At 58.1% G+C, this 57,671-nt stretch carries 35 protein-coding genes, 2 pseudogenes and 1 other annotated feature (1 of these 38 only partly in view); of the genes and pseudogenes, 17 read left to right on the top strand and 20 right to left on the bottom strand.

The window, feature by feature from the left end; all coding sequences use genetic code 11:
* Both BRA471DRAFT_RS38275 and BRA471DRAFT_RS10060 read left to right on the top strand, forming a co-directional pair.
* Window positions 1–133, top strand: partial view of a hypothetical protein gene (locus BRA471DRAFT_RS38275; RefSeq protein ID WP_157234063.1) — the 3' portion only. Its footprint begins 131 nt before the window's first position; only the last 133 of its 264 coding nucleotides appear in the window; its start codon lies beyond the left edge, outside the window; its stop codon occupies window positions 131–133.
* A 5-nt stretch (window positions 134–138) separates the two neighbouring features.
* Window positions 139–876: a metallophosphoesterase family protein gene (locus BRA471DRAFT_RS10060; RefSeq protein WP_007606775.1), complete on the top strand. Its 738-nt coding sequence runs from the start codon at window positions 139–141 to the stop codon at window positions 874–876.
* Window positions 877–915: 39 nt separating this feature from the next.
* Here the strand turns inward: BRA471DRAFT_RS10060 and BRA471DRAFT_RS10055 are convergent, their stop codons facing one another.
* The 6 genes from BRA471DRAFT_RS10055 to BRA471DRAFT_RS10035 all read right to left on the bottom strand — a co-directional run bounded on the left by BRA471DRAFT_RS10055 (window position 916) and on the right by BRA471DRAFT_RS10035 (window position 7,346).
* Entirely contained in the window at window positions 916–1,206 is a 291-nt protein-coding gene (locus tag BRA471DRAFT_RS10055) for a hypothetical protein (protein ID WP_007606774.1), read from the bottom strand.
* Window positions 1,207–1,832: 626 nt separating this feature from the next.
* Complete coding sequence (locus tag BRA471DRAFT_RS38270; RefSeq protein WP_157234062.1) at window positions 1,833–1,988, bottom strand: hypothetical protein; 156 nt, start codon at window positions 1,986–1,988, stop codon at window positions 1,833–1,835.
* A gap of 74 nt (window positions 1,989–2,062) precedes the next feature.
* Complete coding sequence (locus BRA471DRAFT_RS10050; protein ID WP_007606772.1) at window positions 2,063–2,389, bottom strand: hypothetical protein; 327 nt, start codon at window positions 2,387–2,389, stop codon at window positions 2,063–2,065.
* A 350-nt stretch (window positions 2,390–2,739) separates the two neighbouring features.
* The gene (locus tag BRA471DRAFT_RS10045; protein WP_007606770.1) at window positions 2,740–3,690 is read right to left on the bottom strand and encodes a GDP-L-fucose synthase; all 951 of its coding nucleotides are present in this window, start codon (window positions 3,688–3,690) and stop codon (window positions 2,740–2,742) included.
* Window positions 3,671–4,741 (bottom strand): GDP-mannose 4,6-dehydratase, encoded by a 1,071-nt coding sequence (gene gmd / locus BRA471DRAFT_RS10040; protein WP_007606768.1) that lies wholly within the window; start codon window positions 4,739–4,741, stop codon window positions 3,671–3,673. Before gmd ends, BRA471DRAFT_RS10045 begins: the two co-directional genes overlap by 20 nt.
* A 1,222-nt stretch (window positions 4,742–5,963) precedes the next feature.
* Window positions 5,964–7,346: a glycosyltransferase gene (locus BRA471DRAFT_RS10035; RefSeq protein WP_007606763.1), complete on the bottom strand. Its 1,383-nt coding sequence runs from the start codon at window positions 7,344–7,346 to the stop codon at window positions 5,964–5,966.
* Window positions 7,347–7,540: 194 nt separating this feature from the next.
* Here BRA471DRAFT_RS10035 and BRA471DRAFT_RS10030 point away from each other — a divergent pair, with 194 nt between their 5' ends.
* From BRA471DRAFT_RS10030 to BRA471DRAFT_RS10020, 3 genes are read left to right on the top strand one after another with little or no spacing between them, the layout of a single operon-like run.
* A complete protein-coding gene (locus BRA471DRAFT_RS10030; protein WP_007606762.1) occupies window positions 7,541–8,431 on the top strand; it encodes a hypothetical protein in 891 nt (296 codons plus the stop codon).
* A 56-nt stretch (window positions 8,432–8,487) separates the two neighbouring features.
* Window positions 8,488–10,956, top strand: a complete 2,469-nt coding sequence (locus BRA471DRAFT_RS10025; RefSeq protein ID WP_007606761.1) for a glycosyltransferase — start codon at window positions 8,488–8,490, stop codon at window positions 10,954–10,956.
* The gene (locus BRA471DRAFT_RS10020; RefSeq protein WP_007606760.1) at window positions 10,953–13,313 is read left to right on the top strand and encodes a glycosyltransferase; all 2,361 of its coding nucleotides are present in this window, start codon (window positions 10,953–10,955) and stop codon (window positions 13,311–13,313) included. The genes BRA471DRAFT_RS10025 and BRA471DRAFT_RS10020 overlap by 4 nt, the downstream gene beginning before the upstream one ends.
* A 13-nt stretch (window positions 13,314–13,326) precedes the next feature.
* Here BRA471DRAFT_RS10020 and BRA471DRAFT_RS10015 read toward each other — a convergent pair whose 3' ends face one another.
* Window positions 13,327–14,445, bottom strand: coding sequence for a hypothetical protein (locus BRA471DRAFT_RS10015; RefSeq protein WP_007606759.1), 1,119 nt, complete (start codon window positions 14,443–14,445; stop codon window positions 13,327–13,329).
* A 197-nt stretch (window positions 14,446–14,642) separates the two neighbouring features.
* On the opposite strand from BRA471DRAFT_RS10015, the gene BRA471DRAFT_RS10010 reads away from it, so the two are divergent.
* Window positions 14,643–15,371 (top strand): hypothetical protein, encoded by a 729-nt coding sequence (locus tag BRA471DRAFT_RS10010; protein ID WP_157234061.1) that lies wholly within the window; start codon window positions 14,643–14,645, stop codon window positions 15,369–15,371.
* Between the two features lie 84 nt (window positions 15,372–15,455).
* Here BRA471DRAFT_RS10010 and BRA471DRAFT_RS10005 read toward each other — a convergent pair whose 3' ends face one another.
* Entirely contained in the window at window positions 15,456–16,607 is a 1,152-nt protein-coding gene (locus tag BRA471DRAFT_RS10005) for a hypothetical protein (RefSeq protein WP_007606757.1), read from the bottom strand.
* Window positions 16,608–17,076: 469 nt separating this feature from the next.
* Between BRA471DRAFT_RS10005 and BRA471DRAFT_RS10000 the strand changes: the two genes are divergently transcribed.
* Window positions 17,077–17,400 (top strand): hypothetical protein, encoded by a 324-nt coding sequence (locus BRA471DRAFT_RS10000; RefSeq protein ID WP_007606756.1) that lies wholly within the window; start codon window positions 17,077–17,079, stop codon window positions 17,398–17,400.
* Window positions 17,401–17,732: 332 nt separating this feature from the next.
* Here the strand turns inward: BRA471DRAFT_RS10000 and BRA471DRAFT_RS09995 are convergent, their stop codons facing one another.
* Entirely contained in the window at window positions 17,733–18,050 is a 318-nt protein-coding gene (locus tag BRA471DRAFT_RS09995; RefSeq protein ID WP_007606755.1) for an H-NS family nucleoid-associated regulatory protein, read from the bottom strand.
* Window positions 18,051–18,742: 692 nt separating this feature from the next.
* Window positions 18,743–18,976 (bottom strand): hypothetical protein, encoded by a 234-nt coding sequence (locus tag BRA471DRAFT_RS09990; protein WP_007606754.1) that lies wholly within the window; start codon window positions 18,974–18,976, stop codon window positions 18,743–18,745.
* Between the two features lie 3,035 nt (window positions 18,977–22,011).
* Here BRA471DRAFT_RS09990 and BRA471DRAFT_RS09985 point away from each other — a divergent pair.
* On the top strand, window positions 22,012–22,278 hold the full coding sequence (locus BRA471DRAFT_RS09985; protein ID WP_007606753.1) for a hypothetical protein: 267 nt from the start codon (window positions 22,012–22,014) through the stop codon (window positions 22,276–22,278).
* Between the two features lie 1,344 nt (window positions 22,279–23,622).
* Here the strand turns inward: BRA471DRAFT_RS09985 and BRA471DRAFT_RS09980 are convergent.
* From BRA471DRAFT_RS09980 to BRA471DRAFT_RS38265, 4 genes are all read right to left on the bottom strand, one after another.
* Window positions 23,623–24,000: an H-NS family nucleoid-associated regulatory protein gene (locus BRA471DRAFT_RS09980; RefSeq protein WP_231171081.1), complete on the bottom strand. Its 378-nt coding sequence runs from the start codon at window positions 23,998–24,000 to the stop codon at window positions 23,623–23,625.
* Window positions 24,001–25,384: 1,384 nt separating this feature from the next.
* Window positions 25,385–25,543, bottom strand: coding sequence for a hypothetical protein (locus tag BRA471DRAFT_RS09975; protein WP_157234060.1), 159 nt, complete (start codon window positions 25,541–25,543; stop codon window positions 25,385–25,387).
* Between the two features lie 900 nt (window positions 25,544–26,443).
* Window positions 26,444–26,686, bottom strand: a complete 243-nt coding sequence (locus BRA471DRAFT_RS09970; RefSeq protein WP_007606749.1) for a hypothetical protein — start codon at window positions 26,684–26,686, stop codon at window positions 26,444–26,446.
* A gap of 20 nt (window positions 26,687–26,706) precedes the next feature.
* Window positions 26,707–27,054, bottom strand: coding sequence for a hypothetical protein (locus BRA471DRAFT_RS38265; RefSeq protein WP_157234059.1), 348 nt, complete (start codon window positions 27,052–27,054; stop codon window positions 26,707–26,709).
* 126 nt (window positions 27,055–27,180) lie between these two features.
* Between BRA471DRAFT_RS38265 and BRA471DRAFT_RS38260 the strand changes: the two genes are divergently transcribed.
* From BRA471DRAFT_RS38260 to BRA471DRAFT_RS09925, 9 genes and pseudogenes are all read left to right on the top strand, one after another.
* On the top strand, window positions 27,181–27,318 hold the full coding sequence (locus BRA471DRAFT_RS38260; protein ID WP_007606747.1) for a hypothetical protein: 138 nt from the start codon (window positions 27,181–27,183) through the stop codon (window positions 27,316–27,318).
* Between the two features lie 1,515 nt (window positions 27,319–28,833).
* Window positions 28,834–29,070, top strand: coding sequence for a hypothetical protein (locus BRA471DRAFT_RS38255; protein WP_157234058.1), 237 nt, complete (start codon window positions 28,834–28,836; stop codon window positions 29,068–29,070).
* A gap of 1,421 nt (window positions 29,071–30,491) precedes the next feature.
* Window positions 30,492–31,723: pseudogene (locus BRA471DRAFT_RS09955) on the top strand (IS3 family transposase).
* Window positions 30,776–30,892: a sequence feature (AL1L pseudoknot), on the top strand. Its footprint overlaps the pseudogene before it by 117 nt.
* A gap of 1,389 nt (window positions 31,724–33,112) precedes the next feature.
* Complete coding sequence (locus BRA471DRAFT_RS09950) at window positions 33,113–33,601, top strand: FkbM family methyltransferase (RefSeq protein ID WP_007606743.1); 489 nt, start codon at window positions 33,113–33,115, stop codon at window positions 33,599–33,601.
* A gap of 544 nt (window positions 33,602–34,145) precedes the next feature.
* Window positions 34,146–34,454, top strand: coding sequence for a hypothetical protein (locus BRA471DRAFT_RS09945; RefSeq protein WP_007606742.1), 309 nt, complete (start codon window positions 34,146–34,148; stop codon window positions 34,452–34,454).
* Between the two features lie 487 nt (window positions 34,455–34,941).
* On the top strand, window positions 34,942–37,050 hold the full coding sequence (locus BRA471DRAFT_RS09940) for a hypothetical protein (protein WP_007606741.1): 2,109 nt from the start codon (window positions 34,942–34,944) through the stop codon (window positions 37,048–37,050).
* A gap of 31 nt (window positions 37,051–37,081) precedes the next feature.
* Entirely contained in the window at window positions 37,082–38,104 is a 1,023-nt protein-coding gene (locus tag BRA471DRAFT_RS09935) for a TAXI family TRAP transporter solute-binding subunit (RefSeq protein ID WP_007606740.1), read from the top strand.
* A gap of 185 nt (window positions 38,105–38,289) precedes the next feature.
* Window positions 38,290–38,634, top strand: a complete 345-nt coding sequence (locus BRA471DRAFT_RS09930) for a hypothetical protein (protein WP_007606739.1) — start codon at window positions 38,290–38,292, stop codon at window positions 38,632–38,634.
* 22 nt (window positions 38,635–38,656) lie between these two features.
* Complete coding sequence (locus BRA471DRAFT_RS09925) at window positions 38,657–39,151, top strand: DsrE family protein (protein ID WP_007606738.1); 495 nt, start codon at window positions 38,657–38,659, stop codon at window positions 39,149–39,151.
* A 570-nt stretch (window positions 39,152–39,721) separates the two neighbouring features.
* Here the strand turns inward: BRA471DRAFT_RS09925 and tnpB are convergent.
* The 6 genes and pseudogenes from tnpB to BRA471DRAFT_RS09890 all read right to left on the bottom strand — a co-directional run.
* Window positions 39,722–40,306 (bottom strand): annotated as a pseudogene (tnpB, locus tag BRA471DRAFT_RS09920) (IS66 family insertion sequence element accessory protein TnpB); the annotation flags it as partial.
* A gap of 67 nt (window positions 40,307–40,373) precedes the next feature.
* Complete coding sequence (locus BRA471DRAFT_RS35765) at window positions 40,374–40,682, bottom strand: hypothetical protein (RefSeq protein ID WP_231171173.1); 309 nt, start codon at window positions 40,680–40,682, stop codon at window positions 40,374–40,376.
* A complete protein-coding gene (locus BRA471DRAFT_RS39665) occupies window positions 40,639–40,773 on the bottom strand; it encodes a transposase (protein ID WP_035974831.1) in 135 nt (44 codons plus the stop codon). Before BRA471DRAFT_RS39665 ends, BRA471DRAFT_RS35765 begins: the two co-directional genes overlap by 44 nt.
* 1,129 nt (window positions 40,774–41,902) lie before the next feature.
* Window positions 41,903–49,669 (bottom strand): Ig-like domain-containing protein, encoded by a 7,767-nt coding sequence (locus BRA471DRAFT_RS09900; RefSeq protein ID WP_035973805.1) that lies wholly within the window; start codon window positions 49,667–49,669, stop codon window positions 41,903–41,905.
* Window positions 49,572–52,421 (bottom strand): Ig-like domain-containing protein, encoded by a 2,850-nt coding sequence (locus tag BRA471DRAFT_RS39660; RefSeq protein WP_245266048.1) that lies wholly within the window; start codon window positions 52,419–52,421, stop codon window positions 49,572–49,574. Before BRA471DRAFT_RS39660 ends, BRA471DRAFT_RS09900 begins: the two co-directional genes overlap by 98 nt.
* A 2,861-nt stretch (window positions 52,422–55,282) precedes the next feature.
* Complete coding sequence (locus BRA471DRAFT_RS09890; RefSeq protein WP_007606733.1) at window positions 55,283–56,251, bottom strand: Hint domain-containing protein; 969 nt, start codon at window positions 56,249–56,251, stop codon at window positions 55,283–55,285.
* Window positions 56,252–57,671: the final 1,420 nt, after the last annotated feature.

Here is a 57,671-nt window from a genome sequence, read left to right as displayed (position 1 = left end):
CTGCCGCCCTTCTTTTGGCGTGATCGAGCCGGACAACAAGGGCGCTCTCCACCGACTTCACGTTGTTCGTGTTAGATGGGAGCTCTCCGGTGCCGGCGACTTGGGGAAATTTTTCGACCACCCGATCGATTGAGCGCCATGATATCTCTCTCCCGACCACGCCCGCCTGTTCCCAAACCGCAATTGCCGGAGGGAGTCCGCATCTACGCGATCTCGGACATTCACGGATGCGCGCATCTGCTCCAGCCCATGTTGCGCGTGATCGACGCCGACGTTGCCTGCAGCCGGCCGCGCTACGCGATCGAGGTCTTCATGGGCGATTACATCGATCGCGGCCCGGATACGCGCGCCACCCTCGACGTCCTGATCGAACGAAGCCGCCGGGGCAACGCGGTTTTCCTCAAAGGGAATCACGAGGCATTTCTGGTGAGGGTCTTCGATGACCCTTCATTGTTCGAGGATTGGATCGCCGTCGGCGGCACCCAGACATTGGTGTCCTACGGGCTCGCGCCGCCGGACCTGACCCGCGACAAACCGGCCTCGATCCTGCGCGACCTGATTCGCGCAATGCCGCCTGAGCATCTGGAATTCCTCGACAATCTGCGGCTGAGCTTCAGTTGTGGAGACTTTTTCTTCGTTCATGCCGGAGTTCGACCAGGGGTTCCGTTGGCCGAGCAAACCGAGCGTGACTTACTCTGGATTCGTGAAGAATTCCTGAGTAGCGACGAGCAGTTCGACAAATACATTGTACACGGTCATACGCCGGTCCGCAGCGCCGAGTTCCTCGCTAATCGCGTCAATATAGATACGGGAGCCTATGCAACTGGCAATCTCACTTTGATGAGCATTCAGGGAAGCAGCATGCTCGCGGTATAAACGATTGGACGGGAGCCTTGCTGATCCCGCCTTTGCCAGCTAATTGAGCACGTGTGGATGCAAGTGCGCCCGGCTCTCAGCAATCCAAACGCTCCAGGCGCGTTCATGTTTGCCGTAAAGCTCCAGCCAGCGTTGCGCGCTCGCGGTGCGCCCGGGGCAATGCTCCTCCAACCGCCCCTGGTCAGGCACGGCACCGGCCTCGAATTCGACTTGCGGGTTGTCCAACCGCTCGAATTCGATGGTTTCCGAGGTCGTGAGGCCCACGAGCACGCGCTGCCCAGCTCCGTTGACGATGTATCGCCGCGGAGCGTCCTTCCTCGCCTCGGTCATGCCTTTGTGCCCCCTTCCGATGCTCAGTCTTGCGAAGGTTTCGCGCAAACGAACGAGGCTAGAACGCCCGTCGGGCATGTCCGAAGGTCGAGATCCGTAGCGAGCGAACGGACCGATGCGAAGAGCGAGCGGATGAAATCTCGATGTCCCGCTGGTTTCGCCAGGCGCGAAGAGCATAGCCTAAAAAGGCGCCGGCGCAGAAAATCGACACGGAGATTGAGGCAGACGCCATTGCAGAAACCATGAGACCATCCCTGGAGAGTGCGACGCCCATGAAGAGCAACCAGTGTGTCGACATCATGGTTCTCGATCTTGACCAGTGCTGAAAGATTGTTCGTACCTGAGCCGAGACGCATGGCGTTGTTCTCTGGATTTCAATTCAATCCGGAGTGCCATCCCCCAAGAAGCGACGCGCAGCTTCTCACAAAGCTATTCCGATGTCTCTACGGAGCATCGCGATCACGACAATCGTCGGTCCCTCCATTCGCTGCCGGGCGCGATCCAATGGGAGCAAAAGCAGAAAGCTCTGATCTTCAGTTATCTTTGTCGGCATTCGGCAAGACTGGTCAACTAGCGAAAGTTCAGATCCGCGCGGCACGCCACCCGCGTTCGACCGCTCTCCGACCTTAGCCGAACATGGCGCGGAAAGCGGGCTTGAGCAGGCAGGCGATGCAACTGATCAATCGATGGCGCGTTTCGCGGCATCGAATCTTCTGAATTTCGCTCGATGCGATCCTGCTCAAGAATGTCGCGGCGACGACGCTCGGCAGCGGCGACTTCATTGTGTCGCCGCGCCCGCTTGGGGCCCAGGGCGGAACTGGACCCGTTGCCCGCCACGTCCTTCTGGACTGGCGTATCAGCCCGCGAACCTGGACGTCGAGCGATGCGGATCGGCGCTTCCATTCAATCGGGAAGGCTTGGTTTCACGCCCCTCGCTCGGCTCCTCGCCCCTGAAAAATGGCGCCGCAACGAGTGACGTACAGACATAGCCAAGCTGGAGCAGACAGGCAGTCGCGATCATCGAGAGTGCCGCATCTGACACACTTTCACCAGCGCCCATCGCGATCAGAGCTACGATGACGCACCCAGCGGCAATGGCTGGAAATAACACAACGAACCGGAAACGGATTCCAAGAACCATACCGACGAGCATCGCGCTCAGATAAAAGGTCGTCACGTTCATTGCTCCGCCAAATCACATCTTTTCTAGCGGCGATATTCTAATAATGGCTTAAATTGGGCATCGAGTTTTTCTTAGATTCTGCTCCGTGATGGAGAGGGAGATCACGCCCGAGACCCACTGTTCGTACTCACGAAGCCGACGAATGGCAGCACCGGTCGTCGATCGTCAGCGCCGGATCGGAGGTCTGCACCATCGGCTTCGCCTGCCGAACGAACTGGACCGTCTGCAGCTAACCCGGGCGGATTGCCAGAGGTGATGAACCTGCCGTGCGAAAATGGACGCGTAGAGCCGCCAGCCGATCGTAGGTGAATGTCTGGGAGCCCTGCGCCCTGAGCTAGTGCCCAACGTGGCTACGACGGAGCGGTAGTCGCCAGATAAGCAAAATAAGCCAGCCGAATACCGTCCTCGAGTGAGGTCTGGGCGCACCAACCGAGCGCGGCAAGACGGCTGACATCCAGCAGCTTGCGAGGCGTGCCGTCCGGCCGGGTCGGATCGAACGTGATCTCGCCCCGATAGCCGACTATCGCTGCGACAGTACGGGCAAACTCGGCAATAGTAATGTCCTCTCCGCTGCCAACATTGATAAGCTCGCCGGACGAATAGGTTTTCATAAGATGCACGCAGGCGTCTGCCATATCGTCAACGAAGAGGAACTCGCGCCGGGGCGTCCCGGTTCCCCAAACATCGACCGTTGCCGCGCCTGACAGCTTGGCCTCGTGAAACCGGCGGATCAGTGCCGCAACGACATGGCTGTATTTCGCGTCGTAGTTGTCACCGGGGCCATACAGATTGGTCGGCATGACGCTGATGAAATCGCGACCGTACTGGCTACGATAGGCTTCCGCCATCTTGATGCCGGCGATTTTGGCGATGGCATAAGGCTCGTTGGTCGGTTCGAGCGGTCCGGTCAGAACCGCGTCCTCGCGCAAGGGCTGAGCCGCAAGTTTTGGATATATGCAAGAGGAGCCGAGGAACATCAGCTTCTCGGCGTCGTTCAAGTGGGCCGCCTGAATCACGTTGGTAGCAATCGCGATATTTTCGTAGATGAACTCGGCCCGCAAGGTATTGTTGGCTACAATGCCACCCACCTTGGCCGCGGCCAAGAACACGACCTGGGGCCGGTTCACGGCGAACCACTGGAACACCGCAGACTGATTGCACAGGTCGACCACGCTTCGATCGACCGTCACGAGCCTGACGTCCTCCCGCGCGAGCCGGCGCACGAGCGCGCTACCAACCATACCGCGATGGCCGGCAACGTAAACGCTTTTGCCTCTCAGCTCAAACGCTGGCTTTGCCACCTGAGGCCTCCCGCATCGCCTCCTTGAGGTCGCTTGCCATCATCTCCTGCACGAGCCGCGGGAACGTGTATTTCGGCTTCCAGCCGAGCCGCTCGCGCGCCTTGCTGGCATCGCCGACGAGTAAATCGACTTCGGTGGGCCGAAAATAGGTCGGATCGATGCGGACGACAGTCTTGCCGCTCTTGGTTTCGACGCCAACCTCGTCAATCCCCTTGCCGCGCCATTCGATATTTAGGCCGACTTCTGAAAAAGCGAGCTCGACCATGTGCCGGACCGAATGCATCTCGCCTGTGGCAAGGACGAAGTCGTCGGGCTTATCCGCCTGGAGAATCAGATGCATGCCCTCGACGTAATCCTTGGCATGGCCCCAGTCTCGCCTTGCCTCCAGATTGCCGAGATACAGGACGTCCTCGATTCCCACTTCGATACGCGCCACACCTCGGGTAATCTTTCGAGTAACGAACGTCTCACCACGCAGTGGACTCTCGTGATTGAACAGGATCCCATTGCTCGCAAACATGCCATAGGCCTCGCGGTAGTTGACCGTGATCCAGTAGCCGTAGAGCTTGGCAACGCCATAGGGCGAGCGCGGATAGAATGGGGTCGTCTCCCTCTGCGGAATCTCCTGAACGAGACCATACAGCTCAGATGTCGACGCCTGGTAGAAACGGGTCTCCTTCTCCATACCAAGAATGCGGATCGCTTCCAGGAGCCGCAATACGCCCACGCCGTCGGCATTCGCCGTGTACTCGGGGCTTTCAAAGGAAACGCCAACATGGCTCTGTGCGGCAAGATTATAAATTTCGGCCGGCCTGATCTGTTGCACCAGCCGGATCAGGTTGGTCGAGTCAGTCATGTCGCCGTAGTGCATCACAAACGGCACGTCGCCGACATGCGGATCCTGATAGAGATGATCAACGCGCGCGGTGTTGAAGGACGACGCCCGCCGTTTGATGCCATGCACAATATAGCCGAGCGACAACAGATGCTCGGCGAGATAAGCGCCATCCTGACCCGTGACGCCGGTAATTAGAGCAACAGGTTTAGCCATTTCCGAAAAACTGCTCTCCAAAGAACGGAGGGCCATGAGCGAGCCAGCGCTAGGCTCCGAGGTCGACAATACCGCGCAACGTTGAGCCCTTCTTGGACATAAAGGCCTCCTGGGTCAACCCCCGGTGCGAGCCAGCGGCTCGGTCTCCATCAGGTCAAAAGGAAGGCTCTTCGTCGAGCCTATCTCTTGTTTTTGCGTGACACAGTTAACACGCCCCGGGAGCGTCAACTCGCTCCAGGACTGCGCAAATCAAACAAGGACACTTCGGCGCGCGACCACGCACGCCAATCGGTGGGATAGCACGCACATTAGTATTTGACGGAGATCACCGCGGCGCGGCAGCACCAGCCGTCGGGGGGGCCGTAATAATGAACTGTCCCGGGATACCAGCCGCGCCCAAAAAAAGGAACCGACAGCGGGTTTCCGCCCCTTACACCAGCAACAAAACCACTTGGAGCGTACGGGTGGCGATGGCCTTTGGCGGCCTCCGCTGACGTAGACAAACTGGATAGGCAGGCCGCGACCAAGACAAGGCGTGTCAGCAACTGGACCGAACTCGACATCATTCATCCCTCTCAACATGCCCGTGGCGCCAGGTAGCGGAAGTTGTCCACCCTGGCGCGCTGCTCGCGCTCGCCGGACGCGCCCCCGGTCAATTATCCGAACCGAGCGGGCACTTTTTGGAGCTTACCGAACAAGCCTTACCCATGGCAACAGTGTCAGGGGCGCCGGCGAGGCGGACTATGCAAGATCGTCTGGTCCGATGGCCTTGAAAAGATCGCCAACCGGGCCGCGACACCGTGCCTGCTGAAGGCGATCAATAGATCAAGATGGCCACCCGCACAGCCGCTGAGCAAGCCCTTCTCGAGCGCCGAACCAGACGCCGATTGCCAACCTGACCGTTCTCCGCAAGGCCGGGGGCGCGGCGCGGGCCGTCGATCAATGCAGGAGACGGCGGGCTCGCGGTCAAAGCGGCGCGGATGGCTTCTGGCGGACGGGCCGGCAAGCGGGGCGCCTTGTCGCAGGCAGAGGGATGAGGTGGCATGTGCGCGACATCGAAGCCTTTATGCTCGCCCCACAGATTCGCGACCATCGACCTCCTCGATCCGGTCGAGTTCGAGCCGAATGCTTCAGCGCAACCGGGTGACCACCAACAAGACAGCACCTCACGCGGCGGTTTGGGGGTGATGCAATCCAGCGCTGGCGCTAGACCGTCAAGCGATCAACGAGATTTGCGCCGCTGGTCTGTCCGGCTTGACTTTGGGACGTGACTGGTCCTGTCGGCGACATCTGCCTTCGTCGAATGGTTGACAGCCTCGTTCTGGCGTCTTCTCTTTTCGGTTGGCACTTCCTTGCCCGGCCAGACGCTTCTGGCTGCCGCGGTCGGCGCCGCATTTTCACTGAGCAGTTGCCGAACGCGCGGAATGCAGATCCGGTTCGCATCGAAATGATCGACGACGTATCGACGGGCCGCCTCGCGCATAGCAGTAAATTTCGATGGGCTCGCCAGCACCTCAACCGTCTTTGCCACCAATTCGTCAACCGCGAAGAACGGCACCAGAACGCCAGTCTCCCCCGGGCGGATAACCTCTCGCACGGGCGCGGTGTCGGACCCAATTACGACACAGCCGCTGCTCATCGCCTCAAGCACCGACCAAGACAACACAAATGGGTAGGTTAGATAGACGTGAGCGGATGAGACCTGCAGAGCGCTCAGAAAGACAGGATACGAGACCCGACCAAGGAAGTGGACGCGATTAGCATCGATTTGATCTTTGACTTCGTTCAGGAAGATCGATTTCCAGGTCGTGCCTGCAGGCGGCGACTGCCCATATGACAGCCCGTCACTTCCCACGATCAGGACTTGCGCATTTGGTCGCCGCGCCAGGATCTCCGGAAGCGCCCGCATGAACACGTGATAGCCACGGAGCGGTTCGAGGTTCCGCGCCACGAATGTAATGACTTCGTCCCCGCGAGTGAGTTCGCGCCCGCCGGGCAGCGTAAGGCGCGCCGCGGGATTGGGCTTTATTACGTCGGTGTCGACCCCCTCATGAGCGATATCGATCATGCTTTGATAGTGCTCGGGAAACGTCGAATGCTGCCATGAGGTAGGTGAGATACCGAGATCGGCTTCGGATAAAGCCAAAAGGGTCGCGGCATTCTTCAGGTGCAGCCCGACATAGCCGTCCAGACCCGGCTCAGGAAACTCCGAATCAAACCCGAGGTCGCGATCCTTGGCGCCATAGTAGAACTCGCAATAAACTGCCAATTTGGAGCGCGGAAACACGGTTCGCAGCGGCAACGTTTCGCCCCAACCAGGGTGCGCAAGAATTACATCTGGAGAAAACCCCGAAGCCGCGACGCTGGACAAGCTATAAAGTACTTGTTCCGCGCGTCGGCACTCGAGATCGAAGCGCCTCGCGAATGGGTGCGTCATCGAAACGTCTGCATCGGCAAGCGCGTATTTGGTAAGCTTAACTGAAGGTATCGCCCGAGAAGTCGACGCTCCAATTGCCACCAACTGATGACCGGGCTCGCGTGAAAGGGTGACTGCGAGATTCCGAAACTGGGCGGGGAAATTATTGTGGACAAACAATATTTTCATTGACTTTGCGTCCAAATGGGAAGCTCACCCGCAGTGCCATCGCTTAACAAAATCTCCAGCCGCCCTTCGGCTCAAACCTTGTGACTTTCACTATAACAAAGATTTCCGGCCGCGAGGTCTGAGGCCTGTGATAAGTTGGATACAGTTAAAGCGTTCGGACCTTGCCAAGCGCAATGGCCCAACAGGGGCGGTTTATGAGCGAAGCTGATCAGCGAAAGACGGTTGATCTCGACCGTGGGCTATTTTTTGTAAATTACCGGAGCGCCGAGGACCCTGCTGCTCCGCCGAAGGTGATCGTTGCGCCCGCACGAGGCGATGAAGGCCATTTCGAGTTCATCCTGCATCCCGACGCCTCGGAACCGACACTGTGGGGGCCAAATTCGGGCTTCGTCATTAGGGCTCGATCGCCCGGCCGCCTCCAAATCGAGGTGTTGCCGATGCGGCCAGGCGGTTCCCGCGCGGCAGTCGTGCGCATCGAGCCGATCCAACCCGGCCGCATACCGGCCGTTTCACACGGCCGGGTCGAAAGTGGCAGGACCGGCTCTGCCGTGAAGGGGGACGGACTGAAGGTGCTCGCTCATGTCGCAGGTGTTGGCGATACGACGGCGGGTCCGAACACTTGGATCGCAGGTCCAGCCTCCCCATCGCGGATCGAAGGCATTGCGTTGGACTGGGCCGACCGGCCCGACGGCGTCGAGATCCGCTACGCGGTTCAGTTTTTGAAGGGACAATCGGGCAGCGGAAAGATGGTCTCTCTTGGTGCGTTCGCAGGGACGCGCGGTCGCGCCATGCCGCTTACGGGCGTGGTTCTCGAGATGGCAGGAAACAACGAATACGAGTTTGTTGCTGAAGCTCTCTTCCTGAACGCGCCAACCCTTCGGGCGATCGGCCAACGCGTGGTGCTATCGGGTCCGACCGGCCGTGAGCCGTTGATCGGCCTGCGGATCGCCATCGAGAGAGCGGACAGGGCGCTCGCAGCTTCCAACAAGGCCGCCACTCCCGCCAAGACCACCTCAAAACCTTCTGGTTCTGGTCGAGTCCGGGTGTTTCGCAGCAGGCCCCGTCAGACCACGTCGGTCGACTAAGATAACCGGCAACAGCGGCTACCGATAGTCGCCATCGCGAGGGCAGGACGGCTGGAATGGCATCGGAGCAAGATGATGGCGCGACCGCATATTTAGGTCTGCAACATCACTTTTTGCTCGAGCGGCGGGCTGCTCGTGCCCTTTCGGCTCAAGACTTCAACCTCGCGCTGGCTTATGCGGACCGGCGGTGTCGGATAGATCCTCCTCCGGCAGCGCATTGTTTTGTGCTGCGGGCCGAGGCGAACTGGCATCTTGGCCGGCAAAAGGCCGCCCTCAGCGATCTCGCACAAGCTCTCAGCATTGCCCCGACAGATATCAACGCAAATCGCCGGATGCTGCTCTGGAGCGAAGATGAGCGTCGCCGGGCCGCAGCGTCCAACCTGATCGCTCATGACGAAGCGCCCAACACGGTCCGAAGCGCCATTGCGGTACTTCAAGCGTCCGGCCAACGTCGATGGGCTGCCGTTTCTGTCTTTGATAGTCACGTGGCCGGCTGGGTTGCCTGGGGCGACGAAGCCGAAATCGAGGCAACGATATCCTTCGAAGACGGCACTCTCACCAGCGTTTTGGTCGCAGACCCGTTTCATCCACTGGCCAGCCGTCAGATAAAGGCAACCGGCTTCCGGCTCCGTCGGCCGCCTTCAGAGCGACCTCAGCAGCTGATCATGACCTCCGAGGGAGAGGCGTTCAAGATTCAGCGGCTTCCGCCGAACCTCGGCTGCACACAACGGCTCTCGCGGGGCGAGACAAGCAAGTCGGTTGCCGATGTGTCCGATGCTCTGCCCACGATCATCGTGCCGGTGTATGGCGATCTCCAGGCAACCAGGAGCTGCCTACAAAGTCTCATTCAAGCGCGGACTGCCAGCCCCGGCACGAAGACAAAATCGCGCGACAGTGCCTATCGGATCCTGGTTGTAAACGACGCGACCCCGGATCCAGAGCTTCGAGATCACCTGCTCGAGCTTGCGGCCACGAACGAAATCGACCTGCTGATCAATCCGATTAACCTTGGCTTCGTCGGCGCGATCAACCGTGCGCTATCCGAAGTGAAAAATGGCGACGTCGTCCTCCTCAACGCGGATACGGTCGTCCCCCCGGGGTTCGTCGAACGTTTGGCTGCCGCCGCACACTCGGCACCGGACATCGGAACTGCTACTCCCTTTTCGAATAACGGCGACATCTTCTCTTTTCCCATACCGAATCAAGAAAATCCGATGCCAGGCTATGACGAACTCATTGCTCTGGATCGGATAGCCGCGGCAACCAACAAGAGCATAGTCGTCGATGTACCGAGCGGGATCGGCTTTTGCCTCTACGTCACCAGAGCCTGCCTGGACGCAGTGATTGGACTTTCTGAAAGCTATGAAAGGGGTTATCTCGAAGACGTCGACTTCTGCCTACGCGCCCGTGCGAGCGGTTTTCGGAGCGTATGCTCGGCTTCGGTCTTCGTTGGTCATCACGGATCACGGTCGTTTGGCGAGGAAAAGCGCAAGCTGGTCCGGCGCAATCTCGACATCCTTGACCAGCGCTTTCCCGGCTATCGAAGAGAATGCCTGGCATTTGAAGCCGTTGACCCCTTGCGCTTCGCACGCGCCACGATCGAGCGCGGCTTAGGCCGCCTCGATCGTGATTCCGTTCTCATCGCTACCGCCATGGGATCGAGCCTCGATATTGCACGGGCGCGCGCCGCCGAAATTGCGAATGCTGGCGAGCACGCTATCCTCATCATTCGAGACCTCGCTGGACTGCGCCTTTCCGCGTACGATGAAAGTGCCCCACAGTCGATTTTTATCGACCTCTCCTCCGACGCGGCTAAGGATCGTGCTGCCAAAATCATTGCCGATCTGCGGCCGACGCGGCTCGAAGTCCTCGACCCGGCCGTAGACGCGGAACTCACCAGACTTGCTCATAGCCAGGCCATCCGAATTGACACCTGGATCACGGCAGATATGGAGGGCATTTCGTCTCAACTGAGTACAAAGGCGCCGCTCCTTGCCCCCACGCCGGCGGCCGAAGCATTTGCACGCTCGCGCATGCCGCGACGCACGATCAACACCCGGTCCTGGAAAGTCGAGCCGCTGGTTCTTCCGAGCGGCCAGCCTCTTGGCAGAACTCTGGCCATCGTTCCCGTATCATCATCGCCTGTCATCTTTCGCGTCATCCGCGCGATCGCCGCGCGATTGCAGCATGAGGCAGTATCCATTGTTGTGGCCGGAGCAACCTTGAACGACCTCGAGCTCATGTCATTCCCTAATCTGTTTGTCACGGGAAACACGCACCTTGCAGAGCTCGCCGATGTCCTGCTGCCGCACGCTCCGAGCTGGCTCTTTACTGACTTTGGCGATCCTCTATTCGGCCATCCGACCATCGAAGCCGTCCGGCAAGCCAACAGGAAGGTTGCCTATTGCGATTGGTCAAATCGCCTGGTCGCTCCTAGACCCGGTGATCTTCCGATCTCGCCAGACATCGATGACGCGGCGCTCGCCGACGCTCTCGCAAGCTGGATAGGAGCGCCCCAAACATGATCCGAGCTTCCCGCGGCCAACCAGGTTCAACCCCGAAATCCGTGACTGGAACCCAAGTTAGTCGGCTTGCTCTGGCCGCTGACGGGACGCTCACGGGCTTCGTATTCGATCCAGAAGACCTCGGGCGCAACTTTACCGTTGACGTTCTGCTGGATGGCCTGGTGATTAAAACCTGTCATGCTACGAGCTTCGTTCCCGAGCTCGCAAACCGGGGCATGAGGAATGCGCGCTACGGATTTGAGCTGTTGCTCGATCCCGATCATCTATCAACGGCGCGTACCGTCGAAGCGCGGATCGCAAATCTAGGGACAGGGGTTGGCCTTCCGATTGACTTGAATTCGACGCGAAAGGGTACGTTCGATGATACGCGCACCAAAAGCTTCCTGCGCTGGCTAGGCGGCCTTCGTTTCCATGGATGGGTTGACTCGAGTCTCGAGACTGTCCTGGATGCCGTTGTGGATGGCGAGACGGTTTCGCAATTGCGCGCCACTCAGTGGACGCGCATCGACGAGAATGGCTCCTCCCACTCGGGCCGCAATGTTCGCGCGTTCGACTTCAACTTGCCACAGCGATTTGCAGATGGCTGCGTCCACCGGGTGAGCCTGCGTCAAGGTGATGGCGAATTGATGCCTTATGCAACGTTCGTCGCCTTCCCTGACGGACTTTCCGCAATCCTATCTTCCCTTGGAGATAACGGCGCAGAGCGTCTTCGCGGCACACTCTACGACCAGCTCATTCCTTCCTCGCTTCCCTTTGCGGACTATGAAGCCTGGCTTGAGCGTTTCCCATTGCCTGATCCGAGCCCTAGCCAGCTCGAACTTGCCGTTGTCGTTGCCGGTGAAAGAGACTCAGAACAAACACTCGCGACATTGCAAAGCCAGAGTCACGAGGCGTGGACTGCAGCCGTAATCGAGGGAACGCCCCCCGCGATAGATCCTGCCCTCGTCTCTGAATTTCTAACAGATACGAACCCAGTGGCGGACATCCTGGTGTTTGTCATGGCCGGCATTCAATTGGCGCCCAATGCTTTGGCACGGATTTCGGCAGCATTCGATGACCACCCCGATGCGTCGGCAGTCTATTGCGACCTCGACTTTCTCGCCGACGATGGTCGATTGTGGCCAATCGCCTTGCCAGCATTTGACTATGAACGAATGCTCGAACAGGGCTATTGCTCATACCTTTTCGCCGTTCGGCGCGACGCCGCTTTTGAACTGCTGCGTTCGAAGCCTGACAATCTTTATCGGCTTTTCAACTCGATGCTCGACCGGACGGGGCCGCAACGGGCCATCCTGCATTTATCAGGCTCGGCGGGGACCTTGCCGAAGCTGGACCGGCTTCACTGCACGCCTTACCTGCAATCCGCCACGCAACGGCACCTCATCGCGCGTGCCATCAGATCGGAAGTCATTCCATCCGAGGGAAGCTTGTTTCCCGCGGTGCGAGTGAGACGTGTGAGGCAACGCCAGAAGACAACGATACTGATACCGACTCGTGATCGAGCCGCCATGCTACGCACATGTCTCGACAGCATTGCGCCTGCTGTCGCGCGCAGCGGGGCAGATATTCTCGTGATCGACAATCATAGCACTGATCCGGATTCGTTGAACTATTTGGCCGATCTGCCCCGTCGGGGAATCGGAACCATTCGTGTCGAAGGCGTCTTCAATTTCGCCAAGCTCAACAATCGCGCGGCGGCTGCGGTTGACAGCGATGTATTATGCCTTCTCAACAACGATATCGAGGCGACGTCCGACGACTGGCTCGACGAACTGTTGTCTCGCCTTGCAGAGCCGGATGTGGGGGCGGCAGGCGCGCTCTTGACCTGGCCGGGCGGCGTCGTTCAGCATGGGGGCGTGGTTCTCGGGATGAACTTCGCGGCCACCCACGCCTTTACAGACAGGCTCGGCAGCGATCCGGGGTATCTCGATCTTCTGCGCATAGCCCACGAGTGCAGCGCCGTGACCGCAGCATGTCTGGTGACGCGTCGCGCAGACTATCTGCGGCTTGGCGGGCTGGATGAGTTAAATTTTGCCGTTGCATTCAATGACGTGGACTATTGTCTTCGATTGCGTGAGATTGGCAAACGCATCGTACTGACGCCGCACGCACGGCTCCTTCACCTTGAATCTGCAAGTCGAGGCAAGGACGACCGCCCCGACCGACGGGACAGGTTCGATCGCGAGCTTAATCAGCTACGTTCGCGATGGGGAAAGGCACTTTTGGAAGATCCGACCTATAACCCGCAATTGTCGCGTGACGGGGTGCCTTACGGCGCATTAGCGTGGCCGCCGGCAGATTGCAGTCCGAGAACGAACCAGCCGCCGAGCTCCCGGGCGATCCCGTCAGGCTTTTGAGACAGCATGGCGATTAACCAACTGAAGGCCTGTTGGCAATCACGACCGCGTCAACCGTGTCCTGTAGCCAGCGGCGCCCGGACGCAATCTCTTCAGGCGACAGATTTTTGACCCAGCTAATATGCGGGCCGGAGTCGCTGTTCAATTGAAGAGGACAATCGATTGCTGGAAGTTTGATCGGTGGAAGCGGTTGGCCGAGAAACTGACCAAGTCGCACCCATCGCTCAGCAATGTTGCCGTCCAGCAACGCGATCGCGGCATCGAGCGTCAGACGCTGGGGTAGCGAAACATCATCGTCGGGCACACGTGCCTTGCGCATTCGTCGATACCATGCCTGCAGCGCGACCAGGTGACCGATATATTCGAGGTTTCTTTCAACGCGATCGGCGGCTTTTCTGGGTGCCGCGAATCCCCAAGGCGCGTCCACCTCGCGCTGCGATTCGGAACGAATACGTTTGGTCGCAACGTCCGAGCGAATAACCTGCCCGGCCGTAGTGAAAGATCCAAAGCCTATTCGAGTGGGTCCCACCATTCCGCTACTGCCCCCGATGAAGATCCGTTCTTCCCGGAGGAAAACACCGTCCGGAACTCCGCCAAACAGTGATGCGGTCGCTTTGTCGCCACTCTCGCCCCATGGCGTGAAATTGAAATGAATAAACCCGCTTCCAACTTCGGTGTGATTTGAGCGGGACCGTCCACCTGAAACCAGACAGTCGCAGCAATTGATAAGCGATCCAAGTGTGACGAAGCTCATCAGTACAGTCTGCTTCAGGCCCACCGCGTGGGCCGTGGAGGCCTCCTCCTCGAGCAGCGTCCCCTCGCGCACGTGGCCGTTTGCACCAATTCGCGCTTTGGTGAGCAAGACCGAGCCGGTTACATAGCCACTTGCGATCTCAGCACTCTCACCAATGACCGATTCGATCACCGTCGCCGGCCCCTCGCTCCCGATTTTCGCGCGCGGCCCAACAAGCGTTTTGCGCCCCGCCAGACGAGTGCCAGGAAACAGTATGGCTTCGGGAAACACGCGGTCGAGGTCGACATCGTCGTCTAGAAAAGTCTGGCGCGGATCGACGACGTTAACTCCCTTATCGCTGAGCTGCCGGAGGCGGGCATCTTGCAACGAAGGCGTCATGTGCTTTTCCTAGGCCTGTAAAAGGCTAATCGGCGGGAAGCGATGGGAATGTGAGGCTCTTCTGAGGGGCACGCAGATCCGCAGGGGCTGGCAAGTATCGCTGGAACGACAACGGCAATATCGACGCTTGCCAATTATATTGTCAAAGAAACGACAACACGGTAGGATTACGGCGATTTAGCATATTTTTTCTTTGGTTGATGATGCGTATTGCTGGCTCTGTACTTCTGCTCATCGGGTTAATTCTTTGTGCTTCCATCGATTGGGCTGCGGTCGGGTTCGTGACGATGGGAGCCGGCCTGCTTGTCTTGCAAGCTGCTGAAAGGAAGCAAGAGGCAATAAAACTGCAGGACGTTCGATCGCCGATCGGACCGATTGTGCGACCTGTCGGCCGGACCGCCGACTGCGAGCAGTCGACGAGCTTCGATCGGGACCGCTGGCGACACTTGGCTGAAGGCGATCGCGACATCGCGCAGGCCGAGGCAATTTTAGCAAGATGCGGCGCAAAGTACGCACAACAGTTCGCCAGAACCTACCTGATATTCGAAAACAGGGCACTTCTATCGAGCATATTGAGCACGATAGTTGCGTCTTACAGGCTCGATTCCAGGCTTGATGGCGATGTTGGAGCTAAGACGATCGCCAATTTCTCCGTCGACATGCAGGATTCCGCGGCGATTTTCGATCAATCGCCGGCAGGCCTGACACCAGCGCCGCGACCAGATCGTTCGGAACCAGCGATCGAGGAGAAACGGACGAACGCCCCCGTGGTGCTTACAACACGCGAGCAAGACGGAGCGCCTGACGCTGTACGGATTGACCACGATGCTGACGAGCCGGAGGCACCTTCGCCGGCCGAAAACGATACCACGGAAAACCTCCGGCAACTCCTCGAATGGCTCGATCGACCTGCCGCGCAAAAATAGCGATCGTCCGTGCCAGCAGCCGGATGCGCGCGGTCGCAACGAAGTTGGAGCGCGAAGATTAGGCGTAGCAACGGACGATCACACCTAGGTGTCAGGACACTCGGTATAGAAAACGCCATTGGCCGCAGAAATACTTTCCAGGCATTGGCGCTTGTCCGTGATCGGGCCTGCAACTGAAAATTCAAAGGACTTCCCCTGTACAATGAGCGCGTAGCGCCCAGCAGGAAGTGATTTTCCTGACTCCCGGGATCGAATCTCGTACATCTGCGGATTCCCTTGCAAAGGAATCGTCTGATAAGGAACAGAGATGTTGCGGATGACCCAGGTGCCGCCTTTCTGCGCGACGACCGGCTTGCCCGACGAGTCAAAATTCGTTGCCTGCCTCACCTGCGCAATCACGCGCACCTCAACCGATTCGTGCGCGCCCTGCCCGTCCTTGTCGAATACTATGAAATGTGCGTTGCCATCTAGAAGCATCGTTTCGCTGGGCTTGGTAATCGCAGCCGAAATGGCAACGCGTGGATCCGGGGCATGCCCGGGCAACATCTGGAGCGCAAGGAGTTTGCCGCCCTGCTCCGCATATACCCCGTATGCCGCTGGGAGCAGCCTGCTCTCGTGGATTGCCTTTTCGACCGTTGGAACTTGAGAACTCTTGTTGTGGACCGAGAGTTCAGTCTTGGGCTGGATCGGCTCTGGCCTTTGAGGCGTCGGCAATGACGTCCGTCCTGCGAACGTGATCGCCCAAACAACAACGCCGGCGACGAAGCAGAACATTGCCAAGTGGCGTAAAGAGAGGGCCGGCAAAAGTTGCGATTGCCCCATCAACATGCGTCGAGAACCTCGCACATTCTCGACGGGTGATGATCCGCCAAATTCATATTCGTTGTCGGCTGCCAAGATGCTCGTCTTATCAGCGACGGTCGCGGCTATGCGGAAGGAGCGTTCAGGTATCGCAGCAGACCGGATCTTGTCGTGAACGATCGGACCGCCCTTCGCATTCGCTTCAACGCCCGCAATCGCGACTTCTAGCGCCAGCGCCAGTCGTTGCTGCTCAGCCGGATCGCCGGCTTGCAATTGCTCAAGCTTCTGCCGCGCCAACTCATAGATAACCTGGCGCAGTTGCTCCGGATCTCCCTGCACGGCGTCAATTGTGCGAGCCAGAACGAGCGCAAACTCCACTTCTGGATGTGCGGTATTCGCGATGCCTGCCGCAGTTCTAGTTGGCTCCAACGTCATCAAATGGGCTTCTATCCAGCTCAGATTTGGTCAACCTAATGCGGCGAAGGCACAGATGCAAAGCCGCCAGGGGCACTGCGCCGCACGACCAGGAGTTTAGACGTTTTCGGGGCGCTAACCGCAAGGCGGCTGACCGCTGCGCCAGCCAGACAAGGGCGCTTGAGCATATAGTAACCGGGGCCGCCACAGGCGCCATGTTAGCCCTTGTAGCCGAGAAGGCCTGTTTGCCGGTGACCGCGCGGATCCCGGCAAACACTTCGGACCGATGAATTGACAGCCTCCCGGCTCACCGTCGTGCGATGCAGTCCAGAAAGCGTTCCCGAATTCTGATCAAACCGAACCTGGACCCACGACGTTCCGGGCGTCGAAGCGACCTCTCTCATTGGTTGCCCATCGAGCATGCGCTCGCTACAATTCTAGAATTGCTCCCTTATTGCTCTATTCATCACATTGTCGGCGGGCCCGATTGATGGCCAAAGAAATTGCAGCGGACAAGCTTCTGGTCGAAAAGGCGCTCGTGAGCGCCAAGCACGCCTTGCTCGTGGTCCGTCACGCCAAACTGTCCGACCGACGCGCCGCCATCAAAATGGTCGAGCAGCTCCTGGCTGACGCTTCGGATTACAAGGAGAGCGCTGTCGTACCCGGCGGAGTCGATGCCTATCTTGCGGCTTCGGCTGCGATAGACGAACTTGTTCAATCGCTCCGGTCGACCGGGGCGGATAGCGCTCCTTTGTGGAGCAAATCTATCGCCGCGATCGAAACCTGGCGAGATGTGCTGACGAAGACAAATTAAGGAAACGGACCGGCATTCTCTGAACGGAAGTCACGTCATGGACAACTGCACGCGGATCTGCACTGTACGTTCAGGCATTTCCGTTATTTCTGGCAGTTGAGAGCTGTTAGACGACGACTGGCGGCAGACCTGTGCATGCGTCTCCGTGCAAATGTCTGTGGCTCGACTGTGCGACCGCCCGACAAAACCTTACCACGCGGCCAACTCCGGCCTGCCGGATCGGGATGCATTGAACACTCAACGGTCGGATGCTTGTTTCCGCCTGAACGTTCGATGCTCCCCGCCGCGAGTCATATGGCTTCGCAATTTCGGCAAGCTTTTAGCCGGACGGATTACGGCCGCGAGATCAAAAACTGGTTCAGCTTCTTGCCTGCCCCAAGCTGGGCCGTCAGCCAGCGCGGCTGTTTCCCGCGCCCAGACCACGTCTCTTTGGGATTTTTGGGATTTCTATATTTAGGCAACACTTTCGGATATGGGCGACGGTGACCTTCCCTCCCGCCCCTCTTAGTAGTTGCCATTTTTATCTTCTGAAGTCGCTCTTCGAGTTTGGCTTTTTCTGCCTCGATCTTTCTGCTCAACTCGGAGGTGATCTCCTCGTGCAGAAGCCAGAGCTCATCCACCGACAACACTTTCAACTGGCCGTAGTCCATAATCCCTCACGCGAATCCAAGCCGCTTCGTGACGCCCATCAATGCGCCCAACGATTTAATTAAGCAAGATTGAAATCTCTAGAGATACACGTTATGAGACGCCGACCATAACAAAAAATAACAGTCCAGGCCGCCGCTGGTTCCGGAGCTTTTTGAGCCACATTTTGACTCATTGGAAGCCAACCGGGCTTTCGGATTGGGGTGCCGACGGGTATTCAAATAAAGGCGCCGCGGCACTCGCCTGCGCAGATCACAACAGCGTGCGCAATGGAGTTCGGGCATTCAAATGTGTTTGCATTGGCCCGCGCGCTGACCGCAATCGCCGCTTACGTGAGACAATCGACGCATTCGGACATAATTTCTGGTGGATGGAGGCGCGCCGCGGGCAGTTGTTGGAGAGCCTGAATGGACAGGTTCCTGCGATGTCTCGCGACCAAGGATCGCCAACTACGACGATCCGGAGCACGCGACGTCTCTGACGGCGCGGAAATATTGACCGTCATTCAGCCAAACAAGGGCCCGGCATGGCGCCGCCGGAGCAGAAGCGAATTGCCACGTCGAGCCAGGCATTGACTTTGGGGAGCCGCACGGAGCGATCGATTTGGCCTTCGCCTTCAGACTGTCGACAACTCGGATTGACGAGACATGAGCCCGCTGCAAAGTGATTAGAACATTCCGATGCAGAAGCACAGCTAGTGCTTCATGCGTCCGTTGCCGAATATGAAAGCAGCTTGGAAGACGGGCCCTTCTTCAGTGCGAACCTCGATAGCCATGTCACGCCGATCTTCGGCGAGATCATCTTTAATCATGCAGGCGAGCGATTGTGTGGCTTCGATTTCGGCTGCCTTTTCGTCAGCCAAGTCCTGCCCCATGTCGTCAGGATAGAGATCACATCCGTCCCGAATGTCGAAAAAATAGCGGGTCATTCCAGTATGCCCGAATGGAAATGAATCGAGCTCAAGGGCTCTGCAAAAAAGCAATGCAAGCCTAAAGCGGCAAAACGACGAAAGCCACTCCAAAAGTCTGCGGCTTTCGTATTGCACATCCACAATTAAATAAATTAAATCGAAATTCAAAACTAGATATTCAACGCATCGACTTCCCCGCCGTGACGCCGAAGACGAGGCACAGTATTTTTCCGATCAATCCAAGAACCTTGGTAGCATTTAAAAATCATCTGCAATGCACTGATTTTAAAAACAGCGAAACCGGCCCGATCTCGGCGTCACTGGCCCGGGCCGGTTGATGTGAGTTATCACCGTCTCATTAAGCGGCCTCAATCTCCCCATCGCCAGTCTCAACGAACGTGGTACTCGCTGATCCTTTCTACCTTTCAAGATTACACCGATCACGTGGGATCGCTCCGTCCTAAGCATATGCGACCCGGCACAACCAATCCAAAAGGCGACGGGTGCGAGCGCTGGAGAAGGATGGACGTTTGCGCCGCTATTGAGACGGCTCGTTTGCAGCCTCCTCGCACAAACAGATTCTTGGCCGCAAGGCCGCAGCGCAACATACTTCTGGCTTGCGAGTTTTCGGGCGATAGCAAGGATGCAGACGCTCCCCTTGCGTTCCTAGCCCGAACGGATCGCCGTCCCGAACATTTAGTTTCGCCGCCGCGGGATTGGCGATCCTGAGGCCGCGATGCGGCGCGTTCAACTGCTGCAAACAGCTTCATTCCGACAGCTGATCGCAATGACCCGAGCGCATTGAACCGCGACAGTTCTCTTGAGGTGAGTGGTCGACGCTCATAGTCGGAGCGCGTAGTTCGATAAGGTTGGTCACTGAGTCACGAAGACGCCTACGAGTAGCTTGCGAAACCCTGTAGAACTATGCCCGGTCGGCAAATTGGTTGACCCGTGCGCATCCGGTGAAACTCAATGGCAGAAGGCTCGGCATTGCTCGCGCGATCAGCGCAAGCAATCACCAACGGTTGCTTGGATCGGACTTTTTTATGTCTGCCCCTGTGTCCCCTGTCCAATATTTTCTTTTCCCTGACCGAGAGACGCCGGATCAGCGCATGGCCGCTTCGACGCCGCGTCCGACCTAGCGACGACTTCTTGCGAAACTTCGCCGATCCGGTCGAGCGGCGGATTCATTTCACGCAACGTCATCTCGACTCCGAGGTTGTTCAATGCAGCCTGATCGAATGAGCTCAAATTATCGGCCCGGGCGTGAGCCGTCGGTAGCATCGGCCACGGACTAGGTAGGCCCGCCTATTTTCCATTTGGCGGTCCCTGAGCATCGTTTCCACGATCTTCGTCGCATCGTTCGTCATGACGACGTCTCCACCTCCGCATTCCACACCATCGGATCGGCTTGGACGAGAAAAATCTGTCCCTAGCAAATAAGTGGCGCGGCTTCTTTGGCCTAAGCGCGGCCAGAATATGGTTGCAGCCTCTTATCTACGAACATCCAGGAGAGCTGCTCGGCCTGCGATCTAGATGGTCTCGCGGCCACGGTCTCGTGTTCGCCGCAGGGCTGCCGGAGCGCTTGCAGTGCCCCTGCCAAAACCATCGCAGCCTTTTGAGTTTCTGATCCTCTTCCTCGATCTTGCTTCGGATATGGATCTGTCCGATTTACCTTTTGGTCCAATCAGGCGCGAAGAACTTGCCCGAACGAAGGCCGGAAAGCTCGAAAGGTAGGCTGCTATTTCTTGTCGCTGCGCGGTGTTCCGCCGTTTTCGGTGCACTCGTTAAAGCAGGCCCGCTGGTCGCGGACGTTGCCCTTCACGCTTCCCGCTGTCGGGTCCGATGGCATGCGCGGTGGGCCGCCACTACCGCCGCTTCACACTTCTTAGCCACTTCTGCTGAGGCAGCCGCAGCCTTGTCGCAAGGAGAGCGAACGAAGAGAACGGCAGAGCCGACAATCATGAATATGCGCGACATCATGGAAGAAGCTCTCCAATAGCAGCTCGATCAAAACTACCGGACCTGGATGGGGGCTGCAACGTCAAGTCCCTTGGACCTGCTCGCCAACCCTTGCCAGTCCGATTGAGCAAGCGACGCGCGCGCTTCGCCGGCCACCGCTGAACAGTACGCGGGGGACGCGGGGACCTTGATGCGTCGGAACCTCGATGTGGTCGCGAAAACAAACGGGTGCCCAGCTCCCGCAGCCGGTTAACGCCGAGGGCCGCGGGACAAGAAGGGCGGGATTGCATGACGGTGCAGGAGGATGACCCCAGCGACTGTGTCTATCGGGGTGTCTGACCGCTATTGGGCGGGACGCCGCCACGTGAGACGGCACCCCTTGCCGCGCGGTTGCCTCACCTCCGGGCAATCCCATGACCACGGCAAACATCGGTCCAGACGATTGGGTTCGCAACTCAAACCGCTCGTTAGCCTTACCACGATGCATCGCGCCGTCTGGGCAAGAGCGCACTCCGGGTTGATTTTGCAGCATTCAACAATGCGCGAGCGGTGATGCAGCTTCGGCTACGGGCGAGTAGGCCCCAATCCGCGACCGTGTTGACCCGACCCAACAATGAATCCCGAGCCCTCAACGCGGTCCAGAGGCACGCTCAGGTAGCGGTCAGGATAGACGTATGGACGAGCTTCCTACGACCATTCAAAGCTGACGGTCGAATGCGGTCATCATGTCGCGCTGTCGCAATTCTGGCGCCCGTAGCGGCGAAGAGATGGCGCTCCGCACTCGTGTCCGCCTGGGAGGACCACCCTGTTCCGATAGTCATGGAGCAACACGCGAGCAGATCCTCCGACCAAAGCTTCTCTTACGCGCTGCCGAGTCCGAGGAGGAGCCAGTCACCTCGAGCCATGGGCAATGAAAATTATAACCGCGACACGGACCTGTCGTCTGCGCAGGTCCGCAAAACCGGAACTGCGCACTAGTTCACGATCGTTTGCCGGAACGTCGCTGAAAGCTAAATTCGAACTCATCTTGCAACCGCATATCATCAAAATTTGGCTAAGAACTGATGTAGTTCCAAATGGAGAGGACTGAAATGCACTATCCGTCCGATCACGGTTTGCCGTTGGTACAGTTGAAAGAACGACGGCGGGAAATGGTCGTCGCGCTTCAAAGTCGGGTTGGCCCGATTCTGAATGAGGAGCTGAATCAGATCGCCGCAATCCAGCAGGCCATTTCCGCCTTCCAGGACGTCATTGCCGATCTCGACTATGAGGCTGAAATGGGCTGGGAGGCGGCCGAGCGATCTGGACATGCCTTTCCTGCGATCGGACGACGAGGGCTCGTTCACTCGCCCGTCTAATCTAGTCATTTGCTCAGAGCGGCGGGAAGCAATGCCCCGCCCAAGGCTCATTGATTGGAACGGACGATCGAGAGCCTGTTCCAGGTCGTCTTCCAGCGCTTCAAACAGACTTCGTTAAGTTCGATCGCACGGCGGCCGCGATCTTGACGTCGAATGGGTGCGGCTGGACCCTAGGGTTACCAAAGTCACGCTCTTTCCTGGGCCGCAGCACTTATCATTTGAAATGCCGCGGCTTTTGAACTAAAATCAACAAGTTAATTGACGCAATGATTATTCATTGAGGGCTGGTATGAGTAATGGTAGCCAGATTTCTGTTGGTGCCTTAGACCTTAGAATTCGAAACATCGTTCGGCAGATTAGGGAACTGAACGAACTCCAGAAGCGGGTGGACGAGGCTGAAGTGAGAAGCCGGGTTCGGTATGTATCAGCATCGACCCGTCGCTCCCGTGTACGACGGAGCAGTCTGCGTTAGCCGCTCTCTGGGGTCCCAGGCTCGCCTATCCCCACCATCGAAGCGCGCCCCATCCGATCGACTTCCCGGCGGTCTAGGTCACTGCAATGACCGTGTCCTGAAAATGCAAAATCGCCCGCCTCGCGGAGAATAAGACGGGTTGATAAGGTGTGTTGATGGATCGCCGAAGGTCACGGCGCACTTCGTGACCTTGGCAGCCGCAACGTTGCAAACGTTGCTAGGGACGCGTCGCCGGTCGGTTCAGGCCCACACGCTCATCGCGCCATTGAGCATGATCCAACCGTCAGCATCACGGCTATCGCCAACTGACCGGGACCGGCGTTGCTGGCGAACGCGGTGACCCGCCGCCAGCTACATCACGCTAAGGACACGATCAGCCTAGGTTCAAATCGCAGGTTTGCACGAAAGTGCCAAGCGCCGTGGAAGTATATGCCGACCATGCCCCGCTCCCGTGAGGTACGGCGGCACAAACCACTTTCGTGGCGCAACAGTCCAGTTGGACCGCGTGAGGGGTCGTCGTGAAGCGCTTAGTCTCGGCAATGCGAGTTGTTGATGTCACACGAACGCCAATTGAAAGCCCGCAATGCCCCACCTAGTATCGCCGCGTTTTGGCGACCTTCTTTCTTGTTTGGATTTAGGTGGGATCAGTGCGCAGTGTCAGTGAAATTATGGCGAGCAAGCTCGATCAGCGAATAGAGATCATTGCCAGGCAATTGCGTGAGTTAAACGAACTCCAGAAGCGGGTCGACGACGCAGAAGCAAGGAGCCGCGCCAAACAGGGCGCTGCTTCGTCACGACGACCGCCTAGATGGCGCAAGTTCGTACGTCTTCATACTTAGACGCGTGATAGCCAGGCTTGGACCGGTCGGTCCTTACCCCATTCTCACTTTTGCGCGCAGACTGTCTCGCGATTGGATTTTGAAATCGTCCAAACGGCGGCCGGCTTGAAGTTGCGCGACCAGCCAGCGCGGCTGCCTTCCGCGCCCCGCCCAGGTCTCGGAGGGAAATTCAGGATTGCGATATTTCGGAAGCACCGGCGGGTAGGCTCGGCGCGCGGGTTCTGAAACTCCGAGCTTTCTGAGACGCTCCTCAAGACACAGCTTTTCTTCGCGGACCCTGCGTTCCAGAACCTCCGTCATCTCTCCATACAGAGCCCATAGATCGTCCAGATCAAGGCGCTCCATTTCGGCAACAAATTTCATCGGATCACCCCAGCTTTTTCGCCCCGATCCTGTTAAACGCAGGATCATGGCGACATTTAATTCCTGGTTTGGCACTTGTATGCTGATTTGCGGCCTATTTTTGCCCGCTTGGGGCGAGCGCTCAGGCGAAAACGCCAGGATGCGACCTGCGGCCCGACGTGCCCTCGGCCTGCCGGAGCGCGGCTCGCCGTCGAGGAGCCCATACCGATCGACACGGTCCCTGCGATGCAGTCGAATTCTAGACAAAAGCCAAGCAACTACTCGACTGGTCGTGCGAGGCTGCTCCTCAGTATCGAGGGGGTTTGATTCGCACCCGCGCGAATTATTGCTCACGACCGAGTCTTTCGAAGGCCGAACAAAATTGAGTGCGTGGATGTCACGAAACCGAAGAGGCCGCCCTGAGAGCTTCCTGCAGAGTTTAAGAACGCATAGCTTCGACAAAATGCGCGATCAAAACCGCAGCACCTATGGTGACGACAGAAGCAAATAGCCAGGTCACGACCGCGCCCGTCTCCAACGACGTTCGAACTGAACGCGCGTCTTCATTCACAGTCAAAAACCAAGCTCGGAGAATTGTCATTCCAGTGCCCGTTGGGGGATTCGTAGCAACAGATGCGCCCAAATCAGACCATTCTCGATCACCCATCCGGCTGCAGCTCGCAGCGAACTAGCGTCGCTTCTGGGATCCGCCCGAGATCGCGCTACCGTTCGGTCGAATGACCGTCGCCCGGCCGCTGCGGTCTCTCGAATAGTAGACGTTGGGCGTCGCCATCGGCGCGACGTGCCCAAGTGGATTCGAGAACGTTGGATTTGGCTGCGTTGGAACAGGCCGTCCCGAACGACCGATGGGTTGGGTCGTTTGAGCGAAGACAGGTGGATGAATAAGAAGCGCGAAGATCACAATGAAGGCGCGGAACATGATTGAGGCGCTCCTGTTTGCGCTCGAGAAGTGCGTCAGCTGACCTCAATCGGCCTTCTGAAGACGGCGCCGCTATTGCGCGTTCCAGAAGTGATTGTGCCTCGCTGCAGACCCGCTCACCAGACTGTCGTCGCCAACCAGTAAATCGACGCCTTCTCCAATATTTTGCGACCTGATGAAGTTCCTCGTCGGGTTACGCGACGACTACCCGGACGCCTAGACCGGCCTGTTCTTCGTAGCTGACCAGGGCAGCGGGCCATCTCTGCAATCTCGTCGTCAGTGCCTCAGCCATCGTATAGCTGGAGCGAAGCTTGCGCAATCGCTTAGACACCGCTGCGCTTGGTGGCGAGAGATAAGGCAGCTTGATCCGATGGACCAGCTTGCCGTCATACGCGAGCCACCGGATGCAATAATGCCTCCGAGCATGAGCTATCAATCCACGAGCAGGAATTTGAGCTTGGGGGAACTGATGCCTTTGCTGAGGAGGTTGACGAACGGGTCAACCGTTTGTCGTCACGAGAGATTGCTGGTGGACCTTTGCGTGTTGCGGCCCGCCAGCGTCTCGTCCGACAAAAACGAACTCGAGCGCAGCACCGCTTCCGACCTCCGCTTCAGAAGTTGCTCCAACTCCGCGAGCATCGCGAGCCTCTGCTCGACCTCTGCTATCGACAAAAGCTTGCTATCCTTACACAGGATCTGAGACGGCCTCTTCATCCCCACCCCCCAAGAGAATGCGGCGGAGAATGCCGATATTCATCACGACCGTCTGTGATATAGATCTCCAAACACTTTCATACGGCTATATCAGGCCGAACTGGCCAAAGCCACCCGCCTTACCCGCGAAGATGTCCACAACGCTGTGTTATGCAAAGGTTCTGCAGCGATTAGCCCACACCCAGCTTCAGGTACACCACGAAGAGCACAATGAATATCAGGAGGAAGACGAAAAACCAAACCGCGGTCTTTCAACGCTTGCGAATTCGCGATTTGGATCGTTCTCGGTATCCATAAAGACGGCTCGCTTTGGGAAAACAAGCCGCCCTCGCCTCGTAACGGGCGCGAGCAATTGTCTAATCGCCCTCTCGGTGGCAAGCGTTTCCTGATTGCAGTTTGCCACTAGAGTGCCAGCATCAGCGGAAATTTACGCACAAGCTCGAGATTGACGTAGCCGATCCACTTGTGCGGACAGAAAGCGAGAGATGCGGCATTGATCAGGCGGTCTCGTTTATTGCTTCACGCGTGCCGAGCGATCCGTCCCCCTTCGAGCTTCGCCATCAGGACCAAGATGCACGACATCGTAGACGGGTGTGTCGTTTCTCACGGCAATCCTCCAAGGTACTGAAATCGATAACAAGCAATACTGGGAGAGTATTCACGTGTGCCTCGGACGGCGCAGACTACCGCCAGTTTTATCTGGCAGCCAGGTCAAAAGGGCTGTCGCAAAGGCCACGATCAGTCCACCTCAAGGTGACGATCGGCGCGCCGCACTGATCGATCGCAAATACGGAAGGCGACGAGTAATCCGTAATTTTTCTTGAATTCGCCGTTGAGTTCGGTAATTGTCGCGAGTTCTCAACTCTCGTCTGTCATGACGCTGACGAAGCAAGTAAACTTTTCAATTACCGAACTTTGTGAACTGCGGGGCATATCATGCAGCGCCGTCTCCTTGCGACACCGCGGCTCAACTAACTTCGTCAGCTTTGCGTTTTGAGCGCCGCCGGAGTCCACGAAGTCAAAGGACCAATCGGCCAAGCAGGCTTCAAGGCCCATGCACATGGAACACACAGACTTCCAGTACTCTGCGGCTTCTTCCACGAGCATCTCCAATTGCGCGTTTAGCTAGGCTGGTGATTATGGACCATGACTTTCGCCGAGAACGCCTCAGGACCGTACGAGACCTTGCTGAGAAGGCGGTCCCCTTGAAGAAGGGGCTTCTTTAGCTGGCGCGTCACTAGAGCAGTGCCTTGCTGTCCATGCAAATGAAAACGCGCCAGGGCAATATTCACGATCGGTGCGAGAATAGTCATCCAGCTTTCAGCATCGGAGTCGATGTCATGACATTTGATCAGCGGTCCTACGATCGAATCCTTCGTCCTCCTTGCATCAAGGCAGCGTTGATCTACCTGGGATTTTAAGATTTGCCCAAGGACGTGCCCTTGGCAGAAGTTGCCGGCACGGCTCAATTCACGCCCCCTTAACAGCGGGCCTCAGCTTTCCTCGAGCTCAAGCCCCACTCGTGAGCGGGCCGCTGAAACTTGACGGGGAGATCGTCCGTAGCTGGCACCATGCGCAATGGAAAGAGCCGCAGCATGGAGACTTTTGAAAAGCTGCCGCTCGACGAACTGCTGCGCCTGCGGCGCGCTGTGCGGGCCTTGATAGAGAAGGAACTCGAGCGAAGGATAGAAGACGCAGCGGTAAAGCAGAAAGCAAGACGCCGGCTGAACTAAGGGCAGCTTTGATGCGGCCGTTCCGGTTCCCGGTTCGGGGCCGACGCCCGGACGACACGATCTAATTGTGCCTCGGGGTCGCTTGCACTCCCGTCGCTATTGCGGTTCAATGAGCGGATTTCATCCAACCGGCTTTTTAAATGTGCATACATCTTACCGAGTTTGACGCTGCGATTATCGCCGAGTTACCGCGACTGTGGCGACGACGCTTCGCCAGCGAACTGAAGCGACTTTGTCTGTTGTCGGCGCTCGTTGGCGGCTTGACCGGAGCCGCGGAAGCGCAAACCAGTCTGCAGTTGCGCCCGCATTCTGCATGGGATGGACTGGGGCCCGACCCAGACGCCGCTCAGTCGGTCTCTCGCTTCACGACTGAACGTCGCTCCGCGAGACAGAAGTCGAAAGGTCCGCTCAATTCCACCGGCGAACAGCCGCCCTCCGTGGCGTCGCCCGATCGTTCTCGGAGACCTGATTCTTTCGAGGAGTCCGTCGAACAGGATCAGGAAAATCGTCAACTCAAGCGGGCAACGGAAATCTGCAAGCGCTGTTGACGCGAACTTCCCGGTCCATCGGGTAAAAGCCCGCGTTTGCCATCGGCATTATCCGGCAAGCTAACGTGGAGAAGTTTATGATGCAACAATCGATGCGCTTGCGTGCGTTGCGTGACATCAATGCCCAGCCCCGGGACTCGGTGCGAGTGTGGGGACAATGCCGCCAATTTGTCAAAACATTCTGCATGAGAAACGTTGAGTGAGCTGCAGAGTCCGCGTTAGTCCTTGTACAGCTCGATCGCTTCCTCCTTGAGACAGTCAGCAAAGCTAGACGCCGAGGGGGGCCGGCCCTTTGTCCTTGATCCCGCGCGACACATTGAACAAAGCGTAAGCAGAACTACTGTTCTTGCAGACGAGGCTGCGCATCTGGTCGTTTACGTCAGGCCGGTCCCCGAACACCCGACTCGCCGTTAGTTCTTGAAAGCGGTCGCAGCGCAGGCAACCTGGCTATCTGCATCCTTAGCGGATGTTGCACTTACCCAGATCTGCGAAACTGCAACCGCCAGGCACATCGTCCTCATGGCGCCATACTCGCTGCAGGGCACATTGCCACCAAGCTCTGCCGCTTGGCCGTTTCCGTAGGGCTCCCGAAGCATGCGGAATAGTTCCGTCGTGATGAGAGCACGGAGGCGATGCGACTGGCTAAAAACGGCACAAAGTGTTGACTGCAACCTACCACCGCAACGTTCTTCGATACGAACCAGAGCGCTGGAGGTTAACGCCGCATCCACACGTTGAATGACATCTGCGAAGAACAGTGCTGGGCCGCCGAGCTGCAGTTGGCTTCTTCGCCAACCCCTAAGACGTGCTCGTCGCCTTTGTTGAGTTGCTCCCGTACGAAGAACTCAAGGGCGGCACACCAAACAACCACTCCTCAAGATGCTGAATGACGCGAGGAACAATGTCCTTCAGAGTCGGTTAGTACGCTATTCTGGGTGTTGACATGCACGTCTGCAAGATAATGTACATGGTGACGATCGCCACCCTTGCCGGTACCTCTGTCATGGTTGCCGGCAGCGGAAGTCAGGCGGCTGGCGCAGTTAAGCAAGAGCGCTCAAATGTCGTTAAACAGCATGTCTTCATCGTTCGCCAACCGTTTCCAATCCAAGGGGATCCCGCACCTCCTGTGGCGCCTGTCGGCGTTGCGGGTCCAAGTTCCAAGATCAATTCGCGAATAGACAGCAAGATTTACAGCCGATTTTGAAGCGTAGCCCACCCCCGTTCTGTCCGACCGGGGTTACGAAATCAACGGGGCATGCGAGTTTTCATTGCCTCCACCCGCTTGCGATCCTCCGAAGCAGCACACGCGCGTGGAGCGAGGCTTTTTCGCCCGCTAAACAAGGTCGTACAAATTGCCCGCGGCGTTGGAGAGTGCTCGGATCTCCCTGAAGAAAGCTGCCAAGGTTTGTTCGCGACACGGCACGGGCACTAGTCGATGCGGGTCGGATCACATGCCCCCTTATATCCACGCCATTTCCAGCCCGAGCACGGAATTAAGCCCCCGGCATCGCAGCTGCTGCATCTGGCTTAACAAGTTCCAGAACCGCATGGGCCCGTCGCCTTGATAAGCCTGCGAGATCACTGTTCATACCAGAGCATCTATTTTCAGCTACATACGAAGCTGCTAAGCTTATCCAACGACCATTTTAAATAGAAGTCATATTAACCTGACGGACGTTTCCGTCGTTCCAATTGCTCTGCCGAGTTTGGCGTGTCGTGCAAGAGCTAGCCAGCGAGCGTCCCGCCCAAAAGAAATGGTATTGAATTTAACCGTGTGCCGTCACCTTAATTTCATAACACGATTGCCGAGTTTACGTGGAGACGCCATCATTGTTGGCGTCAGTCGCCTCAACATTTTGGGGCGCAATTTCCATGACCGGTCCATTGGACGCCAGTGGATGCTGGCCGACGAGCTACCAATTCCCTTGCGGCAGGGGGAAAACTTATTTGGGCATCGCAACGCGCTTTGAGGTACGATTTCAATGGAAAGTCATTATCCGGGCTGGACGCCGACCGACGATGCGCGATTTAGGCGTATGGTCGAGAATGGTGCGTCGGAAAATGAAATCGCACTTGCGCTAAGGAGGACTCCTCAACAACTGCGACGACGAGGCTACGATCTTGGCCTGCCGCTAAAATGGTTCAAACAGTTTCGTGCGATTGGCCAGAGCGAACGGTTGCCTTGAGACGACGGACTAGTCAGGCCAGCATAGTTCAAGATGTCAGCTATGGAGGATGCTTATTACTTCGTTTGGGTGCTCGACCAATGCGGCAATGCCTGCCCTCAGATTTGGGCCGGAGATCAATTTGATCGAGCCGATTGGCAATTGAAGCATGTCGTGAACAAACGCCAGATCCGAGCGGTCGAGCGCGCGATGTCGCTCAACAGCCTCGCTGCTCGATACCCACTATCTTGATAACTGTGCACGCTCTATTCGCTTTCTAGGAAGCAGCTTGCGAACTTCGAAATCAAGGCTTGCGGGTCAGTAGAACCAATTGGGATCAGAGCGACCGAGCCCGGCCGATACAAGTGTAGCACCTGACGGTTACTCGGACGATATCGAGGTATGGAGACTGAACCGTCCCGGGTTTGCCGGAGGCTCCAACTCCTGAGAGGATGGAGCCATGACGAGCAAGACGACAAACAAGTTTTCACCCGAGGTCCGGACCCGAGCGGTTCGGATGGTTCTGGATCACGCCAGCAAGCACCCGTCACGCTGGGCGGCAGTGATGTCAATCGCGGCCAAGATCGGCTGCACACCGCAGACGCTGCATGACTGGGTCAAGAAGGCCGAGGTCGATAGCGGGCAGCGGGCCGGCGTTCCGACCGACACGGCCGAGAGGCTGAAGGCTCTCGAACGAGAGAACCGCGAGCTTCGGCAGGCCAATGAGATTTTGCGCAAAGCAAGCGCCTATTTTGCGATGGCGGAGCTCGACCGCCCGTCCAAGCCATGATTGCCTTTATCGAGGATCATCGTGGGGCGCATGGGGTCGAGCCGATCTGCAAGGTGCTGCCGATCGCCCCCTCGACCTATCACGCCCATGTGGCCAAGCGGCGGGATCCCGCCAGGCTGTCGGCGCGTGCCCGGCAGGATGCTGCGCTGAAGATCGAGGTCCGGCGCGTCTTCGATCAGAACTTCGGCGTGTACGGCGTGCGCAAGGTCCGGCGGCAGCTCAAGCGTGCAGGCTTCGATGTTGCCCGTTGTACCATGGCGCGACTGATGCGGGACATGGGTTTACAAGGTGTCATCCGCGGCAAACCGGTCAAGACCACGATCAGCGACAAGGCCGCGCCATGCCCGCTGGATCACGTCAACCGCCAGTTCAAGGCGCCAAGGCCGAACGTTCTCTGGTTCTCCGACTTCACCTATGTCGCGACATGGACCGGCTTCGTCTACGTCGCCTTCGTGATCGACGCCTATGCTCGCAGGATCGTGGGCTGACGAGCCTCGCGCACGGCGCATGCAGGCTTCGTGCTCGATGCGCTGGAGCAGGCCCTGCATGATCGACGGCCGGTCCATCGTGGCGGGCTCGTGCACCACAGCGACAGGGGCAGCCAATACGTATCCATTAAGTACACCGAGCGCTTGGCTGAAGCTGGCGTGGAGCCTTCTGTCGGCAGCGTCGGAGATTCCTACGACAACGCTCTCGCCGAAACCATCAACGGCCTCTACAAGGCTGAGGTGATCCATCGGCGCGGGCCATGGCGAAACTTCGAGGCCGTCGAGTTCGCGACCCTGGAATGGGTCGATTGGTTCAACAACCGGCGGCTCCTGGAGCCCATCGGCAACATCCCGCCGGCCGAAGCCGAGCAACGCTACTACGCCATGCTGGAACACCCCGCCATGGCGGCATAACTTAAACCAAGTGGCCTCCGGCAAACCCGGGGCGGTTCAAAATCACTCAGTTTCCATCTGCGTATTTGGAGGTGCTTCACCTTGCTGTACTATCGGCTCGAGCCGATCACACCCAACAGGGTGAGCGCATTGGAAGGAATTGAAATCAGCGCTGGAGCTCTCCGACCTCATTCACCAAGTTGTCGGCTATCCTGGATTCGACGTCGTTGTGCATCGCAATCAGCCAGTGGCTGGCGGCCTACCGTCTTATCAGCGCCTGGAAGCCCGATCATCTTCCAACGCCACGCCGAAGAGATCGCCGATCGGACGCGAACGAAATGCGATCTCGCAGGCTGAAGTGCTCGACCAATCCAGATCGACATCCTGGACAACCTTGGAGCCCGACGAAGTCGTTGTAACGCCAGGCCAACTCGCAGCGAACCGCAATAAGATTCCCTCGACTTCGAGGTCAAACTTGAAGGGAGTGACTTTGGCCCCACCGGGCCAGAGACCAAACCCTCCGGCCGAGGCATCGCGCAGGCGGCAACGCTTTGAAAACACCAATGGACCGAGCGTGGCGATCGCAATCCGATTGATCCAGCATGGGTTTTGAGCTCGCCGCTATAGCACTCGCAGCCCTCCAACATTGAGCAGGGTCGCCACCAAGCGAGCGCCTCCCACCGCCAACACGCCACTACAGAGAATGCTTGCGGCCTTCGCGACCATCAACAATGCTCAGACGCCTTTTCGGCAGTCGGCGTAGAAAGTCGGATCATCGTCCCGACTAACTCAGCCTTGAGCTTTATCGCTTTGGAGAAGCACCGCGCGAAATGACGGATTTCACTCGTTGCAGGGTATGTGCAAATCCTGCCTGCATTTGCTGCTCATGCGCCTGATCTCTCGGCGCCGATAGAAAGGACACTTTGACAAGCATGCGATTGAGGAGCGACACGACGACGAGATTCTCGGAATGTTGCGAACGCAGCTCCGTGAGCCTGCGACGCATCTCAAATGGATCCAGCGTTGCCTCACTGGTGTTTTGCGACGTCTTCAAACGTTAAACTCAACGATAATATTGCAACGCGGCCGAAGCGGACGGTGGCAGCGGGCCCTGCTTTGGCAAGCTCGGACGAACGAGACAAAGGAGGTGTACGGTCGACCTAGCGTAGCTCGTTGAATGCCGGCAGCAACCAAAGCTGCAAATTAAGCTCGATAGCCGCGACCCGGGTTAATTGGAAACCTACATTCGCCGGCCCGCACATCTTATTGTCAGCCGGTTGCTGGAGGTATAACTGTTATCAAGCTGAGAGCCTGCGGGTAAGGCTCTTGTAAGGCAGAGGCACTAAAATAGCCGGTCGGAGATATTTAGAAATAATACGTAAGAGCCATTGGCGGACCCGGACTATACCGATGTCCATTCTGCATCGTATCTGGACCAACCTCAAAGACCTCGTTCGGTATGGTCCGCGCTTCCTTATGCGCCGCGCCCCACGGCTTACCGGCGCAGAAACGGTCAAAATCTACGTCTCTGGTCAAGCGATTCACGTCAGAGTCGGCGACTCTGACATCGATACCGTTCGAGATGTCTTCGGCTCTCATCAGTACGACATCTCTCATTCGATCCCGATTGTCGAGGACCGTGTCAACCGTCGATACGAAGAGATTATTGCCTCCGGCAGAACTCCGGTCGTCGTGGACGCCGGCGCAAATATTGGCGCAGCATCGCTCTGGTTCAAGAAGCAATTTCCGGCCAGCATCGTTGTCGCTGTGGAGCCAGACCCCGAGAACTTCCGGATTCTGACGAAGAACGCAGAACTGACCGATAAGATCATTCCCGTTCGAGCGGCAATCGGAGCCGAGGCTGGTTTTGTCCACGTCCTCGAAGGCGAACTGGGCTAGGCATCCCGCGTAGAGCGTTCATCGAGCGGCCTGCCTATCGTTACGATGCGAAATGCCTTTGATCACGCCCCCAATGGGGTGCCTTTCATAGCGAAGATAGATGTCGAAGGCTTCGAAAAGGATCTTTTCTCGAACAACACTGAATGGCTCGCAGACGTCTTCGTCGTACATATTGAGCCCCGCGACTGGATGCTGCCGGGCGCCGGCTCAAGCTTCACGTTTCAAAGGGCCCTGGCTGCCTACGCCTTCGAGATTTTTATCACTGGAGATACTGACCTACATAAAGCTCCTTTAGCACCGCACCGGCCGACTTCTCGATTGTCGTTGTTGGGCGCGGCAGGTCGACACGCCCTTTCCCAGACGACGAGGCCAGCATCAGCCCGTTTTGCTAAGGCAAGGTCCGTCCAATGCCGACCGGACCGCACCTCCCCAGCAGTCGGAGAGCGGCCGGCTTCCCAAAAATCCCCGCGTAGGCGGAGCAAGGCACATCTGGCTTTTGTCCGGGAACAGCCGTGCCGCTCACTCAGACCGGAGGTTTGACCCGATGAACGGTTCGGTTCGCGGTGTCCGTCAGCTTCATGCGCGCAGTACCCGTCGCATTCGAGCGTTAGGCACTTCGCATCAACTCTTGCCTGGTGAAAGCGGCGAGCAAGACGAAGCTCCCCAATCGCCCATCACCGGCTCCTCGCGTTTGAAGTCGTCAAGCTCTCGGAGCCGCAACATTATCGCCTTTCGCCAGACGCTTCTCGAAGTGTTTCGCCAGAAAGCAATAGAGGCGGCCCTCAAGCGGGTCGACGCCGCGCCGACTTTCAAAGAGGGCGCCGAACTTCACACGGCGAACTCAAGGAGATAAACCGCTGTAGCCGCGCCAACACCGCAACCGCAGCTTCGATCACCGTCCGCATGAAAGGACCAGACGAACCAAGTTACGTAAGCGAACCACGCTTCCGCACTTCGCGCCAAGTTCCCTCAGCTCGACACAATCCGGTCGCTCCGATCGTCAGTTGAGATCTTGTCCATTCCTACATAGCTGCCCTCAAGGGACTTGGTCAGCGATCCGCCAACTACGCAGGCACGAATAATTTCTATCCTTCCGAATAATAAAAATTAAATCGACCGCAGATTTATCTAGCAAAAAGTGTTATCTTACAATAATCTAAGGAAAATTATGTTGAACGCAGAAATTATGATGTTCCCACTCTAGCAGCGAATGTTCGTTGTCGAGACGTCGCTCACACGACTTTATACTTTGTGTAAGGCGGCCCTGCAAAGCGGCTGACAAAAGATTGAACCGCCTCCATTAGCCTCGCCTTCCAAGCGAGGACGTTCGCGGAGTCTCGATGACGAAAGTAGGCTTCAATTTCGCCATGAATGAGCAGTCGCAACACGCCTCTGCTCCAATCGCGCGACGCCTTCCGGACCTGCAAGATGGGAGCGAGTTTGAGGACGATGTTGGTGTGTCGAGACCGATCAGAACTCTCATCCCGCGATTGGTGCTCATTGCATTTTCAGCAGTAGTCTGTGTGATGTTAGCTCTCGCCTTTGTCGAAGATGGGACGGAAACAAAGAGCAAGCCTCAACCCATCGCCGCAAAATCCGCGGCGGGTGGACGAAATGGGGTCCCAACCGACGATCTGGACGCCACACGCTTGATTGAAGCGCTCACAAACGAATTGGCCGCCACGCGTCGTGAGCTAAGCACTAAAGCTGCTCAGTTGCGCGAGGCCGGCGATGACGCGGCAGAATCCAGGAAGACTGCCGAAACAACAGCCCTCGCTTTGCAGGAAGAACGCAAGCAGACTGCCTCACACATGAGTATGCTGGCAGCTGCCCGGCGCGATCTCGACGCCAGGGCGATCGACTCCGGCAAGACCGGAGTTGAGGCCATTGAACTTAGAAAGACTGCCGAGGCCACAACCTTTGCTCTGCAGGAAGAGCGAAAGCGGACGACCTCGCTCGTCAACGATTTGGCGGCTGCGCGCCGCAACCTAGAGATATCTGTCGTCCATTCTGCCAAGGCTGGAGACGAAATAGTCGATCTGAGAAAGACCGCCGAGACCGCATCCATAACTCTGCAAGAAGAACGCAAGCGCACCGCATCGCTCACAAGCGATCTAGCAGCCGCACGCCGTGACCTGGAGGCCAAGTCTCTCCAATCCAGCAAGATCGGAGAGGACACGGCGGACTGGAGAAAGACCGCTGACGCGACAAGCGCGGCGCTAGAGGACGAGCGCAAGCGAACAGCTTCGCTCATGAACGATCTGGCTGCGGCGCGGCGCGATCTGGACGCCAAGACGGTCGAAATCGGCAAGGCGGGTGCAGAGACGGTGGAAGCCAGAAAGGCCGCCGAGGCTACGACTGAAGCTCTCCAGGAAGAGCGCAAGCGGACCGTTTCGCTCGTGGGCGAGTTGGCGGCGGCACGCAGCGACCTGGATGCCAGGGGCCGGCAATCCGACAAAACCGGGGAAAACACCGCGGACCTGCGAAAGACCGCTGACGCTGCGAACGTGGTCTTGCAAGATGAACGTAAGCGGTCTGCCTCGCTCAAAAGCGATTTGGAGGCCGCACGCCGCGACCTGGATACCAAGATCGCTCAATCCAAGGGAGCAGAAGAGGAACTGAGAAGGTCCGCTGAGACTGCGAACGCGGCCCTGCAGAATGAGCGCAAGCGAACTGCCTCGCTCGCAACCGACTTGGCATCCGCACGCCGCGACCTCGACGCCAAGGCCAGTCAATTCAACAAGGCCAAAGAAGAGGCAGCCGAAGTAGAAAAGGCTGCAGACAATACGAGCGTTGCCCTGCAGGAAGAACACAAACGAGCGACGAAACTCGCGGGCGACTTGACGACTGCACGCCGCGACTTGGACATTCAAACGGCTCGATCCGGCAAGATCGAATTGGAAACGGCGGAGCTGAGGAAAGCCGCTGACGCAACGAGCGCCGCCCTGCAAGAAGAGCGCAAGAAGACGACTGCGGTCACGGCTGAACTCGCGAGCGTGCGCAATGCCTCGGCCAGGGTCACTCAACCAGACCAACCCAGAGCTCCTGCTGCCGAAGCGCACAAGACGATCGATGCGACCGCGCAGTCCAAAGAAGGCACAACAACGACTGCGGACGCAGACGCCGCCAGAAAGCCGATATCACCCCCCTTACCGCAGCGAGCGCCTCTCGATCAAAACCCTGAAATCGCTCATTTGGTCGAACGAGCCGACTCTTTCCTCGCCCGAGGCGACATCAATAGCGCTCGCGGGTTCCTCCAGCGCGCCGTTGAATTGGGAAGCGCCAAAGCCAGCTTTGTCCTGGCGCAGACCTATGACCCTCGCGTCCTGTTGCGTTGGAACGTCTACGGAACGCGAGCCGACATTGCGAGGGCGCGTGAACATTATGCACGGGCTCTCTCCGGTGGAATTTCCGAGGCCAAGACTGCTCTTGATTCATTACGTCAGTGACATTTCTTGATGGTATATGTGTGAGGCTACGATGCGTCTTTGCGTAAAGCTACTGCTTGTTCGGATGACGACTGCGCTGACTTTGGTCTTTGCTACCGAATTGGTCCATGCTCAGGCCCCTTCTCCGCCCCTAGTAAAGCAAGCGACATCGGCGCAGAAGGCACAAAAGGACAGCATGAACGCTTGGACCCTTGGCTTGGCCGCAGGCCTACTCGAGGGGGCCCCGATACGCTTCGCTACTGAGATCGCACGAGTCGTCGACGACGGTCATAACATGATCGTTCTGCCCATCGTCACGCGAGGACCGGTGGAAAATCTCAACGACCTCCTCTATCTGCGCGGCGTCGACCTAGCAATTGTCAATCTCGATGCGCTTGAAGAATACAAGGCGCAGGTACCTGACATCCAAAATCGCGTGACTTACCTGCTAAGCCTCTTCCCGTCGGAACTGCACATCTTCGTTCGGCCGGAAATCAAGAGTCTGCAGGATCTTGCCGGCAAGAAAGTCAACTTCAACACCAAAGGGACGGCCGCCGCTTACACCGGCCCATTGATTTTCAGCCGTCTCGGCATCGATGTGGAGAAGACATTCATTCCGCATCAGGTCGCTCTGGAGCAGATGCGCCAGGGAGATGTTGCGGGCGTGGTCTTCATAACTTCCAAACCGGTAGACGCCTTTGCACGAGGACGCTGGGAACCCGGCTACAAGTTCCTTCCGGTCGTTTACGACACCAAATTCGAAGACTACTATCTTCCGTCAACACTCGAGCCCAGCGACTATCCAGCCCTCATCAAAGAGGGCGAACGAGTGTCGACGATCGCAGTTCCGACCGTACTGCTTTCATTCAATTGGCCAAAGAATTCAAACCGCTACGATCGCGTTGCCCGCTTCGTTGACTACCTTTTCTCACGAATGGAAAAGCTGCAGGGCATTGGCTTCGATCCCAAGTGGAAGTCGATAAATATCGGAGCAAACGTCCCGGGCCTCGCAAGATCACCTGCTGCAAAAGCCTGGCTGGATCGTCAGCCGCGTGCAAAGCAGGTGTCGCAATGAACCACGCCGGGCTTCCCTTGCTGCTGATATCCTTGTGGTTAGGAAGCGGAGGTGCGTCGGGCCAGCCCCTGCAATCGCCCCCCGTAGCGGGAAATTGGATCATCAGCGAAACGACATCGCCAATCGACTATTCGCCGATCGTCATAGCAAACACAAAGTCAAAGCAAAATGCAGGCGCCCCTCGAATGGAGCTCTTCATCTATTGCCGCGGCGGCAACACCTTTCTTGTTGTCGGTGGTCAGAGTGTCTCCCCGCGTGCCGACACCTACGAACTTTCGTATTCCGTAAACGGTAGCAGTCCCGCCCATGCCGGAGTGGGATCATCGCTCTTCGGCGGTATCGCCATGCCCGGTGAGATCGTGAGCTTGCTGCAAACGCTTCCTGGCGAAGGCGAGATACGGATTCGACTCACGACGCGATCGGGGGACACTCGCGAGGGAATTTTTCAGTTGGACGGGCTGAAAGTCGCAAGAAGCAAGTTGGCCAAAGCATGCAACTGGCCGCCCATCAACGCTAAGCTGCACAATTGATTATTCAGAGAGGACATTTCCCATGTTTACTTTTGCAACCGCAATTCAAGCCGTAGCCGCGATTGCTTTACTGGTGACGGCGCCCGCCCTGGCAAAGAGCACCAGCGTCAAGCCGTCAGCGACCTCAAAGCAAAGCACGTCTGCCAAGACGCAGCATCGGCTCATTTTGCAGGTCAACAGCAACGATCCAGCGATGATGAACCTGGCGCTCAACAATGCAGCCAATGTCGTCCAATATTACAGGGAGCTTGGCCAGTCGGTTTCGATCGAAGTTGTTACGTTTGGACCGGGCTTGCACATGTTGCGGGACGACACTTCTCCCGTGAAAGCGCGAATCGAAACGCTGGCGTTGAGTACACCTGAGATTTCGTTCAAGGCGTGTGGCAACACCAAGCAGAATATGAGCAAGGCGGAGAACAAGGACATCCCGCTCATCCCCCAGGCGCAACTTGTGAGCTCCGGCGTCACTCGCATCATGGAGCTGCAGGAGCAGGGCTGGTCGTATGTAAAGCCGTAAACCGACAAGAAATCGCAGCGATTCCGACCACCCGGATCGAGGCTGCGACCGGCTAGATCCGCCTCCCAGCCTTGCGCCCATGCATCCGGGGATTGGATCTCCTCGCACCTGCTAGTCTGCGCAGCAAAGGAAATCGGCTCGCCGGACGAGATGAGTACGCGTTGACCTAGGCTCCCCGCCGCTACGCACTTTCTACCCTGGTTGGGACTGCAGGCGAGACGATTTAGACGCCTCGGACGCCGTCATGGGCTCTCCTGGACCGACCGGGCCACGGACCGCCGCTGGCGCTATAAGGCCGCCAGAGCGGTCCTAAGCCAAACCTGCCGTCTTGGATCACGAAAGTCGAGGATCTGAGCGAGCAAGTCAGCTACGGCCCTTAGAAGGGGACGACGCCCCGCTGGCTTGGACCAAAACCAGCCTTCCCCTCAAGAATTCGCTGATGGAGCTAGACGCACGAAAAATGGACGCAGGGTGCACAACGTCAGAACTACGGCACGTATACGCCGAAGACCGCCTGATGACGCGTGCGCGCTGGCACGGCGAGCTATATGTGTTGGCGTTGGGTGAAGGTCAGGCGGCTTGCTGATCGTCGGATTTGCCGGCTTGGTGCAGGAGCTTCCATTCCCAGGGCAGCAGTTCGTGCAGCCGCGATGCGGGAAGATCGGCGATACGGGCGAGGACGTCGGCAAGCCAGGCTCTTGGATCGACGTCATTGAGACGACACGTCGTGATCATCGTCAGCATGATGGCGGCACGGTCGGCACCACGCTGGCTACCAGCGAAGGTCCAGTTGCGCCGTCCCAAGGCGATGCCTCTCAAGGCGCGTTCAGCGCAATTGTTAGTCAAGCAGATCCTGCCGTCGTCGAGGAAGCGGGCGAAACCCTCCCAGCGCCTGATCATGTAGTTGATCGGCTTCAGGACCTCGGACGAGCGCGAGAGGGTTTCGCGCTCGCGCAGCAGCCAGGCGTGCATGTCGTCGAGAAGCGGCTTGCTCTGTTCGCGGAAGACGCCTTCCTCGAGCCGCTTGGCGAACAGGCACAAACCCGTACCATCCCAGAAGATCAGCTTGATCCGGTCCGCGCGCTTGGCACGGAACACATAAATACCACCCGAGAACGGATCGGCCTTCATGTGCTCGCGTACGAACATAGCAAGCCCATTCCCTTGCGGAAGTCGACTAGCTTGGTTGCCACCATCACCCGGACAGTGCCCGACGGGCCGATCACCGGCTTGCCTTCAGCGCATGGACGATGGCCGCAATCATCGCCACGTCTGCGCCTCGGCCGACCCGGATAGTGACGCCTTCGGCTTCAATCTCGATGCCCCCGGCATCGCCACGGGGAGCCCGGACATCCGGCTTGGCCTTGCGTCGCGCCGTCTTGCGCTGATGGCCAGCAACCGCGACCGGTACCGTGGCGTCTACCACCCGCCGGTACAAACTGCGGATCGTCAGCCATTGGCGCGGGCTGCCGGCGCGCTTGTCGGCGCTAAGTGAACACTTGTTGTGGGAGCAGCCCGTGTCGCCGGCCAATCTCGGAAACGACCGCGCCTGGTACCAGCGTCTCCTCGACGATTCGGGCCTTGTCGTCCTTGGAGAACCAGCGACGGCGTCCCGTCTCCATGATCACTTCTAGCCGGCGCGCCGTCCCGTCCGACTTAAGCGTATGGTCAAGCATAGACACAAGCCTCTCCCTTCAAAGAGATCGTGAAACTCGCCTATCCCATGTGCCGCGAGAAAGGTGGGAGCGGAGCGACGCTTACGGCAAATGATGCCAATTTAACTGCGCAAGGTGTCGTTGGCGGCAATGGAACGGCGATAATCGACGGCAAAGAGCTGCTGCCTTCGAAGCCGCATCGAGCGCAAACGTCGTATTTGGCGTAGCCAGCAGGGGCGCTCTCTCGCTCGGAGATGCCTTTCATTTCAGCGGGACGATTTCGGGATTAAATGATTCGGACGTTATCGAGCTCAACAATTTCAATACCAGTTCTGCCATCGTCAGTTACACCCAAAATCCTGGGCAGACTAGCGGCATGCTAACAATCACAAACGGGAGCGGAAGCCGTACACCTAAACATTCTTGGTGATTGCGCTGCTGATTCTTTTAATTTTGCTTCTGATTCGCCAAGCCAAGCGGTGATCACGTACACCCATCATGATGTCATCTCGTAAAGCATTTTCACTCAATGCGAGATTGCAATAGTTCATACATCGCAGCGGTAAACGACGGGCGAATATCGATTAATGACGTCGGTTCGCATCGCGCGCGACACGCTCCACCCGCACCAAGCCTTCGTACAACTCATATCATACGGGACCGTCGTTGGATAACACCATCATATGGGCTGGAGGAACTCCCCCAATGCTCGCAACATTTGCCCTTTCGGCAAGTCTACAAAGCGCGCGTGCAACGTGATGGGCCCCTTGGAGCCGTCGAGCAGAACCCTGACCTGGCTCTTGCTCCTGCCTTTACCGGTGACGATGCCTGATTTACCAGCCAACCTCTTCCCCGCGGAGGAAGCGACGACTATCCTCTGGCCCTCGATCAGGGACTTTTCGGAGACCAATCGACCCGGCGCCATCGGCAAGTTACGATTGCGTTGGAACATACTTCACTTATCCGCCGTGAGACAAAAATAACCGCACGCATCGTACAGGGCGCGGATCTGAATGAACATTGGACCAATCGCTTCCATCGTTCTCGAAACCGCCAGCGACTTCCCTCGAAGGGTCAAGCAATTGCAATCGAGTATCTAGGTATGGAAAATGAAGTCGCTGGCGTGCACCGCCGTGGCATTGACATTCTTTAGCAGAATCGTGTCGTGACTATCGAGCGTAATCAGCGTGTCGCTTCCCTGTTGGGTTTCGGCAGGTAGCGATCCCGCGGTGAGACCGGCGAATTGCCTTACGTCAAGCCGGTCTAACCCAACGATGAAGTCGGTCACTGTGTGTTGCACGGACGGCCCCGAAGAGGTCGGCGCGAACACAAACTGGTCCGGCCCACCTGCGCCGCTGAGCGTGTCCGATCCAGTTGAAGCAAGAATTACGTCTCTTCCCGATGAGCCCTGCAGCACGGTGTTGGAGCTTGCTCCAGCTCCGTTGAAGACAAAATTGACGGTGTCCGTTGCGCCAAACCCATCAGTTACCGTCAACGTGAACTTGTCGACGAGTGGCGGTGCAGCACCTGGGTTGTAGACAGCGCCGGCCGCGAGGACGCCATTGATCGCTGTCAGGGAGCCGCTGCTGCCAGATGGAGTCACTGCACTTCCCGATCCAGCCTCTTCGGTCGTCGCGCTCAACCTGAAGCTCTCAGCCGACGCGTTCGCGTCGCTGTCCAAGACCTGCAAGCCCAATACCGTCATCGTTCCATTGGCATTGTTCACCACGCTGACCTGGTCAGTGACAATGGCTGGCGCATGGTGATTCCAGATGATCTCCGAGCCGCCCGCACCATCCGACAGGACGGAGAAATCGGAAGCGCTATAGGCCCCGACCAAATCAAAGCCTCCGCCTGTATAGCTGACATGGAGAGAACCTGAAGCGTTGATACTCACGTTCGCAGGAGCTATCCCATTGAGATCAATGGCATCTCCAGAGTCGAAACCAGTGACTGTACCGGTGAAATTGATTGGACTCCCAAGGACCAGTTTACCAGATTGGCTCGTTGCAAATTGAACATGCGCGTCTGAAGCTGCATCGAGTTGAACTGTTGCGCCATAGATGTCGACGACGCCCGCGCCAGTCATTGCGCTGGCAACTTCCAGGCTCCCGGACAGCGCCTCGATGATCCCGGTATTAACGAAGCTCGAGAGCCCAGAAATGAGCGAGGCGCCTAAGCTGTCGATCGTGCCCATATTGAATAGAACGCTTACGCCGGAGAAAGTGCTTGTTCCGTTGACAGACCAATCCGCCGAAAGTTCGTTGGTGACGATTGCGTTGTAGGCGTTAATGCCTCCGACCAAATGTCCATAGTTATCGACGACCGCCGTGCCGGTAGACGTGGTCATGGCATTCACTGCTGCCAATGTTCCGACTGAATGAGCATAGTTCGTGACGGCGACGTTTCCTCCATCGTGGCTCACTGCTGAAATGCCGTAGCGCCCGCCAAAAATCAGCGCTCCGGCCTCCGCCGTGATCGTGACCGATCCCGTGCCGTAGTTTTCGCCGCGAATGCCGTCCGTTCCTGCGGTTGCAGAAATAGACCCGTAGTCGTCGATCTGGATGTTGCCGTGAACATTATCATCGGCAACGTTCGCAACGTTGGGATTGTAGCTTGCCAAAATTCCGGCCGGCGCATCGCCTGCGGCCGTCGGGATAGAGCCGGAAGAAATAGAAGCGTAAGACAAAATAGAGATCATGCTCGTCGAAGGCACGACAAACGATCCGCTGGAAGGCGCCTTATTAATCGCGGCTATGCCGGAGCTTCCGGAATTGATGACATTCCCGACTGCGGTGGAAATGCTGATGTTCCCGGAACCGTAGTTGTTCGCTGAAATGCCGGCCCCGAAGCCGTTGGTGGGGCTGCTTCCGCCGAGCGCCGTGATCGATCCCGCCAGATCATTCACGGTCACGTCGCCAATACCGAAAGTATAGGCGCGAATGCCGTCGCCGGCAGCGGCAACGATGTTGGCGGTATTGTTAACAGTCACATCGCCGTACAGAGTGGTCAGGGGGAAGCTGGCAGGGATGGCTGTCCCCCCCAAATAGCCCGCAATGACCCCCGCGGGCGGGTTTCCCGTTCCGGTCAATCCCGTTCCCGAATTGATCGTTCCTGCCGCAGTGACGACAATTGAGCTGTTTGCAGTGGCATCGATCGAGGTCGCTTCATTGGTGGCGTTTATTCCAACGCTGCCGGCGTTGATGACACCGCCAGACGAGGTGATGATCGAGATATTTCCGCTACCCTTGGTGAAGGCGAAGATCCCGTAGCTCGTGCCAGAAGTGATTGTCGCTCCGGAATAGACGTTAACGGCGATGTTGCCTGTACTGCCGGTGGCTTCGGCGTGCGCCTCGATGCCATACTGTGCGCCGGTCACCGATGTTCCAGACGCATCGTTGACCGTTATATCCCCGTTTCCATAGTGATAGGCATTGATGCCGACGCCCGCATCGGCAACGATATTTGCATCATTGTTGACAATCACTCTGCCGTTTACGTTCAAGTTTACCGTCGCGTTCGTGCCGCCGAAAAAGCCGGCTGCAATTCCAGACGGCTGCGCGCCGCTATTTGTCAAAGTCGACTGGGAATGAATCAAACCCTGGGCGTAAATGGTGATCAGCGCGGCTGCGGACACATCGATTGAGGTTGCGAGATTTGTCGCGCTGATACCACTGCTACCTGATGTTATCACGTCGCCGCTTGCTGTTGTCACAGCAATGTCGCCGGGCCCGTAAACGGAGGCGCTGATTCCGTACGGAGCCTTTCCTGTCGCCGACGTCGCAGATGTCAGCGCCTGAATATTGACGTTGGACCCGAGATTAACGGTGACGCTGCCATTGCCGTAATTGTAGGCGTTGATACCATCACCCGCTGCTGCCGCGATGTTACTGTTGGCGTTGACGAGCACGTCGCCCCAAACGTTCGCATTGAACACGCCCGCAAGACCGGGGTTGTAGCCGGCCTGGATTCCCGAAGGCGCGCTACCGGAGTTGTTGTTGTTGCCCCCTGAGTTAATGCTCCCTAACGCCACAACGGTAACAGTGCTCGCCGCTGCCGCAGCGATCGCCGTCGCCTGGTTTGATACGTTGATACCGCTACTGCCGGAATTTATGACCGAGCCATACCCGGTCGTAACTGTGATCTTGCCAGAGCCGTAGTTAAAGGCGGCGATGCCATACTGCGATGACGTTGTGCCCGGAGTAGTTATACCCGCCGCCGTCGCTGTAATGCTCGCATTGTTGGACACAGAGATGTTGCCAACGCCGTAGTTGCTCGCGGAAATGCCGACTCCCGCTGCCGCATTGAGCGTGGCGACGTTCTCGATGGTGATGTCGCCAAACACCGTAGCATTCGGTGGGTTGGGCGGTGTCGACGGCGCACTCGTTCCTAACAGATAGGACACCGAAATCGCGCTGGTCCCAGCATTTATCGTTCCGGAAGAGGTCGAGATCGAAATCGCCCCACTACCAGCCGGCACGGAAGTACCTTGATTCTGGGCGAGGATACCGTTGGTTCCGGCGTTGATCAGTAGTCCGGGCGCCGTCGTTACGTTTATGCCGCCCAAAGTTGAAATCGCTGAAATGCCGCTGGACGTTGTGCCGGTAATCGAGCCACCAGCAACGATGTAAAGCAGACCGGCACCATTGGTGCGCGCCGCAATTCCAGTGACCTGGCCTGACACGCTGCCGTAATTGACGATGTCCGTCGACCCCGATCCGGAGTTCGTTGCGATCGCTGTGCCGGCCGTCGACGTAATGCTCCCCGCATTGATGAGGGCGATATTGGCTCCGGTCGTCGTTAAACTGACTCCCGTTCCGGAGACTGAAATTGACGACGTTTGGTTAATCTGAACCGTCGCATAATCGGCCGAGCTGCTGTCTGTGGAATTCACCGCGAAGCCAACACCGGTGCCGGAGATTGTATCGTTCGCGAGAACATAGAAAGATCCCGAAGAGGGCGCAAATGAGCGCTGCGTGGTAGTAGGAAACAGCGCCGATATTGGTATCACGACGATCTTATCCGCAGACAGCACATTGAAAGCTGTCCCGGATGCGGCGCCAATAACTTGATAAGAGTACGTTTGGGAGTGGGCGCTGTCTGTAACGGTCAATGTCGAGCCACTGATGCTGGCACTTGATACCGTCACACCACCGAGAAAATCGAGCGTGTCCCCGATCGAAAGTCCCGCAATGGTCCCGTTGAAAGCAGAGGGACTATCGAGCGTCAGCAACCCGTTGCCATTCACAAAGGTGATGGTCTGCCCGGTCGGCCCGCCCGCAACTGAGCCACCGAGTTCCAGCGCAGCATGATCGCCGATGGTGAACGCTCCCTGACCGGAAACGTTGCCGAAGACCAGAGCCGCTCCGAAAGCCAATACATTTATGGATCCGGTATTATTGACCGCGAGCGGACCCGAGGACGAAAAAATGCTGAGGCCGGACGCGTTGATGGTGCCGGCATTGTTGATCGCGTTCGTGACGCCGCCAAAGTAATTCTGCCCGTTGACGTTCCAGACGCCACCAGCATTGTTGTTGAACGAAGCAGCGCTAATATTGAATGACGCCGCGCTAAAGTTCACATTTCCGATGACACCGCCCGAATTGCTGACGGTAGCACCACCAACATTCGTGCTGTTCGGCCCATTGTAGATTCCTATGGCCGTGTTCAACCGGGTCAAGGAGAACTGCGTCGCCGCAATTGTCCCGGAGTTCGTGACCGTTGCGCCTTGGTTGCTCCAGTTATTGACCTGGATGGTCGCGTTGCTGAGAGATCCAAGCGCTACCATCACGCCGGAAGTGGCCTGCCCTCCAGCATCGTGCAGGTTACTGATCGAGATGACACCACTGCCGCCGGTCGATGGCTGCCCAGTGCCCACGACTATTCCATAGCCGGTTGGGTCCGTTACGGCGCCATGATTGGCGATCGTGACATTGCCACCTCCTTGCGCAAAAATGTTCAGGCCCGCCGAAACTGCATTAATAAGGGACGACTGTTCAAGCGTTGCGGTGATCGCTCCCGTTCCAAAATTGAAGAGACCGACACCGACTCCCGCTGCCGCGTTAATCGTAGCGCCTGTATCGATGACGACGTTCCCGTGCACGAAAGTATTGACCGTCTGGCTACCTCCGGCGTTATAGCCGCTCCAGATACCCCCGGGTTGGCCGCCACCCGTGAACATGTTGAAGGCTGAATTGATCGTTCCGAAAGCCGTTACAGATATTTGCCCTGTAATCGGATTCGATGAGGTGCCAACGGCCTGATTGCTTGCGCTGATTCCACTGCCGCCGGAATTGATGATGTCGCCGGTCGACGTCGTGACCGAAATATTTCCGCCATTACGCTCAGAAGCATCGATCGCGATGATCCCGTACAAGGCTCCGGCCGTGATCGTAGCGTTCGGGCCCACGGTGATAGTTACACTTCCGGAACTGCCGACACCGGAACTCAGCGAATAGGCCGTTATCCCGTATTGCGCACCCCAGACGTTGGTGCTGGCCTCCTCGAGTAATGTAACGGCGCCATTGCCCCAGTTGTAAGCGTTCACGCCGGTGCCAGCGTCAGCGGTCACGTTCGCAAAATTGTCGACCGAGACGATTCCATTGACGTTCGTGTTCGAAACTCCGTTCGAATAATAGCCTGCCGAAACTCCCTGAGGCTGGGATCCGCCCGGAGTAAGATGCGTGCCGGAATGGATGGTCCCGCGCGCGGTTATGCTCACGGTCGATGCGGCAGCGACACCAATCGCAGTGGCCTGGTTGATCGCCTGAACTCCGATTGAACCGGAAGTGACGATGGCGCCAGCTTCCATTGTGATCGAAACTTGACCACTTCCATAAGTCCCTGCGCTGATGCCAAAAACATCGCTTGCCGAGATCGTTGACCCCGCGCGATCGGTGATCGTGACGTTACCACTACCATAATTGTAGGCACGAATTCCGTCGCCACCAGCGGCCACGATGGAGGCGAAATTATCGATGATCACGTTGCCAAACACAGCTGGATTTACTGTGTTGGTCGTCCCTCCTTTGTAGACAGCCAAAATTCCTGCGGGTCTTGCGCCTGAACCTGTAAGAGTAGTTCCCGATTCGATGGTGCCGTTGGCGGTCACCGAGATCGTACTGGTCGTGGCGCCATTGAGTTGCGATATCGAGGCCGCCTGATTGTAAGCAAGAATGCCTGCGCTGCCGGACCTAACACTGCTGTTCGCAGCGGCCGTCACTGAAACGCTTCCCGAGGAAGCCGAGAACGCTTCAATGCCATATTGTTTTGAGCCAGTGATGCTCGCGCCACTGGCGGTCGACACGCTTACATTGCCACTGCCAAACGTGAAAGCCTTCACGCCATCATACACGCCTGAAATGGGCGGTGATGCTGGTACAGCGACAGCAACATTGCTGCTGTTGGCGGGATTGAGATTGCCAGCAACAACGCCGCTTGAGCTCTCACCGTTCACAGCTTGACTGACGACACTGCCGGTATTGCGGGCGGCGTCGATGATCCGCGCCTGGTAGGTGTAGTGGAGTGGATGTGCCGCGGCATCCACCAGGCTCCAGCTGGTCGGGGTATTTTGTAGGACGTCGATCCAAGTCGCACCGCCGTCACTGCTAATCTGGATTTTCTCTCCGACAGCGAGCACACCGTTCGTACCCGACACCGTCAGCGAGGCCGAACCTCCCGAGTTTGCAATAGCCGTGATCGCCAACGCCTCAGTTGGGCCCGTAGTATCAATCGTAAAGCTCAGCGCCGACGTCAACGAAGTGTTACCAGCCGCGTCACTAAACTGAGCCGCGACCTGCTTATTGCCGTCGGCCCCGAGGTCACCGGCCGTCACGGTAAGAGTGATCGAGCCGGCCAGAACATCGGCGGAGGTGATGACATGTGCTACAGGATGCAATAATGCCGAGCCGTTCAGCAGAAACTGAACTGTATCGCCAATTGCAACTGTCGAATCGAGCGATATCGCAATGCTTGGCGCGATGTGGGAGGTGACGTTATCGGTATTCGATTGCCCGGTGTCAGAGGCTGCCACGAGGTCCGGCGTCCCGCCAGTCGGCACAATCGTATCAACCGTCAGCGTGGTCGAGGTCGAGGCCGTATTGCCCGCCGCATCGGTCGCGATCGCCGTCACGACCAGCGGACCCTGGCCGGCAGGTGTGATCGACGTGGTCCAGTGACCGGTCGCATCGACCGTCACGGCCGCACCATTGACGGTCAGGGCCGAGCCGATCTCAGCGGTGCCGCTGACCTGGATCCCGCCGGCAGCTTCCGCGGCGTTGATGAGGTTATCTCCGCCCTCGATCGTCGTGATCGCGACCGCAGGCGCAACGGTATCAACCGTCAGCGTGGTCGAGGTCGAGACCGTATTGCCCGCCGCATCGGTCGCGATCGCCGTCACGACCAGCGGACCCTGGCCGGCAGGCGTGATCGACGTGGTCCAGTGACCGGTCGCATCGACCGTCACCGCCGCACCATTGACGGTCAGGCTCGAGCCGATCTCAGCGGTGCCGCTGACCTGGATCCCGCCGGCCGCTTCCGCGGCGTTGATGAGGTTATCTCCGCCCTCGATCGTCGTGATCGCGACCGCAGGCGCAACGGTATCAACCGTCAGCGTGGTCGAGGTCGAGGCCGTATTGCCCGCCGCATCGGTCGCGATCGCCGTCACGGCCAGCGGACCCTGGCCGGCAGGTGTGATCGACGTGGTCCAGTGACCGGTCGCATCGACCGTCACCGCCGCACCATTGACGGTCAGGGCCGAGCCGATCTCAGCGGTGCCGCTGACCTGGATCCCGCCGGCAGCTTCCGCGGCGTTGATGGAGGTTATCTCCGCCCTCGATCGTCGTGATCGCGACCGCAGGCGCAACGGTATCAACCGTCAGCGTGGTCGAGGTCGAGACCGTATTGCCCGCCGCATCGGTCGCGATCGCCGTCACGACCAGCGGACCCTGGCCGGCAGGTGTGATCGACGTGGTCCAGTGACCGGTCGCATCGACCGTCACCGCCGCACCATTGACCGTCAGGGCCGAGCCGATCTCCGCGGTGCCGCTGACCTGGATCCCGCCGGCCGCTTCCGCGGCGTTGATGAGGTTATCTCCGCCCTCGATCGTCGTGATGGCGACCGCAGGCGCCGTCGTATCCAGCGTGAAGCTCAGCGAAGCCGAGCCGGTATTGCCGAAGCTATCGGTCTGGCTTGCCACGATGGTGTGCAATCCGTCCGCCAGCCCGCTCGGCGTGAACGACCAGGCGCCTTGCGCATCGGTCGTCACCGTGGTGGCGCTGGCGACGCCGTCGATGGTGAAGTGCACCACCGTGCTGGCAAGCCCGGTGCCGCTCAGCGCCGGGCTCGTGGTGAGGTGGTCGGTCGCCGAGGAGCCGGTGTCCGAGACCAGGGCCTCGGTCACCGCCGGACCGGTGGTGCTGACCGTATAGACCACCGCGCTGCTGGTCGCGGTGTTGCCGGCCGCATCGCTGACCTGGGCCGTCAGCGAGTTGCTGCCGTTGTTCAGTGTGACCGTGGCGCTCCAGCTGCCGTTGCCCTGCACCACCGCGGTGCCGATCGTGGCCGTGCCATCAAGGATGGTGACGGTCGCGCCGGCATCGGCCACGTCGACCGTGCCGGTGATGGTCTGGCTTGCCTGGTTGGTTGGACCGCCCGTGCTGGTGATCGCGACCGCAGGCGCAACGGTATCAACCGTCAGCGTGGTCGAGGTCGAGGCCGTGTTGCCTGCCGCATCGGTCGCGATCGCCGTGACGGCCACGGCGCCCTGGCCGGCAGGCGTGATCGACGTGGTCCAGTGACCGGTCGCATCGACCGTCACCGCCGCACCATTGACGGTCAGGGCCGAGCCGATCTCAGCGGTGCCGCTGACCTGGATCCCGCCGGCAGCTTCCGCGGCGTTGATGAGGTTATCTCCGCCCTCGATCGTCGTGATCGCGACCGCAGGCGCAACGGTATCAACCGTCAGCGTGGTCGAGGTCGAGACCGTATTGCCCGCCGCATCGGTCGCGATCGCCGTCACGACCAGCGGACCCTGGCCGGCAGGTGTGATCGACGTGGTCCAGTGACCGGTCGCATCGACCGTCACCGCCGCACCATTGACGGTCAGGGCCGAGCCGATCTCAGCGGTGCCGCTGACCTGGATCCCGCCGGCAGCTTCCGCGGCGTTGATCAGGTTGTCACCGCCCTCGATCGTCGTGATGGCGACCGCAGGCGCCGTCGTATCCAGCGTGAAGCTCAGCGAAGCCGAGCCGGTATTGCCGAAGCTATCGGTCTGGCTTGCCACGATGGTGTGCAATCCGTCCGCCAGCCCGCTCGGCGTGAACGACCAGGCGCCTTGCGCATCGGTCGTCACCGTGGTGGCGCTGGCGACGCCGTCGATGGTGAAGTGCACCACCGTGCTGGCAAGCCCGGTGCCGCTCAGCGCCGGGCTCGTGGTGAGGTGGTCGGTCGCCGAGGAGCCGGTGTCCGAGACCAGGGCCTCGGTCACCGCCGGACCGGTGGTGCTGACCGTATAGACCACCGCGCTGCTGGTCGCGGTGTTGCCGGCCGCATCGCTGACCTGGGCCGTCAGCGAGTTGCTGCCGTTGTTCAGTGTGACCGTGGCGCTCCAGCTGCCGTTGCCCTGCACCACCGCGGTGCCGATCGTGGCCGTGCCATCAAGGATGGTGACGGTCGCGCCGGCATCGGCCACGTCGACCGTGCCGGTGATGGTCTGGCTTGCCTGGTTGGTTGGACCGCCCGTGCTGGTGATCGCGACCGCAGGCGCAACGGTATCAACCGTCAGCGTGGTCGAGGTCGAGGCCGTGTTGCCTGCCGCATCGGTCGCGATCGCCGTGACGGCCACGGCGCCCTGGCCGGCAGGCGTGATCGACGTGGTCCAGTGACCGGTCGCATCGACCGTCACCGCCGCACCATTGACGGTCAGGGCCGAGCCGATCTCAGCGGTGCCGCTGACCTGGATCCCGCCGGCAGCTTCCGCGGCGTTGATGAGGTTATCTCCGCCCTCGATCGTCGTGATGGCGACCGCAGGCGCCGTCGTATCCAGCGTGAAGCTCAGCGAAGCCGAGCCGGTATTGCCGAAGCTATCGGTCTGGCTTGCCACGATGGTGTGCAATCCGTCCGCCAGCCCGCTCGGCGTGAACGACCAGGCGCCTTGCGCATCGGTCGTCACCGTGGTGGCGCTGGCGACGCCGTCGATGGTGAAGTGCACCACCGTGCTGGCAAGCCCGGTGCCGCTCAGCGCCGGGCTCGTGGTGAGGTGGTCGGTCGCCGAGGAGCCGGTGTCCGAGACCAGGGCCTCGGTCACCGCCGGACCGGTGGTGCTGACCGTATAGACCACCGCGCTGCTGGTCGCGGTGTTGCCGGCCGCATCGCTGACCTGGGCCGTCAGCGAGTTGCTGCCGTTGTTCAGTGTGACCGTGGCGCTCCAGCTGCCGTTGCCCTGCACCACCGCGGTGCCGATCGTGGCCGTGCCATCAAGGATGGTGACGGTCGCGCCGGCATCGGCCACGTCGACCGTGCCGGTGATGGTCTGGCTTGCCTGGTTGGTTGGACCGCCCGTGCTGGTGATCGCGACCGTTGGGGCCGTGGTGTCCAACGTAAAAACAACGGGCACACTCGGATTGTTACTGGCGTCGGGGAAACGGGCGACGATACTGTGCGTACCATCACCTGCCAGTGTGACGGCCGTACTCCAAGCGCCGCCAGAGCCAACGGTAACTGAAGCAATCTGAGTGGTGACACCGTCATAGGTATCATACAGCGTCACCGTCGTTCCAACAAAGGCGGCACCGGCGGTTCCACTGATCGTCTGACTACCGTGGTTGATTGGGCCGCCTGTGTTGCTGATAATCACAGCTCCGAATGGCGCCACAACGGCAGCTTGCGTGGTGTCCAATGCGGGGACAAGTGGCTTCGTTGCCGACGAAGAACTTCCGGTAATCAGAGCGAGCGTTACCGTGGGTGGAGTGATCGATCCGCCACTAACCTGTCCCTTCACGTCGTCTACAATAACGGTAGTCGAGGCCTCGGTGGGTGACGGTGGGGGACTGCCAGCGAACTTTTGTAGAGACTTAGTGTCGACGTCGCCTCGCTTGCCGTCGCTGGGCGGCGGAGTATTCGGAGCCAGCTGCTTTCCAATGTCGTAGGTCGTCAACACCTGCTGAAACGCGCTGAACTCCTGCGCAACCTGGCTCTGGCTTTTGCTGATAACTTGGGTGACGACTTCGAGATTGGCGGTCGGCGTTATGCTTAGCGAAGGGCCGTCGCTGGTAACGATCCCGATTGAATCTCCCGCAACACAGGCGCCTTGAAGTACACTCCCTGGAACGCATTTGAAGACCTGTACCGAATGGATCTGACCATCGTGCTGATCCGCAACAGAGATTGAGACCTGGCCGTCCACTGAATCGACGTTGAGAAGGACTGCCGTGCCGCGGATTCCGATAACGGCACTCGGGGTCGCAACCTGCATGTCACCCGTCTTGGCAACCTGACCAGCGACGAAACTGACCGCACCTTGCATAAGTGTGAACAGAGAATGGTTCGAGCCATTGGTCAGACTGACCAAGGTGCCATTCGCATTATTCTGACCGTCATATCCCAAGTCGTTCAACATGAACCGTGCGTTAGCGCTCAAGTTGAATGTTGAGCCGTCGATCAGAACCAGACCAATTGTCGAGCCACTTCCTGTCTGCACAACGTCGTTTTGATAGACGACGTCCCCATTATTTGCCTCGATAGTAACGCCATTGCGAACGATGCTGGCGCTTCCCGTTACTGTTGCAACATGGCCGATCACCTTGACAGCCGACGCCGCATTTCCCGCGGCTTGAGCGAGGGTTTGATAACCAGTTAGCGCTTCGACAACTCTCGCATCGACTAGCGCGCCGTCTCTTGAGACCAGCGAAGGACGTTTTTCGCCGTGAAAGTAACCTTGGATTGTGAGGCGGTGGTCAGAATCCGAAATAACTAGATCTCGCCCCGACCGTGCGTACGCGCCAGAGAACAGGAGATGCGCGTCGGAAATGGTTACCGTATCGGCTGAGCCGTGAGCCGATGAACTTATGGACCCCCAGACTAACTCGGCCCCGGCGTCGAACATCGGTTGCAATGGGGTATTCAAATCGCCCCCCAAACAGAAATCTGTAAAAATCAATTTAATCTTACTAGCATCTGCTCAATTGTCTGAAAAGAGGTTTTGTTCTAATGCTAATTGTTTGGACCCCGGCGATCGTTCGGCCTGCGGCGATGATCCCAGCGTTTCACTAGCGCGCAGATTCTGCGTGGGGGAGAACCAGGCCAGTGGATCAGTGCTTCGTCCAGGCGGATACACCCCGGGATCCACTCGCACGGTGCAACCTGGAACATCCATCCCTTGGATCTATTCGAGATCCGCCACCAACTTCGTGCAGGCGCGCAACCGGCATTCCAATCGCCACATTCTTGTAGCGCGTCTGTGCAGCATTTATCACTTACAGGAAGTGCGCGACCCGAGCGAACGAGAGCGAATCCGCAAAGCTGCTCAAGTCGCCCTTCGAGATCCAGCTGGAAATTAGGACCGCTCAACTGCTGGAGCGGCGTTAATTAAAAAACTAAATCTGTCGGATTTAAAAGACGGAACAACGAATAAGTCAAGACAGTCAGGGACGGTGATCTATTAGTCCGCCTCGTGACGATTGAAGGCGCAACTTCAACTGACGCGCGCCGTCTAAAATCGGCGGCATCGCTGCCTCAGTAAATTGCTCTGCTGACGACTTCCTCCATTCGGGAAGGCGCACGTCAGGCGCAAATAGCTCTGACACCAGCGACTTCGATTACCGACGATGACTTCGCACGAGATGATACGATTATACCACTGGCTCTGTCTCGGGAGGACCTACGCACTGCACCCTGCTCTGCCCTTAAAACTCGGGCTCGAAGCTCTTGCAGTTCGGCAAATTGTGAGTTGAGAGCCCCAACGAGTTGCCTCAGAAGAACGATACGATCGCGCTGACCGCGCTCACTCATGATACGCCCCCTCAAATAATGGGACTTTCCAAAAATCAAATCACCTAACGCCAGATCGACAGCTGAAACGGACGCTTCAATTGGGTCCGACGGACTATAGCAAAGGTTCACATGAAAGATGTGACATAGTAGGCGTCGATGTGCAGGTGCACCCCGATGCCCCGGCCGTGATAATCTTACACATGGGGCGGGGAGCATTGCTCACCTCCGCGCCCAACTAAGAGAACATGATCGCTTCTGCGTTTTCATCATGCGACGTCCCCACACAAGACTACCGGCTCTGGCCGTTTTCGTTCGGGCCTGAGGGCAATACGCCACCGCCGATAACAACACCGACCAATGGCTCGGCGAGTTGGAACCAAATGTGTGTTGACGTGCCGGGCCGGACGATCCCAAATTCTGAACACTGCTATCACAAAGAGGCAAAAAAAGAGGCGACTTAAAGCCGCCTCTTTGTGACCTGCCGCACTACGCAACAGATTGCGCGTCCTGCGGCATATCGGTTTGAGCTCTTGCAGCCAGCGCAATGCGAATGCTGACTGGTACCTGACGGTGCGATTTTGCGCGAGGGTACGGCAACTCGCTAACCGGCTTGCCGTTTGGATAGAGCGCTACATGCTCGGCCCAATTGTCGAAGCCAAGACGATCAACGTTGTCGATGAACGTCTCCGCTGGGGTATTTTCTGCAATGATCAACGAATGATCTTCCACCTCGACGTGATAGTAGACGAACGTCGATGGGACCGCGGTCTCTCGCGCGATCGAAGCGCCATTCACAAGCGCGCCAGCTTGGATGAGCGTGCCGTCCACCAACAGCGCGTGATCGGGAGAGACCAATAAGTCTCGGGACGGCACATTGTCGGCCAAAGCTCCTGCCCGAACGCGGATCGGCAGCGACCGCATTTTATCGGCAAAGACGGTCGATACCGTCTGAATGCCGACCCAATCGACTGGGACTGTGCGTCCATCATGAGTCAGCACGAGCTCGCCACGCTTGAGTGCTTCTACAGCCACATCACCCTGGGGCGTCCGGATCAGCGTACCGCTGTAGAAGCAGAATGTGACCTCGGCAGTTGTGTCGACATTCGTCAGCCTGCCGTGTTGGCCGTTCAAATTGCCGGAATACGCGGTATCCGTCAGGAAGAAATAGTTACCGTGGTTGTCCTGGATAATGATGCCGTTATGGCCAGCGAGATCCGCAGTCGCGATGAAGGTATATTTGTTGCCGTTGCTCAGCGAGCCGCTTGCGACGTCGCCGATTTTGACCTTGTCGCCGTGATCGAGCGGATCATTTCCGGACTGGTCTACCGCCTTGACCCCGACCGCGACCGGGTTGACGCCAGGTGACGAGGAATCAGCATCGACGAGTTTAAATGTTCCGCCCGTCTTTACCAACTCGTACGCGAAATTAAATTCCTCACTCGTTTTTGCAGCCATCGCGATAACCTCGGAAATCCAATATTTACCCTAGCCCAAGTTCCTCATAACGGATTGCCAACGCCGTTGATATACGGCGAAACAAAATAACTGTAACTTGAGATATATTGAGCAAATGAATTTACGATCTTTCCACTGGTCATCAGGGCTAGGCGGGGACAGCAGTGCTGAGTGGCTGGCAGACGCAGCTCAGGGCGCCGCTGCCACAGCAGCGAAGGTCCGCAGCGGAACAACAGATTCGGGCCACAACGAAAGATTGCTCAAACATAACGGCGGGCTACTCGGCTCACTGGCGCAGAGGTTTGGGCCCCAAGCTACTTTTAGCCGGGACTGGATTTACGTAATCGTTTGACTTGCGTGAGATACACTGGTCGAACCGGCCGCCCGGCGGGGCGGCCCTTTCTTCTGCCGACCCCTTCGCCCAACCTAAACAGGCTCATCTTAAAGGAGATGGCGTATTCAGTCGCACATGGAGCATCGGCAAAGACATCACTTCACCAATTGTGCGAAAGATTTCCCACTCGTTTTGTTTGTTCGGCCCCGCTGTTTTTGAAAGCGCTGCAAGCGAGCGTAAACCGCCTGCCGCGTGCGGCCCAGCTGTTCGCCGACCTCCCCAGCCGACGCGCCACCGCTAAAGAGGAGAAGCAGTTTGGCTTCCTCGTCTGGCAGCCATGGACGCGTCAAAGTTCGATTGTTCGTCATGATCGGTTACAGCGTTCGCAGACTTAGGCGCGCGGCGGTGCAGGCCGCCGCGGTGCATCAGGAGTTCGGGCCGGCCGTTCGACCCGCGGCGGCTCTGGTATGCGGCTACGCTCAGGCTCACGATTGCCGCGCACCATCCACGCCGCTAGACGCGCATAGCTTCGCCTCAGAGCCGGTGCAAACCAAGCCGATACCTCTTCGTGATCCATGCCGCGAAAGAATGTCTTCAAATCATTTAAAAAGACTTGCCGTGTTTTCCCGGACGCGTAACTGCTCTTCAATAGTGCGATGCGAAAGGATGGTCATGATGGAAACAGACCGCTGGCTTGAAGCCATACTGCAAGACGTCCGCCGTCGCGCAAAGCACAATCTTCACTCAGCATCACCGGAAACATCTTGGCCTTCTCGCGATCGCGATTGGGTGCTCGGTTCGAAGCTGCCGAACGTGCCAAAGTGACGGCTGTCCTCCTCCGAAATAATTGGTTCGAACAGCGCTCCACCAAGGCTGGCCTCGAATATCGCATGACTGAGGTAGGTCTGGCAGAGCTTAGCCGACCGCGATAACCGCAGGGCGGGTCGGAACGACAACAAGCTCGCGGGCTACGGATCTTGGATGCGTACCCTGGTCATGTCCTCTCGGCAAAGAGCTGATTTACCCTTCAAGGTCAATGAGGTCCCAAGGGCTCGATAGTGGTTCAGGCGAATTCGGCCGATCACT

It is taken from the genome of Bradyrhizobium sp. WSM471, assembly GCF_000244915.1.
Classification (GTDB): Bacteria; Pseudomonadota; Alphaproteobacteria; order Rhizobiales; family Xanthobacteraceae; genus Bradyrhizobium.
Note: the sequence above shows the minus strand (reverse complement) of the source record. Positions and strands in the feature narration are given on the sequence as shown.

Excerpts from the sequence above, each read along its gene's own strand:
- BRA471DRAFT_RS09935 (WP_007606740.1), top strand. The coding sequence starts at position 37,082 with ATGCGTCTTTGCGTAAAGCTACTGCTTGTTCGGATGACGACTGCGCTG.
- BRA471DRAFT_RS09940 (WP_007606741.1), top strand. The coding sequence starts at position 34,942 with ATGACGAAAGTAGGCTTCAATTTCGCCATGAATGAGCAGTCGCAACAC.
- BRA471DRAFT_RS09995 (WP_007606755.1), bottom strand. The coding sequence starts at position 18,050 with ATGGACTACGGCCAGTTGAAAGTGTTGTCGGTGGATGAGCTCTGGCTT.
- BRA471DRAFT_RS10020 (WP_007606760.1), top strand. The coding sequence starts at position 10,953 with ATGATCCGAGCTTCCCGCGGCCAACCAGGTTCAACCCCGAAATCCGTG.
- BRA471DRAFT_RS38260 (WP_007606747.1), top strand. The coding sequence starts at position 27,181 with ATGGAGACTTTTGAAAAGCTGCCGCTCGACGAACTGCTGCGCCTGCGG.
- BRA471DRAFT_RS10055 (WP_007606774.1), bottom strand. The coding sequence starts at position 1,206 with ATGACCGAGGCGAGGAAGGACGCTCCGCGGCGATACATCGTCAACGGA.
- BRA471DRAFT_RS09950 (WP_007606743.1), top strand. The coding sequence starts at position 33,113 with ATGTCCATTCTGCATCGTATCTGGACCAACCTCAAAGACCTCGTTCGG.
- BRA471DRAFT_RS10015 (WP_007606759.1), bottom strand. The coding sequence starts at position 14,445 with ATGACGCCTTCGTTGCAAGATGCCCGCCTCCGGCAGCTCAGCGATAAG.
- BRA471DRAFT_RS10000 (WP_007606756.1), top strand. The coding sequence starts at position 17,077 with ATGGCCAAAGAAATTGCAGCGGACAAGCTTCTGGTCGAAAAGGCGCTC.
- BRA471DRAFT_RS10060 (WP_007606775.1), top strand. The coding sequence starts at position 139 with ATGATATCTCTCTCCCGACCACGCCCGCCTGTTCCCAAACCGCAATTG.
- gmd (WP_007606768.1), bottom strand. The coding sequence starts at position 4,741 with ATGGCTAAACCTGTTGCTCTAATTACCGGCGTCACGGGTCAGGATGGC.
- BRA471DRAFT_RS09980 (WP_231171081.1), bottom strand. The coding sequence starts at position 24,000 with ATGATCCTGCGTTTAACAGGATCGGGGCGAAAAAGCTGGGGTGATCCG.
- BRA471DRAFT_RS09925 (WP_007606738.1), top strand. The coding sequence starts at position 38,657 with ATGTTTACTTTTGCAACCGCAATTCAAGCCGTAGCCGCGATTGCTTTA.
- BRA471DRAFT_RS39665 (WP_035974831.1), bottom strand. The coding sequence starts at position 40,773 with ATGGAGACGGGACGCCGTCGCTGGTTCTCCAAGGACGACAAGGCCCGA.
- BRA471DRAFT_RS09930 (WP_007606739.1), top strand. The coding sequence starts at position 38,290 with ATGGAGCTCTTCATCTATTGCCGCGGCGGCAACACCTTTCTTGTTGTC.
- BRA471DRAFT_RS38255 (WP_157234058.1), top strand. The coding sequence starts at position 28,834 with ATGGTGACGATCGCCACCCTTGCCGGTACCTCTGTCATGGTTGCCGGC.
- BRA471DRAFT_RS09945 (WP_007606742.1), top strand. The coding sequence starts at position 34,146 with ATGAACGGTTCGGTTCGCGGTGTCCGTCAGCTTCATGCGCGCAGTACC.
- BRA471DRAFT_RS09890 (WP_007606733.1), bottom strand. The coding sequence starts at position 56,251 with ATGGCTGCAAAAACGAGTGAGGAATTTAATTTCGCGTACGAGTTGGTA.
- BRA471DRAFT_RS09990 (WP_007606754.1), bottom strand. The coding sequence starts at position 18,976 with ATGACCCGCTATTTTTTCGACATTCGGGACGGATGTGATCTCTATCCT.
- BRA471DRAFT_RS10030 (WP_007606762.1), top strand. The coding sequence starts at position 7,541 with ATGAGCGAAGCTGATCAGCGAAAGACGGTTGATCTCGACCGTGGGCTA.
- BRA471DRAFT_RS10025 (WP_007606761.1), top strand. The coding sequence starts at position 8,488 with ATGGCATCGGAGCAAGATGATGGCGCGACCGCATATTTAGGTCTGCAA.
- BRA471DRAFT_RS38270 (WP_157234062.1), bottom strand. The coding sequence starts at position 1,988 with ATGAAGTCGCCGCTGCCGAGCGTCGTCGCCGCGACATTCTTGAGCAGG.
- BRA471DRAFT_RS10005 (WP_007606757.1), bottom strand. The coding sequence starts at position 16,607 with ATGACGTTGGAGCCAACTAGAACTGCGGCAGGCATCGCGAATACCGCA.
- BRA471DRAFT_RS10050 (WP_007606772.1), bottom strand. The coding sequence starts at position 2,389 with ATGAACGTGACGACCTTTTATCTGAGCGCGATGCTCGTCGGTATGGTT.
- BRA471DRAFT_RS09985 (WP_007606753.1), top strand. The coding sequence starts at position 22,012 with ATGCACTATCCGTCCGATCACGGTTTGCCGTTGGTACAGTTGAAAGAA.
- BRA471DRAFT_RS10035 (WP_007606763.1), bottom strand. The coding sequence starts at position 7,346 with ATGAAAATATTGTTTGTCCACAATAATTTCCCCGCCCAGTTTCGGAAT.